The organism is Lachnospira intestinalis, from assembly GCF_040095895.1.
Taxonomy (GTDB): domain Bacteria; phylum Bacillota; class Clostridia; order Lachnospirales; family Lachnospiraceae; genus Lachnospira; species Lachnospira intestinalis.
Genome location: NZ_JBBMFS010000008.1, coordinates 115,343 through 169,441, shown reverse-complemented (window position 1 = coordinate 169,441; position 54,099 = coordinate 115,343). Strand labels below are relative to the sequence as shown.

General features: G+C 43.3%; 42 protein-coding genes, 6 tRNA genes and 1 other RNA gene (1 of these 49 running past the window's edge). 46 read left to right on the top strand and 3 right to left on the bottom strand.

The window, feature by feature from the left end:
* The 15 genes from WMO37_RS10520 to WMO37_RS10450 all read left to right on the top strand — a co-directional run bounded on the left by WMO37_RS10520 (window position 1) and on the right by WMO37_RS10450 (window position 9,402).
* Window positions 1-74, top strand: a tRNA-Asp gene (locus WMO37_RS10520).
* A gap of 34 nt (window positions 75-108) precedes the next feature.
* Window positions 109-181: transfer RNA gene (locus WMO37_RS10515), tRNA-Val, on the top strand.
* A 4-nt stretch (window positions 182-185) separates the two neighbouring features.
* Window positions 186-257, top strand: a tRNA-Thr gene (locus tag WMO37_RS10510).
* 56 nt (window positions 258-313) lie between these two features.
* Window positions 314-395 (top strand) — tRNA-Tyr (locus tag WMO37_RS10505).
* Between the two features lie 64 nt (window positions 396-459).
* A tRNA-Met gene (locus WMO37_RS10500) sits at window positions 460-533 on the top strand.
* Window positions 534-537: 4 nt separating this feature from the next.
* Window positions 538-610, top strand: a tRNA-Phe gene (locus WMO37_RS10495).
* Between the two features lie 411 nt (window positions 611-1,021).
* On the top strand, window positions 1,022-2,107 hold the full coding sequence (locus tag WMO37_RS10490) for a L,D-transpeptidase family protein (protein WP_349154976.1): 1,086 nt from the start codon (window positions 1,022-1,024) through the stop codon (window positions 2,105-2,107).
* 142 nt (window positions 2,108-2,249) lie between these two features.
* Window positions 2,250-3,713 (top strand): aminotransferase class I/II-fold pyridoxal phosphate-dependent enzyme, encoded by a 1,464-nt coding sequence (locus tag WMO37_RS10485; protein WP_349154975.1) that lies wholly within the window; start codon window positions 2,250-2,252, stop codon window positions 3,711-3,713.
* Complete coding sequence (locus tag WMO37_RS10480) at window positions 3,692-4,306, top strand: nucleoside/nucleotide kinase family protein (RefSeq protein ID WP_022432109.1); 615 nt, start codon at window positions 3,692-3,694, stop codon at window positions 4,304-4,306. Before WMO37_RS10485 ends, WMO37_RS10480 begins: the two co-directional genes overlap by 22 nt.
* A 123-nt stretch (window positions 4,307-4,429) precedes the next feature.
* Window positions 4,430-4,873 carry a YaaR family protein gene (locus WMO37_RS10475; RefSeq protein ID WP_022432108.1) on the top strand — a complete coding sequence of 148 codons (444 nt, stop codon included), beginning with the start codon at window positions 4,430-4,432 and terminating at the stop codon, window positions 4,871-4,873.
* Between the two features lie 41 nt (window positions 4,874-4,914).
* On the top strand, window positions 4,915-5,907 hold the full coding sequence (locus WMO37_RS10470; protein WP_227089806.1) for a DNA polymerase III subunit: 993 nt from the start codon (window positions 4,915-4,917) through the stop codon (window positions 5,905-5,907).
* A gap of 78 nt (window positions 5,908-5,985) precedes the next feature.
* The gene (locus WMO37_RS10465) at window positions 5,986-6,900 is read left to right on the top strand and encodes a PSP1 domain-containing protein (RefSeq protein ID WP_227089807.1); all 915 of its coding nucleotides are present in this window, start codon (window positions 5,986-5,988) and stop codon (window positions 6,898-6,900) included.
* Complete coding sequence (locus WMO37_RS10460) at window positions 6,890-7,615, top strand: tRNA1(Val) (adenine(37)-N6)-methyltransferase (RefSeq protein WP_227089808.1); 726 nt, start codon at window positions 6,890-6,892, stop codon at window positions 7,613-7,615. Before WMO37_RS10465 ends, WMO37_RS10460 begins: the two co-directional genes overlap by 11 nt.
* A gap of 31 nt (window positions 7,616-7,646) precedes the next feature.
* Window positions 7,647-8,492 carry a 16S rRNA (cytidine(1402)-2'-O)-methyltransferase gene (rsmI, locus tag WMO37_RS10455; protein ID WP_227089809.1) on the top strand — a complete coding sequence of 282 codons (846 nt, stop codon included), beginning with the start codon at window positions 7,647-7,649 and terminating at the stop codon, window positions 8,490-8,492.
* A 76-nt stretch (window positions 8,493-8,568) separates the two neighbouring features.
* Window positions 8,569-9,402 carry a deoxyribonuclease IV gene (locus WMO37_RS10450; protein WP_022432103.1) on the top strand — a complete coding sequence of 278 codons (834 nt, stop codon included), beginning with the start codon at window positions 8,569-8,571 and terminating at the stop codon, window positions 9,400-9,402.
* An 80-nt stretch (window positions 9,403-9,482) separates the two neighbouring features.
* Here the strand turns inward: WMO37_RS10450 and WMO37_RS10445 are convergent, their stop codons facing one another.
* Window positions 9,483-10,124, bottom strand: a complete 642-nt coding sequence (locus WMO37_RS10445; protein ID WP_022432464.1) for a TetR/AcrR family transcriptional regulator — start codon at window positions 10,122-10,124, stop codon at window positions 9,483-9,485.
* 210 nt (window positions 10,125-10,334) lie between these two features.
* Here WMO37_RS10445 and WMO37_RS10440 point away from each other — a divergent pair, with 210 nt between their 5' ends.
* From WMO37_RS10440 to WMO37_RS10425, 4 genes are all read left to right on the top strand, one after another.
* Window positions 10,335-12,467: an efflux RND transporter permease subunit gene (locus tag WMO37_RS10440; protein ID WP_022432463.1), complete on the top strand. Its 2,133-nt coding sequence runs from the start codon at window positions 10,335-10,337 to the stop codon at window positions 12,465-12,467.
* Window positions 12,468-12,535: 68 nt separating this feature from the next.
* Window positions 12,536-15,112: a hypothetical protein gene (locus WMO37_RS10435; protein ID WP_349154974.1), complete on the top strand. Its 2,577-nt coding sequence runs from the start codon at window positions 12,536-12,538 to the stop codon at window positions 15,110-15,112.
* Between the two features lie 188 nt (window positions 15,113-15,300).
* Entirely contained in the window at window positions 15,301-15,762 is a 462-nt protein-coding gene (locus WMO37_RS10430; protein WP_022433208.1) for a hypothetical protein, read from the top strand.
* Window positions 15,755-16,282, top strand: coding sequence for a QueT transporter family protein (locus WMO37_RS10425; RefSeq protein WP_349154973.1), 528 nt, complete (start codon window positions 15,755-15,757; stop codon window positions 16,280-16,282). The genes WMO37_RS10430 and WMO37_RS10425 overlap by 8 nt, the downstream gene beginning before the upstream one ends.
* Window positions 16,283-16,311: 29 nt before the next feature.
* Here the strand turns inward: WMO37_RS10425 and WMO37_RS10420 are convergent, their stop codons facing one another.
* Window positions 16,312-16,758 carry a MarR family winged helix-turn-helix transcriptional regulator gene (locus WMO37_RS10420; protein WP_022433206.1) on the bottom strand — a complete coding sequence of 149 codons (447 nt, stop codon included), beginning with the start codon at window positions 16,756-16,758 and terminating at the stop codon, window positions 16,312-16,314.
* Between the two features lie 100 nt (window positions 16,759-16,858).
* On the opposite strand from WMO37_RS10420, the gene WMO37_RS10415 reads away from it, so the two are divergent.
* The 11 genes from WMO37_RS10415 (at window position 16,859) to WMO37_RS10365 (ending at window position 31,894) form a co-directional block, all read left to right on the top strand.
* A complete protein-coding gene (locus WMO37_RS10415) occupies window positions 16,859-16,987 on the top strand; it encodes a hypothetical protein (protein ID WP_349154972.1) in 129 nt (42 codons plus the stop codon).
* A 102-nt stretch (window positions 16,988-17,089) separates the two neighbouring features.
* On the top strand, window positions 17,090-18,103 hold the full coding sequence (locus WMO37_RS10410) for a sugar kinase (RefSeq protein WP_022433204.1): 1,014 nt from the start codon (window positions 17,090-17,092) through the stop codon (window positions 18,101-18,103).
* Between the two features lie 148 nt (window positions 18,104-18,251).
* Window positions 18,252-18,851 (top strand): hypothetical protein, encoded by a 600-nt coding sequence (locus WMO37_RS10405; protein ID WP_349154971.1) that lies wholly within the window; start codon window positions 18,252-18,254, stop codon window positions 18,849-18,851.
* The gene (locus WMO37_RS10400) at window positions 18,824-19,792 is read left to right on the top strand and encodes a LuxR C-terminal-related transcriptional regulator (RefSeq protein WP_349154970.1); all 969 of its coding nucleotides are present in this window, start codon (window positions 18,824-18,826) and stop codon (window positions 19,790-19,792) included. Before WMO37_RS10405 ends, WMO37_RS10400 begins: the two co-directional genes overlap by 28 nt.
* A 37-nt stretch (window positions 19,793-19,829) precedes the next feature.
* Window positions 19,830-20,756: a Uma2 family endonuclease gene (locus tag WMO37_RS10395; protein WP_349154969.1), complete on the top strand. Its 927-nt coding sequence runs from the start codon at window positions 19,830-19,832 to the stop codon at window positions 20,754-20,756.
* A 460-nt stretch (window positions 20,757-21,216) separates the two neighbouring features.
* Window positions 21,217-24,429 (top strand): isoleucine--tRNA ligase, encoded by a 3,213-nt coding sequence (gene ileS, locus WMO37_RS10390; protein ID WP_349154968.1) that lies wholly within the window; start codon window positions 21,217-21,219, stop codon window positions 24,427-24,429.
* Window positions 24,430-24,533: 104 nt separating this feature from the next.
* A complete protein-coding gene (locus WMO37_RS10385) occupies window positions 24,534-26,576 on the top strand; it encodes an ArnT family glycosyltransferase (protein ID WP_349154967.1) in 2,043 nt (680 codons plus the stop codon).
* Between the two features lie 128 nt (window positions 26,577-26,704).
* Window positions 26,705-29,173, top strand: a complete 2,469-nt coding sequence (locus tag WMO37_RS10380) for a glycogen/starch/alpha-glucan phosphorylase (RefSeq protein WP_227089818.1) — start codon at window positions 26,705-26,707, stop codon at window positions 29,171-29,173.
* 179 nt (window positions 29,174-29,352) lie between these two features.
* A complete protein-coding gene (locus WMO37_RS10375) occupies window positions 29,353-30,309 on the top strand; it encodes a SpoIID/LytB domain-containing protein (RefSeq protein ID WP_227089819.1) in 957 nt (318 codons plus the stop codon).
* Window positions 30,310-30,396: 87 nt separating this feature from the next.
* Window positions 30,397-31,224, top strand: a complete 828-nt coding sequence (locus WMO37_RS10370) for a peptidoglycan DD-metalloendopeptidase family protein (protein ID WP_349154966.1) — start codon at window positions 30,397-30,399, stop codon at window positions 31,222-31,224.
* Between the two features lie 322 nt (window positions 31,225-31,546).
* Entirely contained in the window at window positions 31,547-31,894 is a 348-nt protein-coding gene (locus WMO37_RS10365) for a hypothetical protein (protein ID WP_022433195.1), read from the top strand.
* Window positions 31,895-31,993: 99 nt separating this feature from the next.
* Here WMO37_RS10365 and trhA read toward each other — a convergent pair whose 3' ends face one another.
* The gene (gene trhA, locus WMO37_RS10360) at window positions 31,994-32,662 is read right to left on the bottom strand and encodes a PAQR family membrane homeostasis protein TrhA (protein WP_022433194.1); all 669 of its coding nucleotides are present in this window, start codon (window positions 32,660-32,662) and stop codon (window positions 31,994-31,996) included.
* Between the two features lie 619 nt (window positions 32,663-33,281).
* Here trhA and gdhA point away from each other — a divergent pair.
* The 16 genes from gdhA to tkt all read left to right on the top strand — a co-directional run.
* Window positions 33,282-34,628: an NADP-specific glutamate dehydrogenase gene (gdhA, locus tag WMO37_RS10355; protein WP_349154965.1), complete on the top strand. Its 1,347-nt coding sequence runs from the start codon at window positions 33,282-33,284 to the stop codon at window positions 34,626-34,628.
* A 59-nt stretch (window positions 34,629-34,687) separates the two neighbouring features.
* The gene (locus tag WMO37_RS10350) at window positions 34,688-34,894 is read left to right on the top strand and encodes a hypothetical protein (protein WP_349154964.1); all 207 of its coding nucleotides are present in this window, start codon (window positions 34,688-34,690) and stop codon (window positions 34,892-34,894) included.
* A 20-nt stretch (window positions 34,895-34,914) separates the two neighbouring features.
* The gene (locus tag WMO37_RS10345; protein ID WP_349154963.1) at window positions 34,915-35,607 is read left to right on the top strand and encodes a flavodoxin family protein; all 693 of its coding nucleotides are present in this window, start codon (window positions 34,915-34,917) and stop codon (window positions 35,605-35,607) included.
* Between the two features lie 77 nt (window positions 35,608-35,684).
* Window positions 35,685-36,815: a 2-aminoethylphosphonate aminotransferase gene (locus tag WMO37_RS10340; RefSeq protein WP_022433190.1), complete on the top strand. Its 1,131-nt coding sequence runs from the start codon at window positions 35,685-35,687 to the stop codon at window positions 36,813-36,815.
* Between the two features lie 21 nt (window positions 36,816-36,836).
* Entirely contained in the window at window positions 36,837-38,132 is a 1,296-nt protein-coding gene (gene aepX / locus WMO37_RS10335; RefSeq protein WP_022433189.1) for a phosphoenolpyruvate mutase, read from the top strand.
* A 23-nt stretch (window positions 38,133-38,155) separates the two neighbouring features.
* Window positions 38,156-38,875, top strand: coding sequence for an NTP transferase domain-containing protein (locus WMO37_RS10330; protein WP_022433188.1), 720 nt, complete (start codon window positions 38,156-38,158; stop codon window positions 38,873-38,875).
* A gap of 25 nt (window positions 38,876-38,900) precedes the next feature.
* Window positions 38,901-40,028 (top strand): phosphonopyruvate decarboxylase, encoded by a 1,128-nt coding sequence (aepY, locus tag WMO37_RS10325; RefSeq protein WP_349154962.1) that lies wholly within the window; start codon window positions 38,901-38,903, stop codon window positions 40,026-40,028.
* A 41-nt stretch (window positions 40,029-40,069) separates the two neighbouring features.
* An RNA gene (gene ffs / locus WMO37_RS10320) (signal recognition particle sRNA large type) lies at window positions 40,070-40,332 on the top strand.
* Between the two features lie 160 nt (window positions 40,333-40,492).
* Complete coding sequence (gene dnaX / locus WMO37_RS10315; protein ID WP_349154977.1) at window positions 40,493-42,187, top strand: DNA polymerase III subunit gamma/tau; 1,695 nt, start codon at window positions 40,493-40,495, stop codon at window positions 42,185-42,187.
* Window positions 42,187-42,537, top strand: coding sequence for a YbaB/EbfC family nucleoid-associated protein (locus tag WMO37_RS10310; protein WP_022433185.1), 351 nt, complete (start codon window positions 42,187-42,189; stop codon window positions 42,535-42,537). The genes dnaX and WMO37_RS10310 overlap by 1 nt, the downstream gene beginning before the upstream one ends.
* Entirely contained in the window at window positions 42,537-43,133 is a 597-nt protein-coding gene (gene recR / locus WMO37_RS10305; RefSeq protein WP_022433184.1) for a recombination mediator RecR, read from the top strand. The genes WMO37_RS10310 and recR overlap by 1 nt, the downstream gene beginning before the upstream one ends.
* A gap of 6 nt (window positions 43,134-43,139) precedes the next feature.
* Window positions 43,140-44,636 carry a hypothetical protein gene (locus WMO37_RS10300; protein WP_022433183.1) on the top strand — a complete coding sequence of 499 codons (1,497 nt, stop codon included), beginning with the start codon at window positions 43,140-43,142 and terminating at the stop codon, window positions 44,634-44,636.
* Window positions 44,636-45,364, top strand: coding sequence for a DUF6063 family protein (locus WMO37_RS10295; RefSeq protein WP_022433182.1), 729 nt, complete (start codon window positions 44,636-44,638; stop codon window positions 45,362-45,364). Before WMO37_RS10300 ends, WMO37_RS10295 begins: the two co-directional genes overlap by 1 nt.
* Window positions 45,351-49,907: a hypothetical protein gene (locus tag WMO37_RS10290; RefSeq protein ID WP_349154961.1), complete on the top strand. Its 4,557-nt coding sequence runs from the start codon at window positions 45,351-45,353 to the stop codon at window positions 49,905-49,907. Before WMO37_RS10295 ends, WMO37_RS10290 begins: the two co-directional genes overlap by 14 nt.
* Before the next feature lie 135 nt (window positions 49,908-50,042).
* Window positions 50,043-52,934, top strand: coding sequence for a tetratricopeptide repeat protein (locus tag WMO37_RS10285; RefSeq protein WP_349154960.1), 2,892 nt, complete (start codon window positions 50,043-50,045; stop codon window positions 52,932-52,934).
* A 62-nt stretch (window positions 52,935-52,996) separates the two neighbouring features.
* On the top strand, window positions 52,997-54,099 hold the 5' portion of the coding sequence (gene tkt / locus WMO37_RS10280) for a transketolase (protein ID WP_349154959.1). 886 nt of this gene lie beyond the right edge of the window; only the first 1,103 of its 1,989 coding nucleotides appear in the window; its start codon is at window positions 52,997-52,999; its stop codon lies beyond the right edge, outside the window.

Sequence of the window (54,099 nt, the reverse complement as noted above, 5' to 3'; positions counted from 1 at the left end):
GGCCTGGTGGCTCAGCTGGTTAGAGCGCCGCCCTGTCACGGCGGAGGTCGTGGGTTCGAACCCCATCCGGGTCGTTTACAATTTATAATTGTATATAGCATGTTTAATGGGATCATAGCTCAGCTGGGAGAGCATCTGCCTTACAAGCAGAGGGTCATAGGTTCGAGCCCTATTGGTCCCACTTTGCCGACATGGCTCAATGGCAGAGCAGCTGATTTGTAATCAGCAGGTTGTTGGTTCGACTCCGACTGTCGGCTTTCGCGGTGGCTTATCTACGGATATGAAGATGGGTTATTGCGTTTTAATTGAATATGGACGGATTCCCGAGTGGCCAAAGGGGACAGACTGTAAATCTGCTGGCGATGCCTTCGAAGGTTCGAATCCTTCTCCGTCCATTATATTCTTTTATAATTTTGCATATTTGTTATATGTTTTGCATATAATAAATTAAATGAATAACGCGGGGTAGAGCAGTTCGGAAGCTCGTCGGGCTCATAACCCGAAGGTCACAGGTTCAAATCCTGTCCCCGCTACTATGCCTAGATAGCTCAGTCGGTAGAGCAGAGGACTGAAAATCCTCGTGTCACTGGTTCGATTCCGGTTCTAGGCACTAAGTTAGGAAACTCAATCTTTTTGAAAGGTTGAGTTTTTTTTGATTGCAGATTTATAGAACATAAAAAGAGATAATCCTAAATATAATGGGAGAAGAAAGACACTGTATAATTTTGGACCTTTGTCAAAAGGGGGAAAAAAATGGTGTTTTGTCGGGAATAGAAGGTAAAAGTCCCGGAAAATATAAATACAGGTTGAATTATTATACCGATGTGTTATCATAGTAAATGTATGTGCTGAAATGGATTGAAAAAATAAAGTATTTTGAGAACATGCACAGGAATGGATACAAAAACATTTTAAATTTATAAGAAAAATGTGCAATTTGCAAAAACAGCGTGAGTTGAAGCATTTTGAGCAGAAATGTTTTTAGAAGAATTTTCGGGGACTGTCCGAAACGGAGGATAAAATGAGTAAAGGAAACATTAATTATAAATATTTAAGAAGACGGAAAAACTGGTTTCAGCGCAATTGGAAAGCACTGATAATCTATATCATACTGATTCTTGCAGTGCTGGGCGCCGGTGCATTTGTATGTATCCGGTTCACACCGCTTGGCAGTAAGTTAGGCATTACGCAGGGTAATGAAAGTAAAGAAAATAAGGCTTCACCGGGTGCGGATAATAATGCACAGGGTGACGGCAGCAATAAGAATAACGGCGAACAGCAGACCAAAGAAGTGACATGGATAGATTTAAAAGAGCCGGAACAGCAGAAGGAAGTTTCTTATACCGTACCAGCCGGAGTGGCATATCCGTATCACATTAAAGTCAACAGAGCGGCAAACTGTGTAACGGTCTACGGGATTGATGAGAGCGGTTCGTATTCAATTCCGGTAAAAGCATTTGCGGCATCCTGCGGCAGAGCAGGAGAAGAAACGATTACCGGTGAAAATTATAAAACATCGGATATGTATGTATGGCGTTTAATGGTGGACAATACCTATGGACATTATGCGTACCGTATCAGCGGCGGATATCTGTTCCATTCCGTACCGTATTTAAAGGCAGCCAATAATACACTTGAAACAGAAGAATATAATAAGCTGGGTACATTTGCATCACTGGGCTGTGTCAGAATGTGCGTCCGTGATGTATTATGGCTGTATGAAAACTGTCCGCAGGGAACAACGGTTGATATTTATGATGATGCTGCGAATCCGGGACCGCTTGGCAAGCCGGAATCTATTAAAATTCCGTTAGACAGCCCAAATGCAGGCTGGGACCCGACAGACCCGGATGAAACAAATCCATGGCATAAGGAGAGTGCGACACTTTCAGGAGTACAGGATATTACCGTAAAGGTGGGAGATACCGTTGATTTCTTAAAAGGTGTGACGGCAAAAGATACCTGTGGCAATGATATTACAGATAAAATCGCAGTTAGCGGACGATATACAACCGATGCGGTAGGCGAATATACGATGAAGTATCAGGTAACAGATGCAATCGGAAGCACAGCAACGGCTGAAATGAAATTAATTGTGACAAAATAACAGATTTAAAAGCAGACTTTGACAGAAATGTCGGGTCAGAATATAAAAGCAAAGGAGCTGTCTAAACCGGACAAGGTCAGAAAAAATAGAAATCTGGCTTTTTGCAGGTTTAAGCAGCTTTTTTGCATGAAACGGAGAAAGAATGAAAAAAGATTTATTAGAGCGGCTGGAGGAATACTGCGGTGCAGATTATGTGCCGTTACATATGCCGGGAGCAAAAAGAAATACACAGGAGTTTGTCATGCCAAACCCCTATGCGATTGACATTACGGAAATTGATGGATTTGACAATATGCATCATGCAGAGGATATTTTAAAAGAAGCCTTTGAGCGGACGGCAAAATTATTCGGTGCAGAGGAAAGTCTGTGGCTGATAAACGGAAGCAGTGCGGGGCTGTTGGCGGCAATCTGCGGTGCAACAAAAAAAAATGATACGGTGCTGGTCGCAAGAAACTGTCACCGTGCCGTGTATAATGCCATTTACTTAAATGAATTAAATCCGGTGTATCTGTATCCCAAGGAAGTCACAAGCGGCATTTACGGTGCGGTATCACCAAGTCAGGTTGAACAGGCATTCAAACAGCATGAAAATATCCGTGCGGTTATTATTACTTCGCCGACGTATGAGGGAATTGTATCGGATGTAAAAAAAATTGCGGAAATCGTACACCGGTATGGTAAGATATTGATTGTAGATGAAGCGCACGGCGCGCATTTTGCATTTCATGAAGCTTTTCCGGAATCGGCGGTATTCTGCGGTGCCGATGCGGTAATCCAGAGTATTCATAAAACACTGCCGTCCCTGACACAGACGGCGTTACTGCATTTGCAGGGAAATATTGATAAAGAGCGGGTGCGGCGGTATTGGGATATGTATCAGACCACCAGTCCGTCCTATGTGTTAATGGGTGGCATTGACCGTTGTATGACAGTGCTTGAAACGAAAGGAAAACCTCTTTTTAATGCGTATGTGACACGGCTTCTGGCATTGCGGAAAAAGTTAGAAACACTTACGAATATCCGACTGTTTCCGACCGATGACATTTCAAAGATTGTACTGCTTGTACGGGACGGAAAAAAATTGTATCAGGAATTGTTAAATAAATATCATATCCAGCTTGAAATGGCTTCTTTGCAATATGTCATTGCGATGACCAGTATCGGGGATACCGATGAATATTATGAGCGTTTTTTTGAAGCGCTCAGACAGATAGATGATGAAATGCAGACGAAAATCAGAAGAGGACAGAAATCACAACTACAGACGGAACAGGACATAAAACAAAGGAATGAATTGCCAACAGAACTTGAAAACGTAGAAAAAATAACTGCTTTTATGGAATGTTTTCCGGAGGTGAAATGTAATCCGTATGATGCGCAGAATGGGGACGCCGAGCCGGTAGAACTGGATTTATGCGTGGGAAGAACTGCGGCGGCAGGCGTGTGCTTTTATCCGCCGGGTATACCGCTTATTCAGGCGGGAGAGGTTTATACAGGAGAAATTGCAGAGATTATCCGTGAAGGAATCCAGAAAAATTTGGAAGTTATCGGTATTGAAAAAAGTGAAAAAGGAGTATATGTTTCATGCCTGAAATCATATTTTTAATGGGAAAAAGTGCAACGGGAAAAGACCACATTTACGAACAGCTTGCACACGATGAGCAGCTTCATTTAAAGAGAATTACCATGTATACGACAAGGCCAATGCGGGCGGGAGAAGCGGAGGGCGTTGAGTATCATTTTGTAAATGATGATGAAGCTGCGCGGCTTGAAAAAGAAGGAAAAATCATCGAAATGCGCTGTTATGATACGGTTATCGGCGTGTGGAAATATTTTACGGTCAATGACGGGCAGATACAGTTAGGCGGAAAGAACCGCTATATTGTTATCGGAACGCTTGAAGCGTATGACGGATTTTGCAAATATTACGGAAAAGAACATCTTTTGCCGATATATATAGAAGTAGAGGATAAAATCCGGCTTCTGCGTGCTATTCACAGGGAAGAAGAACAGGAAAAGCCAAAGTATGCGGAACTGTGCCGTAGGTTTTTGGCAGATGAGCAGGATTTTTCCGAAGAAAATTTAAAAAAATCCGGGATTACAAAGCATTTTTCAAACAATGACGGGTTAGAAGACAGTGTGGCGGCAATTAAGCAGGAGATTTTAAGGAATATTGGTGAACAAAAAAGCCGCGATTAAAAATGTTTACTGTATATGTAAATGATATATGGATGAAACTGTGGAAACTTAGGTAAAGATTTATTGGTTTATGCGGTAAAGTATGCTATAATGCTTATATAGTGCCAAAATGGGGGTATTTTTGTGGATATTAAGGTAAATGACGTATCAAAGATACAACAGGTAGAAGAACCGACAAAGAGCGTGGACAGTGGAGATGACAGCTTTAAATTTACGCTGATCCGCAATATCGAAGAAAAGGATCTTCAGGAAAAATTAAATTCCATGATGGAGCAAATCACGGTGCAGGGTGATAAGATTTCCAAACACATGGATATTAAAGATATGAAAAAGTACAGGGAACTGGTTAAGGGATTTTTAAATGAAGTGGTGAGCCGTTCCCATGAATTTTCGCGTGAGAATTTCCTCGACAGACGCGGGCGCCACAGAGTTTACGGTATTGTAAGACTGGTGGATAAGAATCTCGATGACCTTGCGGGCGAGCTGGTCAAGGACGAAAAAGACCACCTTGCCATTATCAGTAAGATTGATGATATCCGTGGTCTGCTTTTGGATATTTCAACGTGATACAATCCGGAAATTGGAACGGAAAACAGAAAGGACAAATCATGAGTAAGTTTGCAGATATTTACGGACACGAACAGATAAAGGAACATTTACAGAATGCAATAAGACTCAATAAGGTTTCACATGCCTATATTTTTAACGGACCGATGGGTTCGGGAAAAAAGATGACGGCGGGCATTTTTGCCGAAACACTGCAATGTGAACGGCACGGACAGGAACCCTGCGGTACGTGTCATTCCTGTATCCAGAGTGAATCGGGCAATCAGCCGGATATTATCTGGGTGCATCATGAAAAACCGGGCAGTATCGGTGTCGATGATGTAAGAGAACAGGTTATCGGCGATATGCAGATTAAGCCATACAGCAGCCGGTATAAGATTTATATTATTGACGAGGCGGAGAAGCTGACACAGCAGGCGCAGAATGCCCTGTTAAAGACGATTGAAGAACCGCCGGCATACGGCATTATTATTTTGCTGACAACCAATGCGGATACATTTTTACAGACCATTTTATCAAGATGTGTCAGACTGGATTTCAGACCGCTGCGGGATACACTGGTAACACAGTATTTACAGGAAAAGTATGATTTAACGGACTATGAGTGCCGTTTTGCAACTGCATTTGCACAGGGAAAAATCGGCCGTGCCGTAACGATTGCAACATCAAAAGAATTTGCACAGTTAAAAGAAGAAGTGATGCACGTTATCCGCTATGCCAAAGAGATGACAACAGCGGAAATTATGGCGGAAGTCAAAAATATCGCCAATTATAAACTCACGATTGACGATTATTTAGATTTAATGGCAATGTGGTACCGGGATGTTTTAGTCTTTAAAAGCACAAAGGATTCCAATGCCCTGATTTTTAAAGATGAAATGTCATTGCTTGCAGAGCAGGCAAAGAACTGTTCTTATGAGGGGCTGGAAGACATTTTAAAATCCATTGACAAGGTGAAGCTGCGGTTAAAGGCAAATGTTAATTTTGACCTTGTTATTGAACTGCTGATTATGGCAATTAAAGAGGCGATGTAGGTAAAAACGGCAGTCCTGCATTTGCAGGCGGCAGTGGAGTTAGAACAGAATGAAAAGGAATAAAATGGAGGAAAACTCGTGACAAAGGTTATTGGAGTCCGGTTCCGTCAGGCAGGAAAAATTTATTTTTTTGCACCGGGAAAGTATGAAGACATTGAAACCGGACAGCATGTTATCGTGGAAACCGCGCGTGGCGTGGAGTACGGACATGTTGTTTTAGGAATCCGGGAAGTTGAAGATAAAAAGGTAATTCAGCCGTTAAAGGCAGTCATCCGGATTGCAACGCCGGAGGATGATGAGCGGGAAGCAAGAAACCGCCGGAAGGAAAAAGAAGCCTTTCAGATTTGTCTGGAAAAGATTGCAAAGCACAAGCTGGAAATGAAACTGATCAAAGTCGAATATACATTCGATAACAATAAGGTGCTGTTTTATTTTACGGCGGACGGACGAATTGATTTCAGGGAGCTGGTAAAGGATCTGGCATCGGTATTTAAGACCCGAATCGAACTGCGCCAGATTGGGGTGCGCGATGAAGCAAAGATTATGGGTGGAATCGGCGTGTGCGGAAGACCGCTGTGCTGTGCGACTTATATGCCGGAATTTGTGCCGGTTTCGATTAAAATGGCAAAAGAGCAGAATCTTTCGTTAAATCCGACCAAAATATCGGGCGTATGCGGAAGACTGATGTGCTGTCTGAAAAATGAAGAAGAAACCTACGAAGAATTGAACAGTCATCTGCCAGGCATCGGCGATTATGTGACGACACCGGATAAGTTAAAGGGCGAGGTATTAAGCGTGAGCGTACTGCGCCAGCGCGTCAAGGTGGTTGTGACAACCGGCAATGACGAAAAAGAGGTGCGGGAGTATCCGGTTGCGGAAATCCGCTTTAAGCCGAAGCGCCGCAACGATAAGATGCATATTGATGATAAAGAGTTAAAGCAGCTTGAAGAATTAGAAAAAAAGGAAGGAAAATCCCATATCAATGACGAATGATAATGAGAGAATTGATGACTTACAGCGCAACGGGTACCGGATTATCCAGAATAAAGACTGCTTTTGTTTTGGAATGGATGCCGTGCTTTTGTCTTCCTTTGCAAAAGCGCAGAAAAATGAGCAGGTTCTTGATTTAGGTACGGGAAATGGGGTCATTCCCATTTTAATGCAGGCAAAAAATCCCGATGCCGCCGGATTTACCGGACTGGAAATTCAGGCGGTCAGTGCGGACCTTGCCAGAAGAAGCGTGGAACTAAACGAAATCGGAGAAGCTGTAAAAATTGTACAGGGTGATATTAAAGAGGCTTCCACGATATTCGGGGGAGCTTCTTTTAATGTTGTAACGACCAATCCGCCGTATATGAATGAGAATCATGGACTGACCAATCCGCATTCCGCAAAAGCGATTGCGCGCCATGAACTGCTCTGCACACTCGAAGATGTGGTGCGGGAAGCCTCGCGGTGTCTGAAAATGTGCGGCAGATTTTATATGGTGCACCGCCCACAGCGGCTTGTGGAAATTTTTGAAGTGATGACACGGCATCATTTAGAACCCAAAAGAATCCGTATGGTATATCCGCATGAAAATAAGGATGCCAATATGGTGTTAATCGAAGCAGTCAAAGGCGGTAAAGCACTCTTAAAAGTAGAGCCGCCGCTGGTTGTATACAAAGAAGACGGCACGTATACACAGGAGCTGCTCAAAATGTACTAAAAGGCCGTTTGGCGGCAGAAAGAGTGAAGTTATGGAACATACGGGAATGTTGTATTTGTGCGCAACACCGATTGGAAATTTAGAAGATATTACCTACCGTGTGCTTCGGACCTTAAAAGAAGTGGATTTAATTGCGGCAGAGGATACCAGAAACAGTATTAAGCTGCTCAATCATTTTGAAATCAAGACCCCGATGACCAGTTATCATGAATATAACAAGGTCGAAAAGGCAAAAGTATTGGTAGAGAAAATGCTGGCAGGCACAATGGTTGCCCTGATTACCGATGCGGGAACGCCGGGCATTTCAGACCCCGGTGAGGAACTGGTGCGCCAGTGCCATGAAGCAGGCGTAACCGTGACTTCCCTTCCGGGACCGGCGGCATGTATTACGGCACTGACGATGTCTGGAAGACCGACCAGACGGTTTGCATTTGAAGCATTTCTGCCGCCTGACAAGCAGGAGCGCAAGGCAGTACTTTCCGAATTAAAGGAAGAAACAAGAACGGTTATTTTATATGAAGCGCCACACCGTCTGCTCCGGACATTAAAGGAGCTGTGTGAGGTGTTTGGCAAAGACCGCCCGCTCACGATTTGCAAGGAACTGACCAAGCGGCATGAAAAGGCGATGCTTACGACCTTTAAAGAGGCGGTTGACTTTTATGAGGAACAGGAGCCGCGCGGTGAATATGTGCTGGTCGTGGAGGGCAAGAGCCGGAAAGCGATTGAAGCGGAAGAACAGGCACAGTGGGCACAGATGAGTATTGCAGACCATGTTGACCTGTATATCAGCCAGGGCATGGATAAAAAAGAAGCGATGAAAGCGGCGGCAAAAGACCGCGGTGTATCGAAAAGAGAGATTTATCAGGCGCTGCTGTAAAAGTGGACGTACGCGGTACGCAACGATTGCAGCGTACCGGCAGTGAAAAAGAAGAATAAAAACGGGAGGAAAAAGTATGTTTCAGATAGGCTGTCATCTTTCGGCATCTAAGGGCTTTCTTCACATGGGAAAGGAAGCTGTTGCACTCGGAGGAAATACATTTCAGTTTTTTACAAGAAACCCGCGCGGCGGTGCTGCAAAGGCAATAGATGAAAAGGACGTGGAAAGTTTTAAAGCATTTGCAAAAGAAAACGGTATCCATGTGATTTTAGCACACGCGCCGTATACGTTAAATGCATGCTCCGCAGATGAAAGCACGAGAGAATTTGCAAAAAATACGTTTGCAGATGATTTAAAAAGAATGGAATATGTACCGGGAAATCTTTATAACTTTCATCCGGGAAGCCATGTAAAACAGGGCGTTGAAATCGGAATTGACTATATTACACAGATGTTAAACGAGGTGTTAAAGCCGGAGCAGACGACAAAGGTACTGCTTGAAACCATGGCGGGCAAGGGTTCGGAAATCGGCAGGTCTTTTGAAGAACTGCGCGCGATTATTGACCGCGTGGAATTAAATGACCATCTGGGGGTATGCCTTGATACGTGCCATGTCTACGATGCGGGATATGACATTGTAAATGACCTTGATGGCGTGTTAAAGCAGTTTGATGAGATTATTGGCATTGACAGACTGTATGCCATTCATATCAACGATTCAAAGAATCCGTTTGAAAGCCATAAAGACCGCCATGAAAAGATTGGTGAGGGTTCAATCGGAACGGAAGCCTTTGAACGGATTATCAACCACCCGATGTTAGCGGATAAGCCGTTCTTTCTGGAAACACCGAATGAATTGGACGGTTATGCAAAAGAAATCGCGCTGTTAAAATCCCTGCGCAGGGAGTAAAAACTGCAAAATTAAAAGAAAGAAGCACCGGCAGAAAATGACATGTCATTTTCTGCCGGTGCTTTTTTAAGCGGGTAGTGTTACTGCATTTCGGCCTGCGCCTTTGGTGCTGTTTCATGCTGACGGATAATGCCGCGGATTGTGGTAAATAAATACGGCTTAATCGTTTCGATATTTGCCGGTTCTTCGTAGAGAATTGCGCTGTAGCAGGTGGAGCTGACAAGCTCGGTAATTAAAAACAGCATAATTTCCGGTTCTTCGATTTCGTATTCGGCACAGTCAATCATGGAATAAAATACATCTTTGAAATTTACATCGTCTTCCGCAATGTTACTTGTCAGGGCTTCCCTGAAAATTCCCCAGCTTAAATTTTTGGAAATAAAGGTGAGCAGGGTCTTATCTTCATTTAAAGCATTGATAATGTGGTCCGCAATAAAAATAATTTTGTCTTCAAATCCCAGTGTCAGATTATTCTTTAAACAATACTGCGTAAGATTGGCGGCTGCATGTTTAAACAGCTTGCTGGATTCATGCGAAACCAGTTTATTGCGGATATCATATTTATCTTTAAAATACAGATAGAATGTACCCTTGGCAATGCCTGCATTTTTAGAAATCTCTGCAATAGAGGTCTTGCTGACACCTTTGGTCGTAAAAAGGTTAAATGCGGTATTGAGCAGAGAGGTCCGTTTTTGCAATTTATTTGATTCTAACTTTCCCATAACGTCTCCTTATCTGCAATTTTTTATAAATTACGTTTGTCTTCCATGCATAATAGAGGTTTTTAATCCGTTTGTCAATAAAAAATGACTAAAAGTCATAAATTTTTATAAACTATATTGACTACTGGTCATTTTGTGCTATAATGACAATCGCAAATGAGAATGACCAACGGTCAGTAACAATTTTGAGTATTAAAAGGAGGAATAATAATGGAAAAGGTAGGAAAAGCGATAGTTAAGCTTAGAATTCCAATTTTGATTTTAAGCGTATTGCTGCTCATTCCGGCAGGCATCGGATATGTCAAGACAAAAGTCAATTATGATATTTTGTATTATCTGCCCGGTGACATTGACACAATGAAAGGGCAGGACATTCTGATGGATGAATTTAACAAGGGTGCGTATGCCACGGTCGTTGTTAAAGGAATGGACGCTAAAGGAATTGAAAAGATAGAAGATAAAATTGAAAATGTAGAACATGTAACAGATATTATTTCTTATAACAGTATGGTAGGTGCAGAAGTACCGACTGAAATCATTCCGTCAAAGTACCGCAGCTATTTTGAAAATCAGGAAAGCGGCTGTACGATGTTTATGATTTTCTTTGATGATACAACATCAAGTGACGGCACAATGGCAGCGATTCAGGAATTAAGAAATATTGCTGACGGACAGTGCTTCATCAGCGGTATGTCAGCCGTTGTTACAGATACAAAGAACATCACACAGCAGGAAACGATTGCATACGTTGTGATTGCCGTAGTCCTTACAAGTATTGTACTGGCACTGTTTATGGATTCTTTCCTTGTACCGGTATTCTTTATGTTAAGTATCGGTATGGCGATTGTTTACAACTTAGGCTCTAATGTTATTATGGGTGAGGTTTCTTTCCTTACCAAAGCACTTGCAGCGGTATTACAGCTTGGTGTTACAATGGACTACTCCATTTTCTTATGGCACAGCTATAAGGAACAGAAAAGCGAGTATCCGGATGACCATAATAAGGCAATGGCAGTGGCTATCGGAAATACCATTACTTCCGTAGTCGGTTCTTCCATTACAACAGTAGCCGGATTTATCGCACTGTGCTTCATGACATTTACACTGGGCTTAGACCTCGGTATTGTTATGGCAAAGGGTGTTGTAATCGGTGTTATCGGCTGTGTAACGATTCTTCCTTCCATGATTCTGACATTTGACAGGGCATTGGAAAAGACAATGCACAAAGAAATTATGCCGGCAAAATTCGATAAGCTTGCAAATTTCGTTGTCAACCACGCATGGCTTCCGATTATCGTTTTCCTTGTATTATTATTCCCGGCAATTTACGGATATAATCATACAAATGTTTACTATAACTTAACAGATACATTCCCTGAATCTACAGCCTGCTCACAGGCAAATAAGATTCTGGAAGAAAATTTTGATATGAATTCCGTCTACATGATTCTTGCAGATACGAACATGACAGCAAAAGATGCAACGAAGATGTTAGACGAACTGGAAAATGTTGAAGGTGTTTCTTTTGCATTAGGATATAATTCCCTTGCAGGAACAACCATTCCGGACGAACTTATTCCGGATGACTTAAAGGATATGTTAAAAGGTAATAAGCATCAGATGATTGCAATCGGTTCAGATTACAAGCTGGCATCCGATGAAATCAACAATCAGATTTCTACGATTGATGCGATTGCAAAGAAATATGACCAGAACTCCATGGTTATCGGTGAAGCACCGTGTACAAAGGATTTGATTACCATTACAGATAAAGATTTTAAGACCGTAAGTGCCGTATCCATTGTGGCAATCTTCATTATTATCTTCTGTGTATTTAAGTCCGTTTCATTGCCGATTATTCTGGTTGCGGCAATTGAATTTGCTATTTTTATTAACATGGGACTTCCGTATTACTTAGGAACGACACTTCCGTTTATCGCATCGGTTGTAATCGGTACGATTCAGTTAGGTGCAACGGTCGATTATGCGATTTTGATGACAACAAGATATAAGAAGGAACGTAATGAGGGTGCAGGAAAGAAGGAAGCCATTGCAACGGCTCTTTCAACCTCTATTCCGTCTATCATCGTAAGTGCCTTAGGCTTCTTTGCCGCAACATTCGGTGTTGGTGCTTACTCAAGCGTAGATATGGTTGCTTCTCTTTGTAAGTTAATGTCAAGAGGTGCGATTATCAGTATGTTTGTCGTTATCTTTGTATTACCGTCATTCTTCGTTGTATTTGATAAGGTTATCAGATACACAAGTATCGGATTCGGACAGAAAGATAAGAAAGAAAAAGCTAAAAATGTGGCTTATGCTTCAACAGATACTTACAGCAAATAGTTCTGACGGCAGATGAGAAATGGAAATTAGATTGTAAAAGCCGGATTACGGCGGAAATGGAGAATTATATGATTAAGAAGAAATTATTCAAATATGGTTCAGTATTTATGTGTGCAGCATTAATGGCGTGTTCTTTCGCAGCCTGCGGAACAAATACATCATCAGCAGTTCAGAATGAAGTTGCTGCAAACGAACAGGATACAGACACAGAAACAATGATTGCAGATGTCCTGACATCACAGCTTTCTTCAGCACCAAAGGTTGCAACCGAAGCAAAGACCGATTCAAAGGAAGAAACCGTTTTTGTATTTACAAAGGCTGACGGACAGCAGGATCATGTTATCGTTAATGAAAAATTAAAGAATGTAACAGGAAAGTCTTCTATTACAGATGTTTCAAGCTTATCAAACATTACTAATTTAACAGGTGATGAAACAAGCACAACCAACGGAAACAGCCTGACATGGGCAGCAGACGGCAACAGCATTACGTATCAGGGTACAACAACACAGACCGCACCTGTCAGCATGAAGGTAACTTACTATCTGGACGGCAAGGAAATTTCAGCAAGTGACCTTGCAGGAAAGAGCGGTAAAGTCACAATGCGTTTTGACTATACAAACAATGCGAAAAAGACCATTACCGTAAACGGAAAGACAAAGACGGTTTATGTTCCGTTTACAATGGTAACAGGCATGCTTCTTCCTTCCGATAACTTCTCAAATATTGAAGTAACAAACGGAAAGATTACAGAAGTCAACGACAGCAATGTTGTATTCGGTATTACAATGCCGGGCTTAAAAGACAGTCTGGATATGAAGTTTGACAATGAAAAACTGGATTTAGATGTTCCAGAATACTTTGAAGTCACAGCCGATGTGACAGATTTTGAACTGGATATGATGATGTCTATGGCAACCAGCAACTTCTTATCTGACATTGATACAGATGATTTAAGTATTGATAACTTAAAGGATAAGGTCAATGAATTACAGGATGCGGCTGACCAGCTCACAGACGGTACGAACCAGCTTGCAGATGCAACTCCGCAGCTTGTAGACGGAAGCAAGGCACTTGCAGACGGTACACAGCAGTTAAATGACCAGGTTCCGACATTAACAGACGGTGTATCCCAGTTAGACAACGGTGCAGGACAGCTCTCAGACGGTTTAAGCACAGTAGTATCTTCTATGCCGGCATTAACTTCCGGTATTTCACAGTTATATGACGGTTCAGGTAAGTTATTTGACGGCGCTAAGACTTTAAATGACGGTGTAAACCAGTTAAAGGCAGGTACATCCCAGCTTGCAGATGAAACAAACGGACTTCCGGCATTACAGGCAGGTATCAGCCAGTATACAGAAGGTGTTGCAAGCGCGGCAGACGGTTCTGACGCACTCGCAAGCGGTTCCGCACAGGTTGCAGACGGACTGGCACAGTTACAGGCACAGCTTTCAGGTGAAAACGGACTGATGGACGGTATGGTAAAATTAGCAGACGGTTCAGCACAGGTCAGCAATGGACTGGCACAGTTATCAGACGGACTGACAGCTTCTATCAGTGAGTATGAAAGCAATAAGACAAAGTTAAAGACAAGCGCACAGGCACTTGAAGCCGCAGGCACACAGTTAAACGGTACACTCTCAGCATTAGGAAATGATAACCTGCTGATCCAGCCTGCTACGGATATGTATTCAGAAAGCGGACTGACAACAGCAGCTCAGACAGCACTTGCCAATAAATACATGGATGCATATTCATTTGTAACAGCAAATGCTTCTAATCCGGTTGTAACAGCTTTAAATGCCGGTATTGCGGCAAACGCACAGTTACAGGCAGCAGGCATTACCGATTTAGCTTCTATTTATAAGAATGAAATGGTTATCCTTGTAAATACGGCAGCCAATGAAAGTGCCGGTAAGGTAGAAAATACTGTAAACAGCAGCGTGGCACAGCTTGCCGCAGGCGCAGCACAGGTTAACGCAGGTTTACAGAGTGCCGTTGCAAAGAAGGATACATTAGAAACAGCACTTGGACAGCTTGTAGCGGGAAGCAGCAGTGTTTCTTCAGGAAGCGCCCAGTTAAACAGCGGACTTTCACAGTTAAAGAGTAACAACGATACGTTAAACGGCGGTATTGCAAATGCTGTATCCGGTGCAAAGCAGCTTGATGCAGGTACATCACAGCTTACAGCAGCATCCGGTGTTCCGGCACTCGTATCCGGCACATCTGATTTAAAGAACGGTATCGGTCAGCTCTCTGAGAGCAGCCCGGCACTTGTAACAGGCATCAATGCTCTTGATGATGGTGCAAAGCAGTTAAAGATTGGTACAGCACAGTTATTACAGGGAGCAGGTGCATTAGCAAGCGGTGTAACCCAGTTAAATGACGGCGCACACGAATTAAGCGACGGTGCAGAACAGTTAAATGACGGTGTGGTTGAATTAAACAACGGTATGATTCAGTTCAACGAAGAAGGAATCAGCCAGATTACATCTCTTGTAGGCAGTGATGCAGACGATGCAATTGATACAATTAAGAAGGTTATCAACCTTGGAAAAGATTATCAGTCCTTTGCAGGAAAGGCAGATGACATGGACGGTTCTGTAACATTTATCTACAAGACAGAAGGCGTTACAAAGTAATCTGATTTTGCGGCTGTTACAAGTAGTGCAAAATATATTTTAATAAAATAAATCAGAATCCGCCGGTGGGAATGACCGGCGGATTCTTTGTTGCTTTTTTAGCATTGAGATATTGTTATGAAAATGGTAGAATTACAACGGAAAAGGAATTTGAACAGGCTGTTGAAATGCTGTAAAGGGGTGATTCTATGATAAATAACACACTTGCAAAGAAACGGATTATAGCCGCAGTGGCAGTGACCGTAGTTTTGATTGCGGCGATAGTGGCAGTGCCGGTAATACGGCGTGAAATTTGTTATGGGACAGTTGTGGGCGAATGTGACAATCAGGAACTGGTTGAGCGCTGGCAGCAGTATGGAGAGGCTTATGCGATAGGTGCAAATAAAGACGGAATGCCTATTTTTAAAGACAGAAAGGCAGCGATGAAGCAGGCAAAGAAGGATTACGGGCTGGGATTTGAGTATTTAAGGGAATACCGGAATTTTCCAAAAATATCAGATAATCCAAAGGTCTGCCAACAGTATAAAATGTTAGGCTGGCAGACTGTACCGCCGATGACGGTGGAAAATTATGAGGAAATCGGAAGACAGTGTGGTATGGTATCTAGATTTCTGGATATTTACTGCAACAGCTTTGGGGAGGATGGATAGTATACCGGCTGAAATACAAGGAAATGAGGAATATACAGATGAAAATGAAAAAACAACGTTTATTACGCAGGGAGCGGTCATTGCGGCAATTTATGTCGTGCTGGTATTTGTCTTTGACTACTGGAGCTTTGGTCCGATACAGTTCAGAGTTGCGGAAGCACTTACAATTCTTCCGGTATTTACACCGGCGGCAGTGCCGGGACTTTTTATCGGCTGTCTGATTGCCAATATTACGGGTGGTGCGGTTATCTGGGATATCGTCTTTGGCAGTCTTGCAACACTGATCGGTGCAGTCGGAACCTATATGCTGCGCAAACACCCGTGGGCAGCGCCACTGCCGCCGATACTTGCAAACACTGTTATCGTGCCGTTTGTATTAAAATATGCGTATGGTACAGAAGGCATGCTGTGGTATTTTATGCTGACCGTGGGACTTGGGGAAGTGATTGTCTGCGGTGTATTAGGCAGTCTGCTCAGAGTGGCATTAAAGAAGTACCGCAATACACTCTTTCATGAATAAAAAAAGCTGCGTTTATAAGACGCAGCTTTTTAATGTTTATCTGTCCACTGTCCGAAAAATGTTTCCAGACGGTTAAAGGTCTTATTTAACACAACGGCTTCATCTTCGCTTAAATCCTGCATAATGCTGTCAATCATACTCTTATGGAATTTCATGTGATGATGATATGCGGCAATTCCTTTTTCGGTCAGCGAAGCGTATACGATACGGCGGTCGCGGTCACTGCGGTTGCGGACAACGTATCCTTTGCGGACCAGACCGTTGATACCGGTTGTCAGTGTGCCCATTGTGACACCGAGGGATTTTGAAATCATAGACATAGTACGAGGTTCTGCAATACCAATCGCTTCGATAATGTGCATATCCGTTACGGAAATATCTTTAAATTCTTCTGTAATTAATGCCTTTTCTTCAATATTTAAAATATCGTTGAAAAGCTTTACCAAAATGGAATTGAGTGCTGCAAATGTATCCATATTATGTACCTCTTAAATCCTGTTCCGTGTGAAAATTTCGTAAGTTTATTATAGCTTACACGCAGATAATATGCAACAAAAATAGAAAATGAGGGGAAGCATGAAAAGGTATGCTGACACGGCGGTGACAGCCGTTATCGGATTCTGCATTTTTGAGGGCATTACAGACGGCAGTGTGTCCGTAAATCCGCTGTTATGGGTTGTGCTTGGCGGATTGGCAGGCAGATAAAAGACGGCAAGATTTATGTTTGCATTTTAGTGCAATCCGTAGTATGATTATTTTGTAGTATTAGCGTTTATACGACTGTGAAAATACAGAGAAGGAGACAACATGAAATTTATAGCAATTGGAGAACTGATGTTAAGATTATCTCCGCCGAATTATGAAAAAATTGTTACAACACATGATTTTATCGTAAATTATGGCGGTGCGGAAGCAAATGTTGCAGTATCATTGGCAAATCTTGGCGTAGACAGTACATTTTTTACGGTACTTCCGAATACCGATTTAGGAAAGTCTACGATTAATTACTTAAAGGCAAATGATGTACATACAAAGCACATTATCAAGGCAGACGGAAGAATGGGTCTGTATTACCTTGAGGAAGGTGTTGCCGTAAGAGCTTCCCAGGTTATTTATGACAGAGGCAACTCCGCATTTGCAGAATATGATTATAGTGATGTTGACTTTGAAGATATATTAAAGGATTATGACTGGCTGCATTTAAGCGGTATCACACCGGCGCTTTCTTACAACTGCCGTCGTATGATTGATAAGGCGGTAAAGGTTGCAAAGAAGCTGGGATTGACAGTCAGCTTTGACCCGAATTTCAGAAGTACACTCTGGTCTTTTGGAACGGCAAGAGATGTATTAAGCAAGTATCTTCCATATGTAGATGTATTAATCGGTATTGAGCCGATTCATGTATACAATGAAGACGGAACAGATGTAAAAGACGGTCTGACCATGGACCCTTCATTTAAAGATATGGACAGGGTATTTAAGGCGATTGATAAGCAGTACCATATGAAGGCGATTGCAAGAACAGTCCGCTATGTCCATTCAGGAAGCAACAACTCCTTAAAGGCATTCTTCTATACCAATGGGGAGACTTACGAAAGCAAGACCATTAATTTCGATATCGTTGACCGTGTCGGCGGCGGCGATGCGTTCTCATCAGGTCTGATTTATGCGTTGATGGAAAATATGGATCCGGAAGATGTTGTCAACTTCGCAGTGGCTTCTTCCGTAATGAAACATTCTATCCGCGGCGATACGAATATTACAAGTGTTGCACAGATTAAGAGTCTGATGAACAATGCTTCCTTTGATGTACAGAGATAATTTTTAAAATAAAACAGACGGCAGGAGTATTTTCAGGCAGTAATCGTACTGGCTGTCGATGCTCCTGTTTTTGTTTTAATTCTTAGAAAGCAAAGAGCTGAGAAACAGCGTATTGTGCTTTATTATATGAAGAAAGCAGGAAAATGAAATGTTTGCACAGTTAAAAGAAAAGACGGTATGGACGGCGATTGTAAGATTGGGTGTATTCTTTTTTGTCTTTTTGGGGCTGGAGTATTTATTTGACAATCTCATGGCGGCAGTGACAGATTCCACCGGCGTTGTGCGGGCGCAAAGCTACGTGCTGGGGGTCAGTGCCATGGGATTTCTAGCATATGGAATGTTACCGGAGCGGATAAGAAATGCAGGACACCGCAGATACAGAGTGCTGTTAGAAGGGGCGGCGGGAGTGCTTTGCACCGTTTCTATTATGATAATATGTCTGCATAAAAATTACAGTGTGCTGCTGTTAAGCGGCTGTCTTTTATTTTTTATGCTTGGCATGACAGGCAGTGCAGTACATATGGATATGGCACTGCAAAAGCAGGCAGGAAAAGGACTTGCGGTGCCTGCGGGAATTGCTTATGCGCTTGGCATCTGCTTACAGTTTTTAGACCACCGGTTTTTAAAAGATAAAGTGACGGAAACGGCGGTATTTGTCATTGCGGCAGTGGGACTGCTTTTTTTCATGAAAGGGCGGTACACCTGCGGGAAGATGAAAATATGCCGGCTGTTGAGAAAGAAAAGTTGAGCATGGATTCAAATGGAAAGAAAGACAGTGGTAGAGAGGTGTATGCGCAAGAGCGTATACAAGTCACAGAAAAGCGTGTCAGGGCATTTTTACTGGCGGCAATCGTATTTTTTATGACATTTATATTTGCGGAGCTGGATAATGCGGTCACGCTGGTTCATGCAGAGGGCAGTGCGGACGTCGGACAGTGGCCGCGACTTCTGCTTGCCGTGAGCGGACTTGCGGCAGGCATGCTGTATGACATTCGAGAATCGCGGTATATGCACATGGTGATGTACTGCGTGATGATGTTATCGACAATCTGTATGATGAGTATGATGCTTGGAATGCCGTTTATTGTGGGACTGGTCGTATTTTACCTGTCAGCGGGCTTTTTTTCCGTATATTTCACGGCGGGATTTATGGAAATAGCACCGGAAATGAAACACCCCGGCTGTTGGGCAGGCATGGGGCGTGCGGTGAATAATTTTTGTGCGCTGATTACGGTATTTATTACGACACGGTTTGAAATGGGAAACGGATATTATATGATGATTGCTGCCGTTGTGCTGTTTGTGGTAATCAGCATTCTGCTGTTCTTGTATCAAAGTCCGGTGAAAGAAAAGAAATCCGGGGAACAGGAAGAACAGCCGCTATCTGTGGGGAATACCGATGAAAATATTAGTGGAACGGCTGATGATACCGGCATTGATACGGAGCGTTGCCCGGATTCTGACGATTCATTTGCGGCATTTTGCGGGAAGTACGGGCTGACACAGCGGGAACGGGAGGTTTTGCAGGCACTTGTGACCTCGGATAAGACTGCACAGGAGATTGCGCATGAGATTGGCATGTCGCGAGCGGCATTTTACCGCCATATTGCCAGCTTAAATGAAAAAACGGGGACGAAAGCAAGGGTGGGGCTGTTACAGTTCTATTATAATGATATTAATGGGAAATAATATTTATGGCAGTAAATTCTTGACAAACGGATACAATATGATACATAATAAATTTGTATCATATTGTATCCGTTTTGTATTACCGATAGAAAGGACGATTGCCATGAATTTATCACAGATGCAGTATTATAAACAGCAGTACGGTTATTCGTATGACCGGCTGTCACAGCTTACGGGAATTCCCAAAGGCACGATTCAGAAGATATTCACAGGTGTTACAAAGTCGCCAAGATACGAAACACTTCAGGCGCTGGAACGTGTGTTAAAGCCGGAAAATCCGTCCAAAGCCGCGGAAAGCACAAAGGGGCTGTATATGGAGTCTCGGCAGTCTGGGGCGGATGCTGGGGTAAATCAGTCGGACAGGGTTTGTGAAACGGTAGTACCGTACGGACAGAAGAAGCAGGGGGAATATACGCTTGAAGATTATTATGCACTGCCGGAGGATAAAAGATATGAACTGATTGACGGTGTCCTTTATGAAATGACAGCACCGACAACTCTACATCAGATTATTGCATTGCAGATGTGCTATCAGATTGAGAAATTTATCGAGGGAAAAGAAGGCAGTTGTATGACTTATATAGCGCCGGTCGATGTCCAGCTCGACTGTGATGATAAGACGATGGTGGAGCCGGATGTGATTATCCTGTGTGACAGAAGCAAGGATATTAACCGGTGTATTTACGGCGCACCGGATTTTGTGGCAGAGGTTTTGTCAAAGTCCACAAGAAGAAAGGATATTGGTGTTAAGACCTATAAATATGCCAACGCAGGCGTCCGTGAATACTGGATGATTGACCCGAAGGATATGAAAGTGATTGTCTATACATTTGCACAGAATGATGATGCGGAAGATACGGTCAGTATTTTCGGATTTCAGGATAAGATTCCTGTGGGAATTTATAACGGGGAACTTAAAATTGATTTTGCTAAAATCAGTAAAAGGCTGGAAGCAAATAATTAGCGTAAAATTCTTGACAAGAACCATAATCTCTTATAAAATGAACCTAAATGCTATGACGAAGACAGTAGGATATCTTTGAACGCAAAAGCGAGCCGGGAGGGTGAGAGCCGGTGCAAGTAGAATTTATCTGAACATCACTTCCAAGCATCCAAACTGAAAGCAGGAAACCTGTAAGTAAATGAGGACGGTAATCCTACCGTTACAGGGGACGCATATGCTGGTATGTCGTAATTGGTTTTGGATTTTGGATAGAACGAATGATTTTACCCTCCGCCGTATTACGGCGGAGGTTTTTTGTGTAATATTACACAAAAGGCACTACGTGCCGATGATGCGCACTCGCGCGAAGTTGCAGTTTGCCGCAGACGACCGCACTCGGCGTGGGAATGTGCAAAACCTCAAAAATCAGTAGTTTATAAATAGAAGTTATTTGCCGGAGGGCAGGAAAGGAAGTATCAATATGGTTTACGAAAAAGTATCACCGGATATGAAGTTCGTAGAAAGAGAAAAAGAAGTAGAAAAGTTCTGGAAGGATAATGACATTTTCCGGAAAAGTATAGACAACCGCAGAAAAGGTGAAGTGTACACATTTTATGACGGACCGCCTACTGCAAACGGAAAGCCGCATATCGGACACGTGCTGACACGTGTTATTAAGGATATGATTCCAAGATACCGTACAATGAAAGGCTATATGGTTCCTCGTAAGGCAGGATGGGATACACACGGACTGCCGGTAGAACTTGAAGTTGAAAAGATGTTAGGCTTAGACGGCAAGGAACAGATTGAAGAATACGGTCTGGAGCCGTTTATCAAGCATTGTAAGGAAAGTGTCTGGAAGTACAAGGGTATGTGGGAAGATTTCTCATCAACCGTTGGTTTCTGGGCAGATATGGAACATCCGTATGTTACCTATGATAATAACTTTATTGAATCAGAATGGTGGGCTTTAAAGCAGATCTGGGACAAGGGTCTGTTATACAAGGGCTTTAAGATTGTACCTTACTGCCCACGCTGCGGTACTCCGCTGTCTTCACACGAAGTAGCGCAGGGTTATAAAAATGTCAAGGAACGTTCCGCAGTCGTACGTTTCAAGGTAAAGGGAGAAGATGCGTATTTTCTTGCATGGACAACAACACCGTGGACACTTCCGTCAAACGTTGCGCTCTGTGTTAATCCGGAAGAAACTTATGTCAAGGTAAAAGCGGCAGACGGTTATACCTACTATATGGCAGAAGCCCTGCTTGACAAGGTACTTGGCGGACTGGCTGTTAAGGCAGGTCAGACTGTGGCAGGCGTTCAGGCTGAAGAAGGTAAGGGACTCGGAAGCGGCGCAGGTGTTGACTACGAAGTTGTTGAAAAATATACAGGTAAAGATTTAGAATACAAGGAATACGAACCGTTATATGCATGTGCGGCTGAAGTTGCCGAAAAGCAGCATAAGAAGGGACATTTTGTAACCTGTGATACGTATGTTACGATGTCAGACGGTACCGGTATCGTTCATATCGCCCCTGCATTCGGTGAAGACGATGCCAAGGTCGGCAGAAAATATGACCTTCCGTTTGTACAGTTCGTAGACGGTAAGGGTGAATTGACAGAAGAAACACCATATGCCGGATTATTTGTAAAGAAGGCAGACCCGGAAGTATTAAAGGATTTAGACAAGGAAGGCAAGTTATTTGATGCGCCGAAGTTTGAACATGATTATCCGTTCTGCTGGAGATGTGATACACCGCTGATTTACTATGCAAGAGAATCATGGTTTATCAAGATGACAGAAGTAAAGGATGACTTAATCCGCAACAACAACACCATCAACTGGATTCCTGAAACAATCGGTAAGGGACGTTTCGGTGCATGGCTTGAAAATGTTCAGGACTGGGGTATTTCAAGAAACAGATATTGGGGTACGCCGCTCAATATCTGGCAGTGTGAAGACTGCGGAGAAATGATGTCTATCGGAAGCATTGAGGAATTAAAAGAAAAATCCGACAACTGCCCGGACGATATCGAATTACACAGACCGTATATTGATGCGGTAACCTGCAAGTGTCCGAAGTGCCAGGGTACGATGAAACGTGTGCCGGAAGTTATCGACTGCTGGTTTGACTCCGGTTCAATGCCGTTTGCACAGCACCACTATCCGTTTGAAAATAAGGAAATTTTTGAACAGCAGTTCCCGGCAAAATTTATTTCTGAAGCCGTAGACCAGACACGAGGCTGGTTCTACTCACTGCTTGCGATTTCAACGCTGCTGTTTAACAAAGCACCTTATGAAAATGTTATCGTTTTAGGACACGTCCAGGATGCAGACGGACAGAAGATGAGTAAGTCCAAGGGAAATGCCGTAGACCCGTTTGATGCGTTACAGACACACGGCGCAGATGCAATCCGCTGGTATTTCTATGAAAATTCCGCTCCGTGGCTGCCAAACCGTTTCCACGACAAGGCAGTAACGGAAGGTCAGAGAAAGTTCATGGGAACCATCTGGAATACGTATGCGTTCTTCGTATTGTATGCAAATATTGATAATTTTGATGCAACAAAATATACACTGGAATACGATAAGCTTCCGGTTATGGATAAGTGGATTCTTTCCAAGTTAAATACGGTTGTCAAAGAAGTGGACAACAATCTTGAAAATTATAAGATTACGGAAACAGCCAGAGTGTTGGAAGACTTTGTAGACGAGCTTTCTAACTGGTATGTAAGACGCTGCCGTGAACGTTTCTGGGCAAAGGGCATGGAACAGGATAAGATTAATGCATACATGACATTGTATACAACACTGGTTACGCTGTGTAAGGCAGCCGCACCGATGATTCCGTTTATGACAGAAAGCATTTACAGAAATCTTGTATGCAGCATTGATAAAAATGCGCCAATCAGCGTTCATCTGTGTGACTTCCCGGAAGTTCATAAGGAATGGATTGACAAGCAGCTTGAAGACAATATGGAAGACGTATTAAATGCCGTTGTTATCGGACGTGCATGCCGTAACGCAACCAATATCAAGAACAGACAGCCAATCGGACAGATGTTCATTAAAGCGCCGTGGAAGCTGGATGATTTCTTTACCGATATTATCGCAGACGAATTAAATGTAAAGAAAGTTGAATACAAGGACGATGTCAGAGATTTCACTTCTTACACATTTAAGCCGCAGTTAAAGACACTCGGACCGAAGTACGGCAAGTTCTTAGGTGAAATCAGAAAGCAGCTTGGTGAACTTGACGGCAATGCTGCAATGGATGAGTTAAATAAGGTCGGATTTATCACCTTACAGGTAAACGGACAGGATATCCAGCTTGAAAAGGCAGATCTGTTAATTGAAATGACACAGCAGGAAGGCTTTGTGGCAAGCTCCGATAAGGGCATTACGGTTGTTATGGATACGAATTTAACACCGGAACTCTTAGAAGAAGGCTTTATCCGTGAAGTCATCAGCAAGATTCAGACCATGCGTAAGGATGCAGGATTTGAAGTAATGGATAAGATTCATGTAACGGTCAGCGGAAATGACAAGATTTCTGCACTGATTGACAAAAATGCAGCACAGATTACAAAGATTGTTCTGGCAGAAGACATTACAGAGGGAGAAGCAAAAGGCTTTACAAAAGAATGGAATATTAATGGTGAGCAGGTAACACTGGGCGTAGAGAGAATTTAGTGTAACACTGCACAGTACTGCAACGGACAAATTGCATCAGGTTATTTCAAAAATATGCCTGATGCAATTTGTGTTTTAAGCGTAAAGAAAGAATGGAGATGAATATGGAGTTTCTAAAAAAAGTGTATCATGCAGTGGCGGCAGTGCTGCTGATGCTGGTGACATCGTTGATTTACGGCGGCTATATACTGGAATGGAGAGGTAAAAGACCACTTTGTATCCTGATAGCGGCAATGGCAGTGACAGCAGTGCTGATTGCTCTGGTGTGCCGGTATCTGAAAAAATACGCAGGTCAGATTGCGGTTGTCTGTATTGTTCCGATGACATTCTGTCTGGCAACCGGACTTTATAAGCTGTATATGGTGGCAGCAGACAGCCGGAGTATTTTCTATCTGGCAATGATTTTTTTCGCTGCGGCTTATTTTATCACAGAATATCTGTTAAATCTGTGTATGGAAAATGCTTCGCTGCAAAATATACGACAATTTTTCAATACGCATAAGTGGGTGCTGATTCTTATTTTTATTGCAGTTTTATGCCGTGTGCCGCTGCTTTCACAGCTTCCGCGCTGGGATTCGGGAGAATATTATTATCGGCTGATTCTCGGAACACATCATTTTGAATATACGGGTTTTAAAGAGTTCGTGGAAAATTATGCGCTGTGCGGACATCCGACACTGGGATTCTGCCTTGTATATCTGCCGGGAGAACTTGCTTTTTCGCAGGAAGTCATCGGTGTTACACTGACCAGCCTGATTCTGACGGCACTGGCGCTGTGGTGTGTGTACCGCATATTCTTAAAAATCCTGCCGCAGGTTACAGAAGGAAAAGCAGCGGTGTGTACATTTTTACTGTCATTTTCACCACTGTTTTTCGGTATGACCATGTATTTTAATCCGGACTATGCACTGGCGGTATTTTTTATATTTCTGTTATACAGCTATGTGTATGACAAGGCGGTTCTTGCGGCGTTTTTTTCGCTTCTGTGCTTTCAGACGAAAGAAACAGGACTGGTGCTGGTCGGCGGACTGGTGTTTGGCATTTTTATCCAGCATATTGCAGAAAAGAGAAGCCATGCCGTAAAAGCAATTTTTAAAGATGTAAAGTTATATGCAATTCTTGCAGTGACACTGTTACAGCTGTATTATACAAAGTTTATCGGTGGTATTGCAACGTGGACACAAAACGGAAATGAAGAACCGGGACTGCGCTGGGACAGCACAGGAGAGAATTGTCTGGGCTTTCAGCCGGCATTTGTGGCAGTTAAATTAAAACAGCAGTTTTTGTTAAATTTCAATTGGATACTGACAGCCGGTATTGTCATTGCGGTTGCGTGGTGGTTTATTTTAAAAGTAAAAGGCAGGAAAAAAATTCAGGCATCGTGTAAAATCTGCGGCATCGCCGGAGCATTTGTTGCATTTTTATCGTTTTCATGTCTGTATATTACGGCATCGGTGGCAAGATATAATGTAGCGGGTGATGTTTTGCTGTATCTGATATTTTTTTATTGTATGGCGCTTTTTGCGGCAGAATTGCCGGAAAGCACATTTTTAAAGAAAAAATATGCAGGCATGGCAGTGACGGCAGTATTTGGCGTTTTACTTGCCGGTGAGTGCGTATTTACGATTGGCCCGGTGACAAGAGGGTTGTTTTTAAAGCTGGATACCGGAAATACAACGCTTTGTTTTACGGGAAAGGTCAGCGATATCAACAGCATTTATTACGGGGATTACCTCATTTATAATACGCAGTATACGTATATTGACAAGGCATATGATAAAGTGCTTGCAGATGTGGATTACCACCCAGATACAACGGATATTTATATCCCGGACAGCAACGGTTCATTTATCTGCGGCAATCTTCCGTTTTATTATTTAAACTGGGATGAAAAAACGAAAAAAAGAGTTTTTTATGAGAATGAAAATACACAGGAAATGGAATTCTATAATGAAGTAAAATATTTTTCTTCCGAAATGGTATCAAAGGGAAAGGATAAGGCGGTACTGATTGTAAACCCGTACATGATAAATGTCCATGAAGAGGAGCATCTGGCAAAGCTTGCGCCGTATTATGAAATCGGCGAGCGTAAAGAAGTAAAACTGTTGCAGGGCAGTATTGTATACTACGAACTGACAAGAAAATAAGATGGAATTCATAGGAAAGCAAAAAAGATACTGATGTTGCATAAATCTGGTTCGCAGTGTATAATTATTGGTATATTATTACTTTCTTAAAGAAAAGACAGAAACTTTTTGTGAGCGGAGGGACGCAGATGGTTAGAACAAATACTTTTAACAAAGAGGAATTTAAAAAGGATATTAAGGATAATTGTAAGCTTCTGTATCGTAAGAATATCGATGAATGTGATGATCAGCAGAAGTTTCAGGCAGTTGCGTATTCTGTCAAGAATATTATCATTGATAAATGGATTGCAACCCACAAGGAATATGAAAAGCAGGATGTTAAAATTGTCTGCTATATGTCTATGGAATTTCTGATGGGCCGTGCGCTCGGCAACAACATGATTAACCTCATGGCATACGATGAGATTAAAGAAGTGCTTGCAGAGCTTGGCATTGATATTAATGTGATTGAAGATCAGGAACCGGATGCAGCACTTGGTAACGGCGGTCTGGGACGTCTTGCAGCGTGCTTTTTGGATTCTTTGGCAACACTGGAATATCCGGCATACGGCTGTGGCATCCGTTACAGATACGGTATGTTTAAGCAGGAGATTAAGGACGGCTATCAGATTGAAGTGCCGGATAACTGGTTAAAAGACGGTAATCCGTTTGAAATTAAGCGTGACGAATATCGTTATGAAGTAAAATTCGGCGGCTATGTACGTTCTTACCGTGATGAAAAGACCGGCAGAGATATGTTTGTACAGGAAGATTACCGTTCTGTCATTGCAGTACCGTATGACCTTCCGGTAGTTGGCTACGGCAACAATACCGTGAATACATTAAGAATCTGGGATGCAGAGCCGGTCAATACCTTTAATCTGAACTCTTTTGATAAGGGTGATTACCAGAAGGCGATTGAGGAAGAAAACCTTGCAAAGAATATTGTCGAAGTGCTTTATCCGAATGATAACCATTATGCAGGTAAGGAGCTGCGTTTAAAACAGCAGTATTTCTTTGTGTCAGCCAGCGTCCAGAGAGCGGTAGACCAGTATAAGAAGCACCACGACGACTGCAGAAAGCTTTATGAAAAAGTTACATTCCAGTTAAATGATACCCACCCGACCGTTGCGGTTGCGGAACTGATGCGTATCCTTATGGATGAAGAAGGCTTAGAGTGGGATGAAGCATGGGACGTAACGACAAAGACCGTTGCATATACCAACCATACGATTATGTCAGAAGCGCTTGAAAAATGGCCGTTAGAGCTGTTCTCAAGACTGCTTCCTAGAATTTATCAGATTGTTGAAGAAATTAACAGAAGATTTGTTGAAGAAATCAAGACAAAATATCCGGGCGACCAGGAAAAAATCCGCAAGATGGCAATCATTTATGACGGACAGGTCAAAATGGCACACCTTGCAATCTGCGCAGGCTACTCTGTAAACGGTGTTGCTAAGCTCCATACAGAGATTCTTGAAAAGCAGGAATTAAAGGATTTCTATGAAATGATGCCGCAGAAGTTTAACAATAAGACCAACGGTATTACACAGAGAAGATTTCTCTTACACGGCAATCCGCTGTTATCCGCATGGATTACGGATAAGATTGGCGATGCATGGGTAACAGACCTGCCGCAGTTAAAGAAGCTGCTTCCGTATGTGGATGATGAAAAGGCACAGCAGGAATTTATGCAGATTAAGAGAAAGAACAAGGTCCGTCTGGCAAAATATATCAAAGAACATAACGGCATTGATGTAGACCCGGATTCCATCTTTGACGTACAGGTAAAGCGTCTGCATGAATACAAGCGCCAGCTGCTGAATATTCTGCATGTAATGTATCTGTATAATGAATTAAAGAAAAATCCGGATATGGATATGACACCGAGAACATTTATTTTCGGCGCAAAGGCAGCCGCCGGATACAGGATTGCGAAGCTTACGATTAAGCTGATTAACAATGTGGCAGATGTGATTAACAACGATGCTTCCATCAACGGAAAGATTAAGGTTGTATTTATTGAAAACTACCGTGTATCCAATGGTGAAATCATCTTTGCGGCAGCCGATGTCAGCGAGCAGATTTCAACGGCTTCTAAGGAGGCTTCCGGTACGGGTAACATGAAGTTTATGTTAAACGGTGCGATGACACTCGGAACAATGGACGGTGCCAATGTTGAAATCGTTCAGGAAGTCGGCATTGAAAATGCAGTGATTTTTGGTCTGAGTTCAGATGAAGTTATCCGCTATGAGAATGAAGGCGGCTATGACCCGATGGAAATCTTTAACAATGATCAGGCGGTCCGTGAGATTTTAACAGAGCTGATTAACGGTAAATATTCACCGGAAGACCCTGAGATGTTCCGTGATATTTACAATTCACTGCTGAGTAACCAGGGCGGAAGACGTGCAGATACGTACTTTATCTTAAAAGATTTCCGTTCTTATGCAGAAGCACAGAAACAGATTGATGCCCGTTATAAGAACAGCGCAGGCTGGGCGAAATCCGTGATGTTAAATGTTGCCAATGCAGGTAAGTTCTCATCCGACAGAACGATTGAAGAATATGTATCTGATATCTGGAAGTTAAAGAAAGTCCACGTTCCGATGAACTAAATGGAAGTGTTGATAAATCATGCAGGTCTGTGACCGGATATAAAAATGATTATAAACGGAATTGTGCAGGCAGTCCGGAAAAGTAAATCTTTCCCGGTTGTCTGTACATTTTTTTTGATTTCTTTCATAAACTGTTATAGCAGACCTTAAAAGGTTTACGGAAAGAGATGGAAAACGCGATGAACCGGACAAGAATTTTTTTAAGAAATAAAGCCGCCGTACTGACAGCAGTGATTCTCATAGACCTGCTTGTGCCGTATGCCGTAACAGCCACCGTGACAGGCAGAATTGAGCAGAATGTGTCGGAAAGCGTAATACAGGGCAGGAAAGTCATTATACAGTATAAAAATGCCACGCAGGCGGTGGATTTGAATCAGTTTATTGTGATGGTGCTTGCGGCACGGTTTGACAAATCGCAGGAAATTGAAGTATTAAAAGCGGAAAGTGTCATGGTGCGTACCGATATTTACCGGGTGATGGGAGCGGCGATGCAGGCGGACAGTACAAGCCTTGGTCTGGAATTTTTCACCGAAAAGCAGATGAAGGCATCATGGCAGGAAAATTATGAAAGTAATTATGCGTTGATTGCAGACTGTGTGGCATCAACCGGCAGCAGTGTTTTGATGTATCAGAATGCATATATTGAGGCAAAATATACAGCAGTCAGTGCCGGAAAGACGTTGTCCGGGAGTGAGATTTCAGAAGAAAAATATGCGTATCTTGCGGCGGTGGACTGCCCGGAGGATATTAAAAGCACAGATTATTTAAGGGTAGAAACATTTACGTATAAAGACTTTGTCAAAAAGATAAAAAGCGGCTATGAGCAGGCAGGGCTGCACGAAGAAGCGCCATTTCAGGATATTCAGATTGTGTCGAAAACCGACAGCGGTTATGTGACCAAAATACAGGCAGGCAATGTCATTATGAGCGGAACGGAATTTGCAAAAATTCTGGGTTTATCGTCTGCGGCAATGACGATTGAAAACAGTAACGGCAAGATTAAAATTACGACAAAAGGCTTAGGTGATGGTATGGGTGTAAGCCTTTATACCGCAGATTTTATGGCAAAACAAGGCAGTTCTTACGAGCAGATTTTAAAGGCATTTTACAGTGGAATTACCATTGTTTCACAGTAATCAGACGTATAGTTTGATGAAAACTGGCAATCATATTAACATCAAAGGTCAGTCAGATATCTGGCGGAAAAAGGAATGGAGGTTCATATGAAAGACAGTGGATTCAAACTGAATAAAGAAAAAGTCTTTGGCACAATCATATCATTTGCTATTATTCTGACACTTGGATACGGAATTTATTCGGTGGCGGTCAATTCCGGACGAAAAGAAAATCAGGAAAATATCGTCAACTTAAATGAATCTGGACAGGATAATGTAGCACTTCGGACAGAAGATGTAACACAGGAATATTCTGACATTTTACAGGTGCCGGAAAAGACAGACGGCAGTGATGATGCGGAAGCTGCCAATGCCGGTGCAAAGGCAGAAGGACTTTCTGCCGCGCAGGAAAATATCACAACCGGTAAGGAAGCACAAGGAACAGACACGGCAGAGGAATCGCAGGAATCACAGGCGGCAAAGACTTCTGCCAAGGCAAATCCGGCTGCGGCGTACTCTTTTGATGAAAGTGATACGCTGATGTGGCCAGTAACCGGCGATATTGTTTTAAAATACAGCATGGATACGACCATTTATTTTAAAACACTTGGAATGTATAAATGTAATCCGGCAGTCAGTATTGCGGCAGAAGCGGGAACCAATGTCGGTGTGGCAGCAGACGGCGTTGTGGAATCCGTAACTTACAGTGAAGAAACGGGAAATACCGTGGCAGTAGCAATCGGTGACGGTTATGTGACAACGTATGGACTGATAGATAATGTGGTGGTAAAAAAAGGCGACACGGTTGTGGCAGGACAGCTTTTGGGAACGGTATCCGACCCGACAGCATATTATGTAGAAGAAGGCCCGAATCTGTATTTTATGCTGACAAAGGACGGCGAACCGGTAGACCCGGCGGCGTATTTTGAAGACTAGTATGCAAAGGATAAGAAAATAAAGCGCCTTTAAAATTCACACAAAAAGCAAAGCAATAAAATCAGCCATATGGCAGGAATGGAATTTAAGTGGGTAGATAAAGGTACGCGGGCGCTTGTATTATAGATTGTGGGAGGTTTCAGACATAACAGTCGGAAGCCTCCTTTTGTTACGCTGCCTGTACGGGAAAGCAGATTTGTAAAAAGACAGACGGAATATGCAGCGTGGGACTTGTAAAAGGGGATTGCAGGCGGGTATAATAAAACGAAAAGAAAAGGAACATGGATAATAAATGAATAAGAAACTTAAAGGAGAAAGCATAATGAAAAATAAAAGTGTACCGGGGTACAAGCGTGTATTCGCGTGGATGATTGCGGTATTTGCAATGGTGATTCCGTGGATTTCGTATTTAAGAATCTGGAAACTGACAGATGCGCAGGCAGATGTCTTTGAAAATTACAATGGATATGTGTTTGATTTCTTTTTGTATTACAGGGAAGTCCTGCTTGTGGTTATGGCAGTCGTCCTGCTGGCAGTGATGATTGGTGAAAAATTAAATGATTATGGCTGGTGGTATATCAGAAACGGTGCATTGGATTTGACGTACAATGGACCGGCAGATAACCAGTATGGAACATGGAATGTTGTAAACGGACATGTAGAGGTTTAAAGCTGAAATAAAATTCAGATAAACAGCGGAATAAAGTAAAAAGAATGATATACGGAAATTATGAGAATTCTCAAAAAACGTATATCATTCTTTTTTGTTTTAAGCCAGCGGAAGAACCGCAACATATTCAAACATCATAATAAAATGGCAGATGCTGCCTGCCATAACAAATAGATGAAAAATTTCGTGTGAACCGAAGTATTTGTGATGTGCGTTAAAAATGGGAAGCTTTAATGCGTAAATAATACCGCCCACCGTATAAATAATACCGCCCGCAAGCAGCCAGTTAAATGCGGCAGCAGGCAGGGAATTTAAAATCTGTGTAAATGCAAGGACACAGACCCAGCCCATGGCAATGTATAACACAGAAGAAACCCATTTCGGACATGTAACCCAGCAAAGCTTAAAAATAATGCCGAGAATCGCAATGCTCCAGACCAGTGCCAGCAGCATAAGCCCTGTGCGGCCATGCAGGACAATCAGGCAGATTGGCGTATAAGAACCGGCAATCAGTACAAAAATCATGCAGTGGTCGAGTTTCTTTAAAATTTTATTCGTGCGTTCAGACAAATCAAAAGTGTGATAAGTTGTGCTTGCCGCATACAGCAGAATCATGCTCACAATAAAAATACTTAAAGAAATGACATGAACGGTATCCGGAGCGCGCATGGCACGCAGAATCAGCGGTGTTGCGGCAAACATTGCCATCAGCATACCGATAAAATGAGTAATGGCACTTCCGGGGTCTTTTAATTTAAAATGTTTCATAATTTCCTCCAATCTCCGAGTACACTGTATTTCCATTATTTTAATGGATTTTTCGTGTTCGGCATGTCCTGATATTTTTATGTTTTGACATATACATTATAAAATATTATATGCACTGGTATTTAAAATAATCACATGTAGTATTGAATACTACATATCGATGTAATGATAATACATCAGCGCTTTTTAAAATGCAATCCTTTTTTCAAAAATTTCAAAAATCCGGTTCGGATTTTAAGATTGTCTTATTGATACAGAAAAAACGCGCAAAACCGCCCATAAATTCCCTTAATTTTATTAAACAATAACCGGCAGAAAGTAAAGAAAACAAAGAAGAAAAACTTTAGAAAACTTAACCAAATACGGGGGATGTGCCGGATGTTCACAAACATGGATTTATTTTCATTAAATTTGAGTTTCCAAACCTTTCACAAATTAAGGAAAAATTTAAAAAGAAAAAATTATCGAACAAACAAAGAAAAGGTTATTGACTTCTTTTTTTGACAAGTCTAACATACGCAGTGTTTTCGGAAACGGCTTTTTCATTTTGTAAAAACACGGGGTTGCCGACGGGCATCGTGCAGGATTAAAAAAATTTAGGTTTCGGAGGTAATGTCTGATGGCATATGTAGATGAAGTAATCAAGGAAGTATCTGAAAAAAACAGTAATGAGCAGGAGTTTATCCAGGCAGTGACAGAAGTATTGGAATCTTTAAGACCAGTTGTAGAAGCAGATGACCGTTATGAAAAAAATGCAATTTTAGAGCGTATGTGTGAGCCGGAACGAATCGTTTCCTTCCGCGTACCGTGGGTGGACGATGCAGGAAAGGTTCAGGTAAACAGAGGCTTCCGCGCACAGTTTAACAGTGCAATCGGTCCGTACAAGGGCGGAATCAGACTTCATCCCAGTGTCAATCAGAGTATTATCAAATTTTTAGGTTTTGAACAGACTTTTAAAAATTCACTGACAGGACTGCCTATCGGCGGCGGCAAGGGCGGCAGTGATTTCAATCCAAAGGGGAAATCAGACGGCGAGATTATGCGGTTCTGTCAGTCCTTTATGACAGAGCTTTACAGATACATCGGACCGGATACGGACTGTCCGGCAGGCGACATCGGCTGCGGTTCCAAAGAAATCGGTTATATGTTCGGTATGTATAAAAGAATTGTCGGCGGTTATAAAAACGGTGCGTTATCCGGCAAGGGCATTCCTTACGGCGGCAGTCTTGGGAGAAATGAAGCAACCGGTTACGGCGCTGTTTATTTTACGGAAGAATTATTTGAATCTATCGGAAAGAAGCTTGCCGGTACAACATTTGCATTATCGGGCTTCGGCAATGTGTCATGGGGTGTTGCAAAGAAATTAAATGAACTGGGCGCAAAAGTCGTTTCTATTTCAGGACCGGACGGATACATTTATGATAAAGACGGCATCAGCGGGGAAAAAGTGGATTATATGGTAGAAATGAGAGGTTCCCTGCGTGACCGTTGTGAAGATTATGCCGACAGATTCGGTGTGGAATTCCATGCTGGCGAGAAACCGTGGGGACGTGTAAAGGCAGATGTGTATATGCCTTGTGCAACACAGAACGAAATCGGATTGGAAGATGCAAAGCGCATGATAGAGGAGGGTACATCAAAGCTTTTAATCGAAGTTGCCAACATGCCGACCAAAGCAGAAGCCGTTGAAGAACTGCAAAAAGCAGGATTTATGATTGCACCGTCAAAGGCAGTTAATGCAGGCGGTGTTGCCGTATCTGCCCTTGAAATGAGCCAGAATGCCATGAAGCTTTCATGGACGGAAGAAGAGGTTGATGAAAAGTTAAAAAAGATTATGAAGAATATTTTTAACAACATCGACAGTGCGGCAAAGAAATACGGCATGGACGGAAACCTCATTGCAGGCGCGAATATTGCAGGATTTTTAAAAGTTGCGGAAGCCATGCTTGACGAGGGTATTTTCTAAAAAAGACTTTTAAAAACCGGAAATCGTCGAAAATCATAAAATACACAGGGAGAATTCAGATGAAGGCAGATTACTTGGAATTTAAGGATAAATGCATACAATTGCTTACCGAAATTGATTTTTTAAATCAGGTGCAGATGACAAAGGAAGAAATTTTATCGGTTCTTGCAGGCTGTCGTTTAGAAGAAGCATATGATGCACTTTTAATCCGTTCGGAACAGGTAAGCTGCCGGGACACACCTTTGCAGAGGCAACCGGCTCGTTAAAAAACCAGACAAAAAATGCAATGCACAGAAACCTTTCATTAAAAGAAGCTTTTTTTGCCAATGCAGGAGAGGCGGTTTGTCATGCACTGGAATACGCAGACGGGCGTACTCCGGCACACACAGACGGACCGGCACGCCTGCTGTGCATTTATGCGGGCAATAAACAAAAGAGCAATACCTGTTTATTCTGGAAGCTGTTACGCAAGTTCCTTCCCGAAGATAAAATTGTAATCCGTGAAATCAATCTAAGAAACGGGGAAGTTGCAGACTGTCTTGGCTGTCCGTTTGAGGTCTGCCTGCATTACAGTGAAAAGGGTTCGTGTTTTTACGGCGGTGTCATGGTGGAACAGGTCTATCCGGCACTGCTTGAAAGTGATGCGCTCATGATACTCAGTCCAAATTACAACGACTCGGTCAGCGCAAATATTATGGCATTTATCAACCGTCTGACCGCATTGTACCGGAAGGTCGATTTTAAGGACAAGCTGCTGTTTTCCATTGTCGTATCCGGCTACAGCGGTTCGGATATCTTAGCGGAACAGCTGATTAGCTCCCTTCATTTTAACAAAGGCTTTGCGCTTCCTGCCCATGCAATCCGGATGCTCACGGCAAATGACCCCGGAGAGATTTTGTCCTGTAAGGATATTGAAAAGGAAGCCGCCGTCTATGCAGAACGTATTAAAAAAAATTTATATACATTTAATAAAAACTGATGTATAATAAAATGTACGATTCAAAAATCACCTATATATTACTTATGTAAAAATGCTTTTACAAAAGGAGTAAGACAATGAATATTAAAAGAAATATTTTGCTGAATGCCGGACCGTCTACAACGACCGATACGGTAAAAATGGCACAGGTTGTACCGGATATCTGTCCGCGTGAAAAAGAATTTGCTTCTATGATGAAGGATTTACGCGCAGATTTATTAAAGACGGTACATGCAGACCCACAGCAGTATACATCAGTTTTATTCTGTGGTTCAGGTACATTAAACATTGATGTGTGTTTGAATTCACTGCTTCCGGCAGATAAAAAGGTGCTGGTAGTCAACAACGGCGCATATAGCACCCGTGCCGTGGAAATTTGTGAATATTACGGACTGCCGCATATCAATCTGCAGTTCCCGGTACTGGAACGTCCTGATTTGGATGTGGTACGAAAGACACTGGAAGAAAATCCGGACATTGCGCTGGTATACACCACACACAATGAAACAGGAACCGGTATTTTAAATCCAATCCGTGAAATCGGTGCATTGGCACACGAATTCGGTGCGGTATTTATCGTTGATACGACCTCCACACTGGCAATGCGCCCGATTGATGTGCAGAAAGACAATATCGATTTCTGTATGGCATCGGCACAAAAGGGATTGATGGCGATGACAGGTCTTTCCTTTATAATAGGAAGAAAAGACATTATCGAAGCTTCAAAAGACTATCCGAAGCGTTCGTATTACTGTAATCTGTATTTACAGTACCATTTCTTTGAAAAAACAGGAGAAATGCATTTTACACCGCCGGTACAGACAATTTATGCAACAATACAGGCATTAAAAGAGTATTTTGCGGAAGGCGAAGAAGCCAAGTGGGCAAGACATACCCGCGTCTTTAATGCAATCCACAAAGGACTGGACGAGCTGGGATTTAAAGATGCCGTTAAGAGAGAATGGCAGGCAGGTCTTGTAGTATCGCCGATTTATCCGGACGACCCGAACTGGGATTTTGAGAAGGTTCATGATTACTGTTATGAGCGTGGATATACGATTTATCCGGGTAAGATTTCTACAACGAACACCTTCCGTCTGTGCGCTTTAGGTGCGATTGACGAGGACGACATCACGGCATTTTTCAAGGTATTCCGTGAGGCACTGGAACATTACAATATTGCGATTCCGGTTGTATATAATGATTAATAGAAAGAAAGAGAGAAACAGATGAAAAAAGTATACGCATGTTTTTGTACCGATGTGATTCATGAGGGACATTTAAACATTATCAACAAAGCAAAAGAATATGGCGAACTGGTTGTCGGTATTTTAAGTGATGAGGCAATGATCCGCTACAACCGTTTTCCGACGATCGGTTTTGAAGAAAGAGTGGCATTGTTTAAGAATCTGGAAGGTGTCAGTGAAGTCGTAATCCAGCATGATATTATGTATGATAAGATTATTGAAGAAGTAAAGCCGGATTATGTCATTCACGGTGACAACTGGAAAGAAGGTCCGGAAGCGGCAATCCGTGCCAATGTCATTGAAGTATTAGAAAAGAACGGCGGCGAATTAATCGAAGTGCCGTATACTTATAATGAAAATGTAAAGCGTGTTGATGACCGCTTAAAAGAAAAACTGGCGATGCCGGAATTCAGAAGAAAACGTTTAAGACAGCTCATTAAAATGCGTCCGATTGTAAAGACGATTGAAGTACACAGCGGTTTAACCGGTCTGATTGCGGAAAAGACAGTTGTGGAAAATGATGGTGAATTTGACCAGTTTGATGCAATGTGGATTAGTTCCCTCTGCGATTCAACTGCTAAAGGAAAGCCGGATATTGAACTGGTAGACATGACTTCAAGATGCAGAACAATCGATGATGTCATGGAAGTTACAACAAAGCCGATTATTTTTGACGGAGATACAGGCGGACTGACAGAGCATTTTGTATATCTTGTGCGCACACTCGAACGTATGGGTGTTTCAGCCATTATTATCGAAGATAAGACCGGTTTAAAGAAAAACTCCCTGTTTGGTACGGAAGTAGCACAGACACAGGATACAATTGAGAATTTCAGCGCCAAGATTGCCGCAGGCAAGAAGGTACAGCTGACAGATGACTTTATGATTATTGCGCGTATTGAGAGTCTGATTTTAGAGCAGGGTATGGAGGATGCGTTAAACAGAGCCAGAGCGTTCCGTGATGCAGGCGCTGATGGCATTATGATTCACAGCCGTAAGAAGGATCCGGCAGAAATTCTGGAATTCTGCGATAAATTCCGTGCAGAGGATAAGGAAACACCAATTGTGGTTGTTCCGTCTTCATTTAATACAATTACGGAAGCAGAACTGGCAGAACACGGTGTTAATATCGTTATTTACGCAAACCAGCTGACAAGAAGTGCATTCCCGGCGATGGAACAGACTGCCAAGGATATTTTAAAGTATCATCGTGCAAAAGAAGTGGACAGCCGTTTAATGCCGATTAAGCAGATTCTGACATTAATTGATGAACTGTAAGCTTTTTTGAAAGGATAAGGGAAATGGAAATCGCAATTTTAATGGCGGCGGGCATGGGTACACGCATGCGCCCGCTGACCGATGTTACGCCGAAGCCGCTTGTAAAGGTACACGGCACATCAATGATTGAAACGATTATGAAGGGGCTGGAACGCAGAAACGTATCAAAGATTTACGTTGTTGTTGGATACAAAAAAGAGCAGTTTGCATATCTGGCAGAAAAATATGACAACGTGGAACTGATTGAAAATACGGAATTTGAAACGATTAACAATATTTCGTCTATTCATGCGGCAAGAAAAGTTATGGGAACGGCAGACTGCTTTATCTGTGAAGCGGATTTGTATATTTCGGATTTATCTATTTTTGATGCAGAACTTTCACGTTCCTGCTATTATGGCAAAATGGTTCCGGGTTTTTCCGATGACTGGGTGTTTGACTGGGATGGAGAACGTATTACACGTGTCGGAAAAGAAGGGACAGACCGTTATAACATGGTCGGCGTTTCCTATTTTAAGAAAGCAGATGCGGCAGTTATCCGCGATGCCATTGATGCAGCATATGAAAAGCCGGGTTATGAGGGCTTATACTGGGATGAAATTGTAGACCGGCAGTTAGATAAGTTAAACCTTGACATTCATCCGGTTGAAAAAGAGCAGATTGTTGAAATTGACTCTGTGGCAGAGCTGGCAGTGATTGATGAAAGCTACCGTGAGGTATTGGAAAAAATGCAGGCAGAATAGGTCTGTATCAGAATGGAGATAAAAAATGCAGGTTCAGAAGTTTGTTGAAATTATCGGTGCAGAGTTTTATGCAGGTGTACCGGATTCACAGTTAAAAGCACTGTGCAACTATTTAATAAATACATATGGGATAGATTCCCGACATCATGTGATTGCCGCAAATGAAGGAAATGCGGCGGCGCTGGCGGCAGGATACCATCTGGCAACAGGAAAGGTGCCGGTTGTCTATATGCAGAATTCCGGCGAAGGAAATATTATCAATCCGGTGGCATCACTTTTAAACGACAAAGTGTATGCAATTCCGATGATTTTTGTTGTGGGCTGGAGAGGAGAACCGGGGGTTCATGACGAGCCGCAGCACATTTATCAGGGTGAAGTAACGATAAAACTGCTTGAAGATATGGATATCAAGCCATTTATCGTAGGAAAAGAAACTACAGAAGAAGAATTAAAGGCTGCCATGGATGACTTTAAAACTGTGCTTGCACAGGGAAAAGATGCTGCCTTTGTAATCCGCAAGGGTGCGCTCTCTTATGATGAAAAGGTTGTTTATAAAAATGACAATACGATGATGCGTGAAGATATTATCCGCCATATTACAGACGTTTCCGGAGAAGACCCGGTGATTTCCACAACAGGAAAGGCAAGCCGTGAGTTATTTGAAATCCGTGAAGCAAAGAAGATGAGCCATAAATATGATTTCCTGACAGTCGGTTCCATGGGACACAGCTCATCAATTGCACTCGGTGTTGCAGAAAGTATGCCGGATACAAAAATCTGGTGTATCGACGGTGATGGTGCCGTGCTGATGCACATGGGAGCTATGGCACTGCTCGGAGCGAATGCGCCAAAAAATATGGTGCACGTTCTGATTAATAACGGCGCACACGAAACGGTTGGCGGCATGCCGACTGTCGGCGGTAATATTGACTGGATTGGTGTGGCAAAATCATGCGGCTATCCGAATGCAGTATCCGTAGATACGTTTGAAGCACTTGATGAGGCTTTAAAGGCAGCGAAAAACCGCGGCGAATTAAGCCTGATTGAAGTGAAATGTTCTATCGGTGCAAGAGAGGACCTTGGACGTCCGACGACAACAGCGCTTGAAAATAAAGAAAATTTCATGGCGTATTTAAAAGAGTTAAAGGGTTGACAATCTTGACAATCCGGGCCATAAAAGGTATAATCAAAGAACCGCGCAGCCGGGGCATTAGCGGCGCCTTGTACCTGCAATCCGCTATAGCAGGGGTGATATCGGGCCGAGGGCAGTTTTCTGTAGAGCTGCCCGGTATAAGTGGTGTTGACGTCTGGGTCTTTCGCAACAGGAATTCATGAACCATGTCAGGTCAGGAATGAAGCAGCATTAAGTGAAACCTCCTGTGTGCCGGAAGGGTGCCTGGGCCGAGCTAACTGTACCGGTAACGTCTGTGGACAGCTGTACGACGTCCGGTGCGCGGTTTTATGATGAGAATTGTTTTCGTCAGCACATATTATATGTAACACATATTACGTGTAACACATAGTATGTGGTGGCTTTTTTTACATTTATAAAGTAAAAGCAGTTCGCAGCGGTATTTTTAGAAAAGCGCCGTCCGTGGCGGCAGAATGAGAGAAAATATGGCATATCAGGCATTATATAGAAAATGGCGTCCTTTGGAATTTGAAGATGTCAAAGGACAGGAACATATTGTTACAACATTAAAAAATCAGATACGGGCAGACAGAATCGGGCATGCGTACCTTTTCTGCGGAACGCGCGGAACCGGTAAGACAACCGTGGCAAAGATTTTTGCAAAGGCGGTCAACTGCGAGCATCCGGTGGACGGCAGTCCGTGCGGGGAATGTCCGACCTGTAAGGCGATTGCCGAAGGGCGTTCCATGAATGTCATTGAAATCGATGCCGCATCGAATAACGGTGTTGACAATATTCGTGAAATCCGTGACGAAGTCCAGTATTCACCGACGGAGGGCAGGTATAAGGTTTATATCATCGATGAAGTGCATATGCTTTCCATAGGGGCATTTAATGCACTGTTAAAAACACTGGAAGAACCGCCTGCATACGTTATTTTTATTCTGGCGACAACGGAGGCACATAAGATACCGGTTACGATTCTGTCGCGCTGCCAGCGCTATGATTTCCACCGCATTTCTATTGAAACGATTGCAGGTCGGTTATCGCAGCTGATGGAAGCGGAACATATCAATGTCGAAGAAAAGGCAATCCGGTATGTTGCCAAGGCGGCGGACGGTTCCATGCGAGATGCGTTAAGTCTGTTAGACCAGTGCATCGCCTTTTACCTCGGACAGGATTTAAAGTATGAAAATGTGTTAGAGGTGCTTGGTGCGGTGGACACGGCGGTATTTGCCGAAATGCTGTCGTACATTTTAAAGGCGGATACGTATGCGTGCATGCAGCTTTTAGAGCAGATTATTATGCAGGGCAGGGATTTAGGACAGTTTGTCAGTGACTTTGTATGGTATTTAAGAAATCTGCTGCTTGTAAAGACAACGGATGATGAAGCGAAGGCGGAAGACATTATCGATGTTTCGGCAGATAATTTAGAGCAGTTAAAAAAAGACAGTAAACAGGTCGATGTCGATACACTGATGCGCTATATCCGCGTGCTGTCGGAGCTGGCAAATGAGCTGAAATTCTCAACACAGAAGCGTATTAAAGTCGAAGTGACACTCATTAAGCTGACGCGTCCGGCGATGGAACAGCGGCAGGATATGGGCGATGTGATAAGCCGCATCACCCTGCTTGAGCAGGAAATGCAGGAAGCCATGGAAGCGTTAAAAAACGGCGTGGCGGCAGGTACTCCGTTTGCGGCAGGTACACAGGGCATAAGCGGTATGGCAGATATAGCGGGTGCGGCAGGCAATGCCAGCAGCTATGCAGGCAATGCCAGCGGCTATGCAGCAGGCATGGCAGTGTCCCAGCCGGTACAAAAGCGCGTAATAGAGGCAATGCCGGAGGATATTAAGCAGCTGGCAAAGCAGTGGGACTCCATTGTCCATTCGATTGAAGAACCGCTAAAGCGCACCCATTTATTAAATTCACATGTAACGCTTGCAGAGGATGGGCAGAGTCTGGAACTGATGACGTCTTCCCCGACAGCCTATGAGCTGTTTTCAAGGGAAGATGACAAGGCAGAACTGGTTGCGCTCATTGAGGAGCGGACAGGAATCCATGTGAATCTGATTGTTACAAAGCTACAGGATGGAGAAGATTTTCAAAATCGATTTACAGATATCAGAGAATCCGTTAATATGGAAATAGAAGTAGATGATAAGGAGGAATATATCTAATGGCAAAAAGAGGTGGATTTCCGGGAGGTATGCCGGGCAACATGAACAATCTGATGAAGCAGGCACAGAAAATGCAGAAGCAGATGGAAACACAGCAGGCAGAGCTGGAAGCAAAGGAATTCAGTGCGGCAGCAGGCGGCGGTGTTGTAGAAGTAACCGTTACCGGTAAAAGAGAGGTTACAAAGGTCAAGATTGACCCGGAAGCCGTAGATCCGGATGATGTAGAAATGTTAGAAGATTTAATTATGGCAGCAACCAACGAAGCACTCCGCAAGTGTGAAGAAGAATCACAGGCGCAGATGTCTAAGATTACCGGAGGACTTTCAGGACTGACAGGAGGCCTGTTCTAATGGACATTTACAGCGGTCATATGAACAAGTTAATAGAACAGCTGTCGAGATTACCAGGGGTTGGGGCAAAAAGCGCCCAGCGCCTGGCATTTCACATTATAAATATGCCAAAAGAAGAAGTTGAGGGACTGGCATCTGCCATGACGGATGCCAAAGCGCATATTAAATACTGTAAAGAATGTTTTACGCTGACAGATGATGAAATCTGCCCGATCTGTGCCAATGAAAAGCGCGACCACAGTACGATTATGGTGGTGGAACAGACACGCGATATGGCGGCATATGAAAAGACCGGAAAGTATGAGGGTGTCTATCATGTACTGCACGGTGCAATCAGCCCGATGCTTGGCATCGGTCCGTCCGACATTAAGTTAAAGGAACTGATGAAACGGCTCGAAGGCGATGTGCAGGAAGTCATCATTGCAACCAATTCAAGTCTTGAGGGTGAAACGACAGCGATGTATATCAGCCGCCTGATTAAGCCGACAGGCATTAAAGTAACCCGCATTGCAAGCGGTGTGCCGGTTGGCGGCGATTTGGAATATATCGACGAAGTGACACTGCTGCGTGCATTGGACGGCAGAACGGAATTGTAGGATACTATGTTAAACGATATTATTACAGAACACAAAGAGCGTATGCTCAATCTCAAAAAATATTATCCTTTTTTTAAGCTGATGGATGTATCCTTTGCCCAGTTTCAGGAAGGCAGATATGAAATGCTGGACATGGGATATATTGTCATGGGGATTCTGCGCTTTTTTATTGAGGAGAATAACTTTAAAGAAAAGGACGTCACTTACCCGGAATATCTGGACTTTATTACATCATTGCTCAAACGGGACTTTGGGCTGAATCTTTCAGCACAGGAATACAAAGAACTTGCCGATTACATTTTCGATAAAATTAAAAATGAAGGCAGACCGTTTACATTTCCATATTATGATCCTATTGAAAAGAAAAAATGTATTTCACGTATCAAGGTACTGGAAAGTGCCATCCGTGACCATACGGTATGGTATTCCATCAGTTCCGATGCAATTGAATTCTATCTGGATACGAAAGAAATTAAAGAAGAAAGCAGAATCAGTGTGCAGCAGCTGCTCTTAGAAAAAATGATACAGGCACAGAATTTTCAGGGCGGCAAAGATGTGATTGTGCGGATTAATGAAGAAGTGGCACGCCTACAGCGCAGAAAAAATGAGATTATGGAATTGCTCGGCAAAGATGTCTTTGCGGGGATTGAAGCGTATGAAGATTTTGTCCATACGGGTATGCGCTGGTTTGATGAAGAAGAAAAGCTGTTTAAGAAAAATAAAGATTTTATCGAGGGTGCGCTTGCAAAGATGGAAGCCGAACCGGTACAGTCGGAGAGCTATTACCGTACTTTAAAGGAGATTTACGAGCTGGACAGCCAGTTACAGATAGCCATGACAAGGCACGGACAGCTTTTATCGGCATGTACACAGATGCAGCAGATGACAGAAGAAGCCGTGAAGCGGGCAAAACTCGGACGGTTAAGAAGCCATATCCATTTTGGGGCGCTTCTGACAGATTTAATCCGCAGCGACAATGCGGGATTGTTAGAACAGCTTTTGTCACCGGTATTACTGCCGCATATAAAGAAGCGGTTTACGCTGGATTCACTTGACGAGGCACTGACCGTGAAGCCAAAGCAGGCAGAAGCGGCGGAGAAAGTAGAAGAAGAACCGCCGCAGGAAATTCAGTTTGCAGATGAAATGGAAGATCAGCGTATTCGTAAAAACTATACATTTTTAATGAATAATCTGCTGGCGGCATTTGAAAAGAGAGATACGTTTACGCTTTCGGAATTTGGCGCGGCAATGAGCAGAATGTATTCGCCGGATATTTTAAAAAATGCGGATTACTATTCCTTTTTTGTCAACCTGTGTCAGAAACAGGAGTATGTCATCGGCGGTCAGACGGAAAACGAGAGTTTTCTCGATGACATTTTAAGCGGCGCATTTGCAGACCGTGAACCGGTACATTTTACGATTACGCCAAAATCCGCAGGAGCGCAGGACGAACAGCCAATGGAACAGTCTGAACTGGTGTTTGAACGGAAGGGAACAAAGTAATGGAAAGCAGAAATATAGAAAAGGCACTGGAAATATCCGCAAAACTGGCGGCGGGGGAAACGGTAAGCGAGCAGGGGACAAATGCTGCCCTGTATCAGGAATACAGTACCAACCCGGAAGTGTATGATATGGTATTGTTGTCGTTAAAGAAAATGGAACTTTCGGTTTATGAATATAATAATTCGCTGTTTGCCGCGCCAAAAGCGCACGGCAGCCTGTTTGGCTACAGCAATGAAGCGCTGCGCCGGGAGCTGGGACTGCGTACCAACGGCGAACTCTATCTGGCGTATTTTATCATCTATAATATTATTATGGAGTTTTATACGGATACCATCAGTGCAACGTATGCCGAATTTGTCCGCGTGGAAGACATTGTCCGCAAGGTGGACGATACAACGGCAGGCATTGTGGATAAGAAAAACGGCTTTGTTTTAAGTGAAATTGAGGAAAACAGCTTCCGCAGCCTTGCGTTAAGCTGGGACAGCCTGCCGGCGGCAACCGTGGAATTGTCGGAATTAAGGGCGGCGAAGAATTCCAAGTCGGGTTTTGTAAAGCTGGTCTGCAACTTTTTAGTCAGCCAGCAGTTATTAAGTGACAATCAGGAGCGGTACTATCCGACAGACCGTTTCCGCGCAGTTGTTGAAAATTATTTTGACGAATCCAGAGGAAGAATCATGGAATTGTTAGACCAGTCAGGAGAGGAGAGGGACGAACATGCCGCAGATTAACAGAATCCGTGTAAATAATGTAAAATACAATTTCGGTACGCAGTATTACGATGACTTTATGATGCGTTTTCACTGCCGTAACACGATTTATGACCTTGCAAACGGCGGCGGAAAGAGTCTTTTAATGCTGCTGCTGCTTCAAAATGTGATTCCGAACTGTACGCTTGATGAAAAACAGCCGGTTGAAAAGCTGTTCCGTCCGGGCGGCGGCAATACAGTGATCCACTCATTGATTGAATGGAAGTTAGATGCCGCTAACAACGACGGCTATAAATATATGACAACGGGATTCTGCGCAAGAAAGGCAAAGGATACGGAAGCAGACGGCACGGAAGCGGACGGCATATCCGGGCGTTTTTCTGCGGCAGAAGAAGCACCGGCGGGACGTGACAATGCCAGCGTGGAATATTTTAACTACTGTATTTTTTACCGGGAGTTTGGTGAAAACGATATTAAAAATCTGCCGCTGACAAAAAACGGGGAGCGCATTACTTATAATGGTTTAAAGCAGTATCTGCGGGAGCTTGAACATAATGATTTCCACGTTTCGGTAAAAATATTTGACCGAAAGGGCGAATATCAGAGTTTTATCAGCAAGTATGGGCTGTATGAGAGCGAATGGGAAATTATCCGCGGCATCAATAAGACCGAAGGACATGTAAGAACATATTTTGAAACCAATTATAAGACAAGCCGTAAAGTTGTAGAGGATTTATTAATAGAAGAAATCATCCAGAAATCTTTCCACAATAAGCTGGCAGTGGGCAATGACGAAGGTCAGATGGCACAGACACTGCTTGATATTAAGGATACGCTTGCAAGACTGTCAAAGAAAAATGCACAGATTACCAATTATGATAAACAGATGGAGCTGCTCGATGCTTTTTCAGAGTATATTCTGGGATACCGCTCTTTATATGAAGAAAAGGGAAATCTGCGGGGACAGCTGTTAAAGCTGCTTATGCAGTGCAGACAAAATCTGTCGGGATACCGCGCGCAGGAAGAAAAGCAGAAGGACGAACTGCTTCATTTACAGGAAGAATTATTAAAACAACAGCGCATGATCCAGACTGCCGAGGTGCTTACAGAACAGGCTTCCCTTGCGGGAATGGAAGAACTGATTGCTGCAAATGAGAAGAAGCGGGCATATTTTAAGGAACAGGAAGAACACTTAAAAAGGCAGATGGAAGAAACGGAAAGTCTGGTAGAATACCGCGAATATTTACAGTATCAGAAGCTCTACGATGAACTTTTGGCAGCCATTGCGGCAAACGGACAAACGGATGAAGAACTGACAAAACAGCTCTATGCACTGGCAGCGGTGATTGTGCCACAGCTTGTACAGAAAAAGAATGCTGCTGGTGAAGAATTGCAGAATGCAGAAACACAGTACCGGGCGTGTCAGAAAGAAGCGGCACAGGCAAAGGCAGATTATCAGGAATTACTGGGCGGGGCTGCGGCGGCAGAACAGATTGCAGTGCATACTGCCAAAGAGATTGAACAGGCAGAAAAAGAACTGGGTGCCTGTATGGAAAAGGCAGGAATCCTTGTGATGGAAAAGGCAGGCGAAGAATACAGTGCCTGCACACAGAAAATTAAAGAACAGGAAGAACAGCTTTTACAGACCGAGGGACAGCTTTCACAGGTGGAAGCACTGCTTTCAAAGGGCAGACAGCAGCAGGCATCCTGCCGTGCGCGGATTGAACTGCTGACAGAACAGTTAGGACAGGCGGAAACCAAAAAAGAACAGGAACAGAAAGAAAAGCAGCAGCTTTTACAGTTAAAGGCCGTCTATGGGGAACAGGATACCCGCCGGGCATGCCGCGTTGTATTGGATAACCACCGCAGACTGGAAGCGGAATGTGAGCAGCTTACCGCTGACTGTACGCAGCTTACGCAGTTCCTTGAGAATATGAAGCACGGGATATTCAGTGCGGGCGGAAGACACCGGGAGAAGGTAAAAAGCTATCTTTCAGGACGGTACGGAGAAGATGTAAAAGAAGGCAGCGAGTGGCTTTCGGGGCTTTCGGAAGATGAAAGAAAACAGGTGCTTGCCGCATTCCCATATGCCGAGTATGCATTTATTGTTGAAAACGATTTTTCAAGAATCAAAGAAGACCCGGTGCTTGCGGACTTTGGCAGAAGTGCCTATGTGATTCCGGTATTGTCTGCACAGGCGGCAAAAGCACAGCTTACGGCAGAAAATGAACAGTATGTTGTATATGCCAGAAAGGATATGGCATTTTTAAAGGATGAAAAGCTGCGCGGGCGGGAAGAAAAGCTGGCGCAGGAAGAACTGGCGGCGGCACAGGAAAAACTGGTCAGACTGACCGACAGAAAAGAAATTGTCTGGAATGACTACGTGCGCATACAGGAACTTTCAAAGCTGGAAGAAGAACCGGCAAAGAAAGAGTTTGAAGCGCTGTCTGTGCGTTTAGAGGAACTGCAAAAGGAAGCACAGCGTTTACAGGAAGAAATGGAACAGGAGGAAGCCCTGCGTAAAAAAGGCCGGGAGCGGAAAGCACAGGTGCAGGAAAAGCTGGCACAAAACCGGGAGCGGTATCCATACGTGCAAAAGTGCGCAAAACTGGCAGAGAGTCTTCTTGTACAGTACCGTGAAAAGCAGGAATACACGCAGAGGGCGGCAGATGCAAAGCAGGAACAGCTCTTAAAAGAGCAGGAAATGCAGGCGCAGGAAAAAGCAGAACAGACCGCCTTACAGCGCAAAAATGCACTGGCAGAAGAATATGACCGTCTGCAAAGCCGTCTTGACAAGCGTTATCAGGCATATATAAGCGTGGAAGCCGACGGCGGACAGTCCGCAGGAATTCATGTGCTGCAGTCAGCGGCGGATGGCAGTGCGGTAGCAGGGTTAGCGGATGCTGACGGACATGCGCTGTCATTAGAACAGCTGGAGAACCGCTTTGCGGGAGTGAAAAAGGCATTGGATGAAAAAAATGCCGATGTGCATGATAAAGAAGAATTATTAAGACATTACCGTGCGGCAATGGGAAAATGCAGTACGGCAATTGCACGCCGCCATTTTACAATGGAAGAACTTGCGGCAAAAGAGGCACAGGGAGAAGCTGTCCCAAATCCGGATGATGCGCTCCGTGCGCTTGAGCAGGAACGTGAGCAGGCGGTACAGCAGGAAAAAGCGGCAGCAGAAGAACTGGAAGCGCAGAATGCATTAATGAACCGTCTGCAGGGAAGTATTGCACACGGAAAGAGCCAGATTGAAGAAAAGTACGGTGCTTTTGAAGCGTTTGACTGTGATAACCCGGAGCAGTTCATTGTACAGCATAAAAATTATAAGGACAGCATTGCAGGACAGATCAAAGAACTGGAAAAAGAGCAGAAACGCCAGACAGAAAAAATGCAGGATTTCCTCGTAATGGAAAAGGATTTGTCAAGAATTGTTGCCAAAGCGGGCATTGAAGTGCCGGAAGCGTCAGAAACGGAAAATGCAGATACCATGGCAGGACAGCCGGAGGATACAGACATAAATGTAGCAGATTTTTCGGGCTATGAAACGGTACAGAAAGAATTTGAAAAGCTGTGTGCGCTTGAGGTGCGCAAGCTGGAAGAATTTTTAAAGAAAAAGGATAAGCTGACGGAAGAACTGACGGCATGTGATGCAAAAGAACTGGCATTGGAGATTAAAATGTCGGTTCATGTGCCAAAGGACATTGAAGCCGTGAAGCAGTTAAAGTCCAGACTTTCCGAAACCAATACGCTGATTGCACTGGAAAAAGAGCGCGTATCCAAAGGGATTTCCGATATGGAGCGTATCAAGGATAACTTTGAAAACCGGTGTGTCCAGATTTGCTGTAATATCAAGACGGAACTTGACCGCCTGCCAAAGCTTTCAAGCATTACGATGGATAATGAGGTTATTTCTATTATCGGGCTGTCCGTACCGTATGCCAAGGAATCCGATTATAAGGAAAGAATGGCGGCATACATTGACGAAACGGTCCTGATGGCGGAAAGCTTTGACAATACACAGGAGCGGTTAAAATATATCCGCAACCGGTTAAGCTGGAAACGCCTTTTTGCCGTGATTGTAACCGATATGAACGCCATCCGCGTAAGTCTTTATAAAAGAGAGCGCATGAAAGACCAGAGCCGGTATCTGCGGTATGAAGAAGCAGTGGGTTCAACCGGACAGTCACAGGGTATTTATATTCAGTTTTTAATTGCGGTAATTCATTATATTTCAAGTATCAATGCGCCGGCAGACAGTGCGGGTGTACTGGGCAAGACCATTTTTATTGATAATCCGTTCGGTGCGGCAAAGGATATTTATATCTGGGAGCCGATTTTTAAGCTGTTAAAGACTAACCACGTGCAGCTCATTGTTCCGGCACGAGGTGCAACCCCGGCGATTACGGGAAGATTTGATGTCAATTACATTTTAGGACAGAAGCTTGTACATAACCGGCAGCAGACGGTTGTTGTCGATTACTACAGTCGTACAAAAAATGAGGAACTTGAATATACGCGCATGGATTATGAGCAGGCAGTATTCGACTTTATATAGGCGCTATAGGCAAAAAACGCCTCAACGTTGGCATTTCTTTTTAAAAGAGTTTACAAGAATACTGCGCTGTGATAAACTTGAATAGAATATGTTTAAATCATTTATTTGATATATACAGTAAAGGTGGCGTTTGTTTTGGATAAGTATGAATTTAATATAAAAGTAGATCAAATTAAAAAGCTTGCTGCCAAGAAGTCATTTCAGGAGGCGGCAGCGATTGCCAAGGAAATGAACTGGCAGAAGGTGAAGGACTGGTCCACGCTGGCAACTGTTATTAACGTACAGGAAGCGGCAGGGGATTATCTGGAAGCAAGAGATATGGCAATTCTTGCATACAACAGAAATTTAGGCGGCAGAAAGCTGGTTTATAAGCTGGCGGAGCTGCTCATTAAGCTGGAAGATTTTGAAACGGCAGAGGAACTTTATGAAGAATATGAAAAGATGTCACCGCATGATGTCAATCGTTTTCTTTTGTATTTTGATTTAAGAAAGGCACAGAATGCCTCGGATAATGAACTTGTAGAAATCTTAGAGGACTACAAAGAGCATGAAATTGATGAAAAGTATATGTTTGAACTGGCAAAGTTATATGCCAAAACAGGCAGAAAAGAAGAATGTATCAAGACCTGTGATGATATTGTACTGTGGTTTCAGGACGGACAGTATGTGGAGAAGGCGATTCAGTTAAAGCAGGAATTTGGCGTTGAACTGACCAATACACAGAAAAAAATCTTAAAGGATATTAAGAATCAGAAGCAGGATATAGAAGCAACCAGAGAAATCATGTTTGAGGAACAAAAGCAGCTTGCGGCAATCCAGAGCGATGAAATTGAAGAAGCGGTGGAAGAAGCAGAAAGTGATGCGGACGATGATATTATTCTGCCGGAAGACGATGAAAGTACCCGTGGCATTAAATCTTTCTTTAAGAAGGCATTTCATTCGCGGGCGCAGTCAGAAGAAGATATGCGCGAAATAGGCTATGAAGATGATGACGAATCCGATGATTCCGATACATATGAGAACACCGGTGCGCAGGATACAGAAAAAACACCGGAAGAACCGGTATTTTCAGCGGAAGAATTTGTAAAAGAAAAGACAGTGACGGATACCGCACCAAAAGCAGAAAAAAAGGAAGCTGATACAACGGTGGATTTGTCTGAAAGTATTGACAAGGCATCCTCATCTTTACGTGAACTGATAGAAGATGCAAAGAAGAAACTGGAAGACAGCTGCGGTGATTTATCAGGTAAAGAGGATTCATTCCGGCAGAAGGCTGTAAATACGGTCAAAGAACCGGCAGATGAAGTAGAGATTAAAGTGGACATTCCGGCATATAACAATCCGTATGATACACAAAATTTACAGGCGGCACTCGCTAAAAATTTAAGTGAATTCATGGAGGAAGAAAAAGCAGAGGCAGAGGCGCTGCGTCCTCAGCCGGCGAAGCAGGAAGAAACGACCGGTGAAAGTCAGGAAGATGAACAGATTGAAGGTCAGTTAAGCCTTGCAGACTGGTTAGAAGCGGTCCGTGAAGAAAAATACGGAAAGCAGAATACAAGGGAATTCTCAAAGACAGAGCTGGAAAAGATGTTAGATGAGAAGGACGAAAAGAGTGCGGCATACGAGCGCATTATGGTTGAGCAGAAAGCAGCGGCACAGGCAGCAGGCAAAGCCTTTGATGAAAAAGAAGCAAGCCGCCATGCACACGCACAGGTGATGTTACAGGCAGCAAAGACCGATCTTGCAATCCGTACCGGAAAAGCAACCGTACACTTAGAAGAAGCAGCAGCACAGGATGTCCGTCGTCAGCAGGCAGAGGAAGAAGCAAGAAGAAAAGCGGAGGCCGAAGTACAGATTCAGAGGCGCATGGAAGAAGCCCAGAAAGCAAGAGCCGAGGCAGAAGCCAGACGGTTAGCCGAAGCACAGCGTGCAGCTGAAGAAGCCAAGCGGGAAGCTGCAAAGAAAGCTGAAGCACAGCGTATAGCCGAACAGGAAGCAGCGCAGCAGGCAGAAGCCCAGCGGTTGGCGGAAGAAGCAGCACAAAGAGAACAGGCACAGCGTGCGGCAGAGCAGGAAGCGGCGCAAAGACAGCGGGCGGCTGTCAGTGAGGAAGTTTCATTAAATACACAGCAGCTTCCGCCGATGGAAGACCATCTTTCCGATATGAATCCGCTGGAAGCAATCAGCAGTGCAAAGCTTGCCAGTGCCGTACAGCAGGAGAAAGTTTACACCGGCATGGGCGAAGGCACGGAAATTGATGAAGAAAAGAAGTTAAGCGGAGAACTTGCAAAGATTTTCAGAAAATACCGTGAAATGCCGGGACTGGAAAGCCAGCTGGCAGCATATTTTGAAAGCCTTGAACAGGAAATGGCGATTTCAACGTCGCAGGTCGGCAATATTATCATTTCCGGTAATTCAAGCTCAGATAAGTCTGATCTTGCAAGAGCCATTGTGCGTGCGGTGAATTACCTGTATCCGGAACACACACGTAAGATTGCAAAGACGACCGGTGACAGTATCAATAACCGTGGACTGGCAAAGGCGATGAATAAGTTAAAAGGCACCGCACTGATTGTTGAAGGTGCGGGGGCAATCCAGCCGAAGCGTATGAGTGAAATGCTGGAATGTCTGGAACAGGATACGGAACGTATGATTGTTATTCTGGAGGATTCGGATGCAGAAATGAATGTACTGCTGAATTTTAACCCGGAAATGACACAGAAGTTTAATCATCGCATCGTGTTAAAACAGTACACGGTCAATGAACTGGTTGAAATGGCAAGAAAATTTGCAAGAAAACGCCAGTATGAAGTCAGTGATGATGCGCTGCTGGAACTTTATTTAAAGATTGATAAATTACGTAATAATGTAGATAATATCCGTATGGATGATATTAAGGAAATTATCAATCACGCAATTGTAAAAGCAGAAAAACGCGGCTCAAAAAGATTCTTTGGCGGTTTAAAGAGAAAACGCGGCGAAAACGGAGATGTTACCATCCTTGTTGAAGCAGATTTTAAAGATTGATAAAAAAAAAATAAAAATGCCGGTACAGGCAGCACAATAAGAAATGGAGGAAATGAATCATTATGAAGAACATAGAGGAACTGTCAGTAAATACAATCCGTGTGTTATCAGCAGAAGCGATTCAGAAAGCAAAATCAGGACATCCGGGACTGCCGCTTGGCGCAGCACCGATGGCATATGAATTATGGACAAACCATATGAACCACAATCCGGCAGACCCGGAATGGGCAAACAGAGATCGTTTTGTACTCTCAGGAGGACACGGCTCGATGCTGTTATATTCTTTATTACATTTGTTTGGCTACGGAAATCTTTCTATGGAAGACTTAAAGAATTTCAGACAGCTGGGTTCATTGACACCGGGACATCCGGAATACGGTCATACCGTTGGTATTGAAGCAACGACAGGCCCGCTTGGACAGGGTATGGCAATGGCAGTCGGTATGGCAATGGCAGAAGCACATCTTGCCGCTGTATTTAACAAAGACGGTTACGATATTGTAGACCACTATACTTATGTACTTGGCGGTGACGGCTGTATGATGGAAGGTATTTCATCAGAAGCATTTTCACTCGCAGGAACATTAGGACTGCATAAGCTGATTGTATTTTATGATTCCAACAACATTTCTATTGAAGGAAGCACTGATATTGCATTTACGGAAGACGTAACAAAGCGTTTTGAAGCATTCGGCTTCCAGACACTTGAAGTTAAAGACGGCAACAATCTTGCAGAAATTGCTGCAGCGATTGAAGCGGCAAAAGCAGATACAACTCGTCCGACAATGATTAAGGTCAATACGGTGATCGGCTATGGCTGTCCTGCAAAGCAGGGTAAGGCAAGCGCACACGGTGAACCGCTCGGTGAAGAAAATGTTGCGGCTTTAAAGGAATATTTAGAGTGGCCTTGCAAGGAAGCATTTACTGTTCCGCAGGAAGTATATGATCATTTCAACGAAGCTGCCAGGAAGAAAGCAGCAGTTGAAGATGAATGGAATGTATTATTTGAAAAGTACAGAAAAGAATATCCGGATATGGCAGAAAAATGGGATGCTTATTACAACGGATATGATTTATCAAAGCTGTTTGATTCAGAAGATTACTGGAAGAAAGCAGAAAAACCGGAAGCGACCAGAAGCACATCCGGCAGCATTTTAAATGAAAT

Coding starts and splice junctions, on each gene's coding strand:
- WMO37_RS10365 (WP_022433195.1), top strand. CDS start 31,547: ATGAAAAATAAAAGTGTACCGGGGTACAAGCGTGTATTCGCGTGGATG.
- WMO37_RS10380 (WP_227089818.1), top strand. CDS start 26,705: ATGGTTAGAACAAATACTTTTAACAAAGAGGAATTTAAAAAGGATATT.
- WMO37_RS10290 (WP_349154961.1), top strand. CDS start 45,351: ATGCCGCAGATTAACAGAATCCGTGTAAATAATGTAAAATACAATTTC.
- WMO37_RS10490 (WP_349154976.1), top strand. CDS start 1,022: ATGAGTAAAGGAAACATTAATTATAAATATTTAAGAAGACGGAAAAAC.
- WMO37_RS10440 (WP_022432463.1), top strand. CDS start 10,335: ATGGAAAAGGTAGGAAAAGCGATAGTTAAGCTTAGAATTCCAATTTTG.
- WMO37_RS10415 (WP_349154972.1), top strand. CDS start 16,859: ATGAAAAGGTATGCTGACACGGCGGTGACAGCCGTTATCGGATTCTGC.
- WMO37_RS10430 (WP_022433208.1), top strand. CDS start 15,301: ATGATAAATAACACACTTGCAAAGAAACGGATTATAGCCGCAGTGGCA.
- WMO37_RS10340 (WP_022433190.1), top strand. CDS start 35,685: ATGAATATTAAAAGAAATATTTTGCTGAATGCCGGACCGTCTACAACG.
- rsmI (WP_227089809.1), top strand. CDS start 7,647: ATGGAACATACGGGAATGTTGTATTTGTGCGCAACACCGATTGGAAAT.
- WMO37_RS10435 (WP_349154974.1), top strand. CDS start 12,536: ATGATTAAGAAGAAATTATTCAAATATGGTTCAGTATTTATGTGTGCA.
- WMO37_RS10385 (WP_349154967.1), top strand. CDS start 24,534: ATGGAGTTTCTAAAAAAAGTGTATCATGCAGTGGCGGCAGTGCTGCTG.
- WMO37_RS10330 (WP_022433188.1), top strand. CDS start 38,156: ATGGAAATCGCAATTTTAATGGCGGCGGGCATGGGTACACGCATGCGC.
- trhA (WP_022433194.1), bottom strand. CDS start 32,662: ATGAAACATTTTAAATTAAAAGACCCCGGAAGTGCCATTACTCATTTT.
- ileS (WP_349154968.1), top strand. CDS start 21,217: ATGGTTTACGAAAAAGTATCACCGGATATGAAGTTCGTAGAAAGAGAA.
- gdhA (WP_349154965.1), top strand. CDS start 33,282: ATGGCATATGTAGATGAAGTAATCAAGGAAGTATCTGAAAAAAACAGT.
- WMO37_RS10395 (WP_349154969.1), top strand. CDS start 19,830: ATGATACATAATAAATTTGTATCATATTGTATCCGTTTTGTATTACCG.
- WMO37_RS10310 (WP_022433185.1), top strand. CDS start 42,187: ATGGCAAAAAGAGGTGGATTTCCGGGAGGTATGCCGGGCAACATGAAC.
- WMO37_RS10405 (WP_349154971.1), top strand. CDS start 18,252: ATGTTTGCACAGTTAAAAGAAAAGACGGTATGGACGGCGATTGTAAGA.
- WMO37_RS10410 (WP_022433204.1), top strand. CDS start 17,090: ATGAAATTTATAGCAATTGGAGAACTGATGTTAAGATTATCTCCGCCG.
- WMO37_RS10350 (WP_349154964.1), top strand. CDS start 34,688: ATGAAGGCAGATTACTTGGAATTTAAGGATAAATGCATACAATTGCTT.
- WMO37_RS10420 (WP_022433206.1), bottom strand. CDS start 16,758: ATGGATACATTTGCAGCACTCAATTCCATTTTGGTAAAGCTTTTCAAC.
- WMO37_RS10375 (WP_227089819.1), top strand. CDS start 29,353: ATGAACCGGACAAGAATTTTTTTAAGAAATAAAGCCGCCGTACTGACA.
- WMO37_RS10450 (WP_022432103.1), top strand. CDS start 8,569: ATGTTTCAGATAGGCTGTCATCTTTCGGCATCTAAGGGCTTTCTTCAC.
- dnaX (WP_349154977.1), top strand. CDS start 40,493: ATGGCATATCAGGCATTATATAGAAAATGGCGTCCTTTGGAATTTGAA.
- WMO37_RS10370 (WP_349154966.1), top strand. CDS start 30,397: ATGAAAGACAGTGGATTCAAACTGAATAAAGAAAAAGTCTTTGGCACA.
- WMO37_RS10425 (WP_349154973.1), top strand. CDS start 15,755: ATGGATAGTATACCGGCTGAAATACAAGGAAATGAGGAATATACAGAT.
- recR (WP_022433184.1), top strand. CDS start 42,537: ATGGACATTTACAGCGGTCATATGAACAAGTTAATAGAACAGCTGTCG.
- WMO37_RS10460 (WP_227089808.1), top strand. CDS start 6,890: ATGACGAATGATAATGAGAGAATTGATGACTTACAGCGCAACGGGTAC.
- WMO37_RS10485 (WP_349154975.1), top strand. CDS start 2,250: ATGAAAAAAGATTTATTAGAGCGGCTGGAGGAATACTGCGGTGCAGAT.
- WMO37_RS10480 (WP_022432109.1), top strand. CDS start 3,692: ATGCCTGAAATCATATTTTTAATGGGAAAAAGTGCAACGGGAAAAGAC.
- WMO37_RS10300 (WP_022433183.1), top strand. CDS start 43,140: ATGTTAAACGATATTATTACAGAACACAAAGAGCGTATGCTCAATCTC.
- WMO37_RS10345 (WP_349154963.1), top strand. CDS start 34,915: ATGCACAGAAACCTTTCATTAAAAGAAGCTTTTTTTGCCAATGCAGGA.
- aepX (WP_022433189.1), top strand. CDS start 36,837: ATGAAAAAAGTATACGCATGTTTTTGTACCGATGTGATTCATGAGGGA.
- WMO37_RS10470 (WP_227089806.1), top strand. CDS start 4,915: ATGAGTAAGTTTGCAGATATTTACGGACACGAACAGATAAAGGAACAT.
- aepY (WP_349154962.1), top strand. CDS start 38,901: ATGCAGGTTCAGAAGTTTGTTGAAATTATCGGTGCAGAGTTTTATGCA.
- WMO37_RS10400 (WP_349154970.1), top strand. CDS start 18,824: ATGCCGGCTGTTGAGAAAGAAAAGTTGAGCATGGATTCAAATGGAAAG.
- WMO37_RS10295 (WP_022433182.1), top strand. CDS start 44,636: ATGGAAAGCAGAAATATAGAAAAGGCACTGGAAATATCCGCAAAACTG.
- WMO37_RS10445 (WP_022432464.1), bottom strand. CDS start 10,124: ATGGGAAAGTTAGAATCAAATAAATTGCAAAAACGGACCTCTCTGCTC.